Source organism: Mycobacterium uberis (genome assembly GCF_003408705.1).
GTDB classification, from domain to species: Bacteria; Actinomycetota; Actinomycetes; order Mycobacteriales; family Mycobacteriaceae; genus Mycobacterium; species Mycobacterium uberis.
Genome location: NZ_QAYL01000006.1, coordinates 57672 through 115012 on the forward strand (window position 1 = coordinate 57672; position 57341 = coordinate 115012).

Annotated in this window: 53 protein-coding genes, 4 tRNA genes and 14 pseudogenes (1 of these 71 only partly in view); 26 read left to right on the forward strand and 45 right to left on the reverse strand. The window is 58.4% G+C overall.

Annotation, left to right across the window (positions count from 1 at the left end):
* Positions 1-578 (forward strand): annotated as a pseudogene (locus MUBE_RS19940) (DUF6596 domain-containing protein); it begins 456 nt to the left of the window's first position.
* Positions 579-627: 49 nt separating this feature from the next.
* On the opposite strand, the gene rplA reads toward MUBE_RS19940, so the two are convergent.
* The 11 genes from rplA to MUBE_RS04730 all read right to left on the reverse strand — a co-directional run bounded on the left by rplA (position 628) and on the right by MUBE_RS04730 (position 5247).
* A complete protein-coding gene (rplA, locus tag MUBE_RS04680) occupies positions 628-1335 on the reverse strand; it encodes a 50S ribosomal protein L1 (protein ID WP_116539674.1) in 708 nt (235 codons plus the stop codon).
* Positions 1336-1410: 75 nt separating this feature from the next.
* On the reverse strand, positions 1411-1839 hold the full coding sequence (gene rplK, locus MUBE_RS04685; protein WP_116539675.1) for a 50S ribosomal protein L11: 429 nt from the start codon (positions 1837-1839) through the stop codon (positions 1411-1413).
* A gap of 27 nt (positions 1840-1866) precedes the next feature.
* On the reverse strand, positions 1867-2598 hold the full coding sequence (nusG, locus tag MUBE_RS04690; protein WP_165849700.1) for a transcription termination/antitermination protein NusG: 732 nt from the start codon (positions 2596-2598) through the stop codon (positions 1867-1869).
* A gap of 32 nt (positions 2599-2630) precedes the next feature.
* Positions 2631-3065 (reverse strand): preprotein translocase subunit SecE, encoded by a 435-nt coding sequence (gene secE, locus MUBE_RS04695; RefSeq protein ID WP_116539676.1) that lies wholly within the window; start codon positions 3063-3065, stop codon positions 2631-2633.
* A gap of 94 nt (positions 3066-3159) precedes the next feature.
* Positions 3160-3232 (reverse strand) — tRNA-Trp (locus MUBE_RS04700).
* Between the two features lie 144 nt (positions 3233-3376).
* Positions 3377-3877: a (3R)-hydroxyacyl-ACP dehydratase subunit HadC gene (gene hadC, locus MUBE_RS04705; RefSeq protein ID WP_116539677.1), complete on the reverse strand. Its 501-nt coding sequence runs from the start codon at positions 3875-3877 to the stop codon at positions 3377-3379.
* A 13-nt stretch (positions 3878-3890) separates the two neighbouring features.
* Positions 3891-4319, reverse strand: coding sequence for a (3R)-hydroxyacyl-ACP dehydratase subunit HadB (hadB, locus tag MUBE_RS04710; protein ID WP_116539678.1), 429 nt, complete (start codon positions 4317-4319; stop codon positions 3891-3893).
* Positions 4306-4758, reverse strand: a complete 453-nt coding sequence (hadA, locus tag MUBE_RS04715; RefSeq protein WP_424399041.1) for a (3R)-hydroxyacyl-ACP dehydratase subunit HadA — start codon at positions 4756-4758, stop codon at positions 4306-4308. Before hadA ends, hadB begins: the two co-directional genes overlap by 14 nt.
* Before the next feature lie 73 nt (positions 4759-4831).
* The gene (gene rpmG / locus MUBE_RS04720) at positions 4832-4999 is read right to left on the reverse strand and encodes a 50S ribosomal protein L33 (RefSeq protein WP_047313569.1); all 168 of its coding nucleotides are present in this window, start codon (positions 4997-4999) and stop codon (positions 4832-4834) included.
* 47 nt (positions 5000-5046) lie between these two features.
* Positions 5047-5120 (reverse strand) — tRNA-Met (locus tag MUBE_RS04725).
* Between the two features lie 54 nt (positions 5121-5174).
* Positions 5175-5247: transfer RNA gene (locus MUBE_RS04730), tRNA-Thr, on the reverse strand.
* 525 nt (positions 5248-5772) lie between these two features.
* On the opposite strand from MUBE_RS04730, the gene MUBE_RS04740 reads away from it, so the two are divergent.
* Both MUBE_RS04740 and MUBE_RS04745 read left to right on the forward strand, forming a co-directional pair.
* Positions 5773-6489: an MBL fold metallo-hydrolase gene (locus MUBE_RS04740; RefSeq protein ID WP_116539681.1), complete on the forward strand. Its 717-nt coding sequence runs from the start codon at positions 5773-5775 to the stop codon at positions 6487-6489.
* 111 nt (positions 6490-6600) lie between these two features.
* Entirely contained in the window at positions 6601-7296 is a 696-nt protein-coding gene (locus MUBE_RS04745) for a crotonase/enoyl-CoA hydratase family protein (RefSeq protein ID WP_116539682.1), read from the forward strand.
* A gap of 1 nt (position 7297) precedes the next feature.
* On the opposite strand, the pseudogene MUBE_RS04750 reads toward MUBE_RS04745, so the two are convergent.
* The 3 genes and pseudogenes from MUBE_RS04750 to MUBE_RS19315 all read right to left on the reverse strand — a co-directional run.
* Positions 7298-7501: pseudogene (locus tag MUBE_RS04750) on the reverse strand (cyanase); the annotation flags it as partial.
* A 112-nt stretch (positions 7502-7613) separates the two neighbouring features.
* Positions 7614-7757 (reverse strand): hypothetical protein, encoded by a 144-nt coding sequence (locus MUBE_RS17225; protein ID WP_243632829.1) that lies wholly within the window; start codon positions 7755-7757, stop codon positions 7614-7616.
* Positions 7758-7987: 230 nt separating this feature from the next.
* Positions 7988-8260 (reverse strand): annotated as a pseudogene (locus tag MUBE_RS19315) (class I SAM-dependent methyltransferase).
* Between the two features lie 423 nt (positions 8261-8683).
* On the opposite strand from MUBE_RS19315, the pseudogene MUBE_RS17240 reads away from it, so the two are divergent.
* Positions 8684-8935 (forward strand): annotated as a pseudogene (locus tag MUBE_RS17240) (TIGR00374 family protein); the annotation flags it as partial.
* Positions 8936-11158: 2223 nt separating this feature from the next.
* On the opposite strand, the gene MUBE_RS04770 reads toward MUBE_RS17240, so the two are convergent.
* Positions 11159-11242 (reverse strand) — tRNA-Tyr (locus tag MUBE_RS04770).
* Between the two features lie 70 nt (positions 11243-11312).
* Between MUBE_RS04770 and MUBE_RS04775 the strand changes: the two genes are divergently transcribed.
* From MUBE_RS04775 to MUBE_RS04790, 4 genes and pseudogenes are all read left to right on the forward strand, one after another.
* Positions 11313-11804, forward strand: a complete 492-nt coding sequence (locus MUBE_RS04775; RefSeq protein WP_116539684.1) for a YajQ family cyclic di-GMP-binding protein — start codon at positions 11313-11315, stop codon at positions 11802-11804.
* A gap of 66 nt (positions 11805-11870) precedes the next feature.
* Positions 11871-13290 (forward strand): annotated as a pseudogene (locus MUBE_RS04780) (flavin-containing monooxygenase).
* A 5-nt stretch (positions 13291-13295) separates the two neighbouring features.
* Positions 13296-14307, forward strand: a pseudogene (locus MUBE_RS04785) (NAD(P)H-dependent glycerol-3-phosphate dehydrogenase).
* A 214-nt stretch (positions 14308-14521) separates the two neighbouring features.
* On the forward strand, positions 14522-16075 hold the full coding sequence (locus MUBE_RS04790; protein ID WP_165849701.1) for a SulP family inorganic anion transporter: 1554 nt from the start codon (positions 14522-14524) through the stop codon (positions 16073-16075).
* A gap of 352 nt (positions 16076-16427) precedes the next feature.
* Here MUBE_RS04790 and htpX read toward each other — a convergent pair whose 3' ends face one another.
* Both htpX and grcC1 read right to left on the reverse strand, forming a co-directional pair.
* On the reverse strand, positions 16428-17288 hold the full coding sequence (htpX, locus tag MUBE_RS04795; protein WP_116539686.1) for a zinc metalloprotease HtpX: 861 nt from the start codon (positions 17286-17288) through the stop codon (positions 16428-16430).
* Positions 17289-17404: 116 nt separating this feature from the next.
* Positions 17405-18412: a nonaprenyl/(2E,6E)-farnesyl/geranylgeranyl diphosphat synthase gene (gene grcC1, locus MUBE_RS04800; protein WP_116539687.1), complete on the reverse strand. Its 1008-nt coding sequence runs from the start codon at positions 18410-18412 to the stop codon at positions 17405-17407.
* A 15-nt stretch (positions 18413-18427) separates the two neighbouring features.
* Here grcC1 and menJ point away from each other — a divergent pair, with 15 nt between their 5' ends.
* Both menJ and MUBE_RS04810 read left to right on the forward strand, forming a co-directional pair.
* Positions 18428-19654 (forward strand): menaquinone reductase, encoded by a 1227-nt coding sequence (menJ, locus tag MUBE_RS04805; RefSeq protein ID WP_116539688.1) that lies wholly within the window; start codon positions 18428-18430, stop codon positions 19652-19654.
* A 245-nt stretch (positions 19655-19899) separates the two neighbouring features.
* A pseudogene (locus tag MUBE_RS04810) lies at positions 19900-20231 on the forward strand (DUF732 domain-containing protein).
* Here MUBE_RS04810 and MUBE_RS04815 read toward each other — a convergent pair.
* From MUBE_RS04815 to MUBE_RS04850, 10 genes and pseudogenes are all read right to left on the reverse strand, one after another.
* Positions 20228-20941: a demethylmenaquinone methyltransferase gene (locus MUBE_RS04815; protein ID WP_116539689.1), complete on the reverse strand. Its 714-nt coding sequence runs from the start codon at positions 20939-20941 to the stop codon at positions 20228-20230. The pseudogene MUBE_RS04810 and the gene MUBE_RS04815 sit on opposite strands and share 4 nt — an antisense overlap.
* A 61-nt stretch (positions 20942-21002) precedes the next feature.
* Positions 21003-22042, reverse strand: a pseudogene (locus MUBE_RS04820) (glycosyltransferase).
* 53 nt (positions 22043-22095) lie between these two features.
* On the reverse strand, positions 22096-22686 hold the full coding sequence (locus MUBE_RS04825; protein WP_424399035.1) for a DUF3592 domain-containing protein: 591 nt from the start codon (positions 22684-22686) through the stop codon (positions 22096-22098).
* A complete protein-coding gene (gene menD / locus MUBE_RS04830) occupies positions 22661-24331 on the reverse strand; it encodes a 2-succinyl-5-enolpyruvyl-6-hydroxy-3-cyclohexene-1-carboxylic-acid synthase (RefSeq protein WP_116539691.1) in 1671 nt (556 codons plus the stop codon). Before menD ends, MUBE_RS04825 begins: the two co-directional genes overlap by 26 nt.
* Positions 24332-24525: 194 nt before the next feature.
* A complete protein-coding gene (locus tag MUBE_RS04835; RefSeq protein WP_116539692.1) occupies positions 24526-24927 on the reverse strand; it encodes a hypothetical protein in 402 nt (133 codons plus the stop codon).
* Between the two features lie 18 nt (positions 24928-24945).
* A complete protein-coding gene (locus tag MUBE_RS15530) occupies positions 24946-25086 on the reverse strand; it encodes a hypothetical protein (RefSeq protein ID WP_165849702.1) in 141 nt (46 codons plus the stop codon).
* Positions 25087-25376: 290 nt separating this feature from the next.
* The gene (locus MUBE_RS15535; protein ID WP_165849703.1) at positions 25377-25541 is read right to left on the reverse strand and encodes a hypothetical protein; all 165 of its coding nucleotides are present in this window, start codon (positions 25539-25541) and stop codon (positions 25377-25379) included.
* A gap of 442 nt (positions 25542-25983) precedes the next feature.
* On the reverse strand, positions 25984-26772 hold the full coding sequence (locus tag MUBE_RS04840; RefSeq protein WP_116539802.1) for an alpha/beta fold hydrolase: 789 nt from the start codon (positions 26770-26772) through the stop codon (positions 25984-25986).
* Positions 26735-27739, reverse strand: a complete 1005-nt coding sequence (locus MUBE_RS04845) for an o-succinylbenzoate synthase (protein ID WP_116539693.1) — start codon at positions 27737-27739, stop codon at positions 26735-26737. Before MUBE_RS04845 ends, MUBE_RS04840 begins: the two co-directional genes overlap by 38 nt.
* A pseudogene (locus MUBE_RS04850) lies at positions 27736-29323 on the reverse strand (amidohydrolase). The gene MUBE_RS04845 and the pseudogene MUBE_RS04850 overlap by 4 nt, the downstream one beginning before the upstream one ends.
* Before the next feature lie 162 nt (positions 29324-29485).
* On the opposite strand from MUBE_RS04850, the pseudogene MUBE_RS04855 reads away from it, so the two are divergent.
* The 9 genes and pseudogenes from MUBE_RS04855 to MUBE_RS04895 form a co-directional block, all read left to right on the forward strand.
* A pseudogene (locus MUBE_RS04855) lies at positions 29486-30815 on the forward strand (acyl-CoA synthetase family protein); the annotation flags it as partial.
* A gap of 160 nt (positions 30816-30975) precedes the next feature.
* Positions 30976-31878, forward strand: coding sequence for a 1,4-dihydroxy-2-naphthoyl-CoA synthase (locus MUBE_RS04860; protein WP_116539694.1), 903 nt, complete (start codon positions 30976-30978; stop codon positions 31876-31878).
* A 22-nt stretch (positions 31879-31900) separates the two neighbouring features.
* Positions 31901-32050 carry a hypothetical protein gene (locus MUBE_RS17245; protein WP_243632831.1) on the forward strand — a complete coding sequence of 50 codons (150 nt, stop codon included), beginning with the start codon at positions 31901-31903 and terminating at the stop codon, positions 32048-32050.
* Between the two features lie 961 nt (positions 32051-33011).
* Positions 33012-33372, forward strand: a pseudogene (locus MUBE_RS17250) (VOC family protein).
* 97 nt (positions 33373-33469) lie between these two features.
* Complete coding sequence (locus tag MUBE_RS04875; protein WP_116539695.1) at positions 33470-34714, forward strand: inorganic phosphate transporter; 1245 nt, start codon at positions 33470-33472, stop codon at positions 34712-34714.
* Positions 34711-34992: a hypothetical protein gene (locus MUBE_RS04880; RefSeq protein ID WP_116539696.1), complete on the forward strand. Its 282-nt coding sequence runs from the start codon at positions 34711-34713 to the stop codon at positions 34990-34992. The genes MUBE_RS04875 and MUBE_RS04880 overlap by 4 nt, the downstream gene beginning before the upstream one ends.
* A 36-nt stretch (positions 34993-35028) precedes the next feature.
* Positions 35029-35331 (forward strand): DUF3349 domain-containing protein, encoded by a 303-nt coding sequence (locus MUBE_RS04885; RefSeq protein WP_116539697.1) that lies wholly within the window; start codon positions 35029-35031, stop codon positions 35329-35331.
* A 44-nt stretch (positions 35332-35375) separates the two neighbouring features.
* The gene (menE, locus tag MUBE_RS04890) at positions 35376-36482 is read left to right on the forward strand and encodes an o-succinylbenzoate--CoA ligase (RefSeq protein ID WP_207801654.1); all 1107 of its coding nucleotides are present in this window, start codon (positions 35376-35378) and stop codon (positions 36480-36482) included.
* 15 nt (positions 36483-36497) lie between these two features.
* Positions 36498-37862 (forward strand): hypothetical protein, encoded by a 1365-nt coding sequence (locus MUBE_RS04895; RefSeq protein ID WP_116539699.1) that lies wholly within the window; start codon positions 36498-36500, stop codon positions 37860-37862.
* Positions 37863-37885: 23 nt separating this feature from the next.
* On the opposite strand, the gene MUBE_RS04900 is transcribed toward MUBE_RS04895, so the two are convergent.
* The 7 genes from MUBE_RS04900 to MUBE_RS04920 form a co-directional block, all read right to left on the reverse strand.
* Complete coding sequence (locus MUBE_RS04900) at positions 37886-38557, reverse strand: TIGR04282 family arsenosugar biosynthesis glycosyltransferase (protein ID WP_116539700.1); 672 nt, start codon at positions 38555-38557, stop codon at positions 37886-37888.
* Positions 38554-39210 (reverse strand): glycosyltransferase family 2 protein, encoded by a 657-nt coding sequence (locus MUBE_RS04905; protein WP_207801655.1) that lies wholly within the window; start codon positions 39208-39210, stop codon positions 38554-38556. Before MUBE_RS04905 ends, MUBE_RS04900 begins: the two co-directional genes overlap by 4 nt.
* Positions 39211-39663: 453 nt before the next feature.
* Entirely contained in the window at positions 39664-40062 is a 399-nt protein-coding gene (locus MUBE_RS04910) for a hypothetical protein (protein ID WP_116539701.1), read from the reverse strand.
* 101 nt (positions 40063-40163) lie between these two features.
* Entirely contained in the window at positions 40164-40355 is a 192-nt protein-coding gene (locus tag MUBE_RS15540) for a hypothetical protein (protein ID WP_165849704.1), read from the reverse strand.
* A 39-nt stretch (positions 40356-40394) separates the two neighbouring features.
* Entirely contained in the window at positions 40395-40535 is a 141-nt protein-coding gene (locus MUBE_RS15545) for a hypothetical protein (RefSeq protein ID WP_165849705.1), read from the reverse strand.
* A 71-nt stretch (positions 40536-40606) separates the two neighbouring features.
* Positions 40607-41653: an NAD-dependent epimerase/dehydratase family protein gene (locus MUBE_RS04915; RefSeq protein ID WP_116539702.1), complete on the reverse strand. Its 1047-nt coding sequence runs from the start codon at positions 41651-41653 to the stop codon at positions 40607-40609.
* Positions 41650-42456: an S-methyl-5'-thioadenosine phosphorylase gene (locus MUBE_RS04920; protein ID WP_116539703.1), complete on the reverse strand. Its 807-nt coding sequence runs from the start codon at positions 42454-42456 to the stop codon at positions 41650-41652. The genes MUBE_RS04915 and MUBE_RS04920 overlap by 4 nt, the downstream gene beginning before the upstream one ends.
* Positions 42457-42501: 45 nt before the next feature.
* Here MUBE_RS04920 and MUBE_RS04925 point away from each other — a divergent pair, with 45 nt between their 5' ends.
* The gene (locus MUBE_RS04925) at positions 42502-43386 is read left to right on the forward strand and encodes a 1,4-dihydroxy-2-naphthoate polyprenyltransferase (RefSeq protein WP_116539804.1); all 885 of its coding nucleotides are present in this window, start codon (positions 42502-42504) and stop codon (positions 43384-43386) included.
* Positions 43387-43454: 68 nt separating this feature from the next.
* On the opposite strand, the gene MUBE_RS04930 is transcribed toward MUBE_RS04925, so the two are convergent.
* Complete coding sequence (locus tag MUBE_RS04930) at positions 43455-43790, reverse strand: DUF4229 domain-containing protein (RefSeq protein ID WP_116539704.1); 336 nt, start codon at positions 43788-43790, stop codon at positions 43455-43457.
* Between the two features lie 46 nt (positions 43791-43836).
* On the opposite strand from MUBE_RS04930, the gene MUBE_RS04935 reads away from it, so the two are divergent.
* On the forward strand, positions 43837-43998 hold the full coding sequence (locus tag MUBE_RS04935; protein ID WP_116539705.1) for a hypothetical protein: 162 nt from the start codon (positions 43837-43839) through the stop codon (positions 43996-43998).
* A gap of 47 nt (positions 43999-44045) precedes the next feature.
* On the opposite strand, the pseudogene MUBE_RS04940 reads toward MUBE_RS04935, so the two are convergent.
* From MUBE_RS04940 to hemL, 7 genes and pseudogenes are all read right to left on the reverse strand, one after another.
* Positions 44046-45093 (reverse strand): annotated as a pseudogene (locus MUBE_RS04940) (nucleotide-binding protein).
* Positions 45094-45389: 296 nt separating this feature from the next.
* Entirely contained in the window at positions 45390-46385 is a 996-nt protein-coding gene (gene ccsB / locus MUBE_RS04945; protein WP_116539706.1) for a c-type cytochrome biogenesis protein CcsB, read from the reverse strand.
* On the reverse strand, positions 46382-47980 hold the full coding sequence (locus MUBE_RS04950) for a cytochrome c biogenesis protein ResB (protein WP_165849719.1): 1599 nt from the start codon (positions 47978-47980) through the stop codon (positions 46382-46384). Before MUBE_RS04950 ends, ccsB begins: the two co-directional genes overlap by 4 nt.
* Positions 47981-48018: 38 nt before the next feature.
* On the reverse strand, positions 48019-48807 hold the full coding sequence (locus MUBE_RS04955) for a cytochrome c biogenesis CcdA family protein (protein ID WP_116539708.1): 789 nt from the start codon (positions 48805-48807) through the stop codon (positions 48019-48021).
* Complete coding sequence (locus MUBE_RS04960) at positions 48804-49421, reverse strand: TlpA disulfide reductase family protein (protein ID WP_165849720.1); 618 nt, start codon at positions 49419-49421, stop codon at positions 48804-48806. The genes MUBE_RS04955 and MUBE_RS04960 overlap by 4 nt, the downstream gene beginning before the upstream one ends.
* Before the next feature lie 53 nt (positions 49422-49474).
* Complete coding sequence (locus MUBE_RS04965) at positions 49475-50083, reverse strand: histidine phosphatase family protein (protein ID WP_116539710.1); 609 nt, start codon at positions 50081-50083, stop codon at positions 49475-49477.
* Positions 50083-51429, reverse strand: coding sequence for a glutamate-1-semialdehyde 2,1-aminomutase (hemL, locus tag MUBE_RS04970; RefSeq protein ID WP_116539711.1), 1347 nt, complete (start codon positions 51427-51429; stop codon positions 50083-50085). Before hemL ends, MUBE_RS04965 begins: the two co-directional genes overlap by 1 nt.
* An 87-nt stretch (positions 51430-51516) precedes the next feature.
* Between hemL and MUBE_RS04975 the strand changes: the two genes are divergently transcribed.
* The 4 genes and pseudogenes from MUBE_RS04975 to MUBE_RS20705 all read left to right on the forward strand — a co-directional run bounded on the left by MUBE_RS04975 (position 51517) and on the right by MUBE_RS20705 (position 54223).
* Entirely contained in the window at positions 51517-51909 is a 393-nt protein-coding gene (locus tag MUBE_RS04975; protein WP_116539805.1) for a nitroreductase family deazaflavin-dependent oxidoreductase, read from the forward strand.
* Between the two features lie 423 nt (positions 51910-52332).
* A complete protein-coding gene (locus MUBE_RS04985; protein ID WP_116539712.1) occupies positions 52333-52479 on the forward strand; it encodes a type II toxin-antitoxin system RelE family toxin in 147 nt (48 codons plus the stop codon).
* Positions 52480-52694: 215 nt separating this feature from the next.
* Positions 52695-53893, forward strand: a pseudogene (locus tag MUBE_RS17255) (ImmA/IrrE family metallo-endopeptidase).
* Positions 53894-54013: 120 nt separating this feature from the next.
* On the forward strand, positions 54014-54223 hold the full coding sequence (locus MUBE_RS20705) for a hypothetical protein (RefSeq protein WP_481318829.1): 210 nt from the start codon (positions 54014-54016) through the stop codon (positions 54221-54223).
* A 669-nt stretch (positions 54224-54892) separates the two neighbouring features.
* Here the strand turns inward: MUBE_RS20705 and MUBE_RS17260 are convergent.
* Together MUBE_RS17260 and MUBE_RS15100 are read right to left on the reverse strand one after the other, a co-directional pair.
* Positions 54893-55666 (reverse strand): annotated as a pseudogene (locus tag MUBE_RS17260) (amino acid permease).
* A gap of 375 nt (positions 55667-56041) precedes the next feature.
* The gene (locus tag MUBE_RS15100; protein ID WP_133297053.1) at positions 56042-56347 is read right to left on the reverse strand and encodes a hypothetical protein; all 306 of its coding nucleotides are present in this window, start codon (positions 56345-56347) and stop codon (positions 56042-56044) included.
* A 449-nt stretch (positions 56348-56796) separates the two neighbouring features.
* On the opposite strand from MUBE_RS15100, the gene MUBE_RS17265 reads away from it, so the two are divergent.
* Positions 56797-56949 (forward strand): hypothetical protein, encoded by a 153-nt coding sequence (locus tag MUBE_RS17265; RefSeq protein WP_243632833.1) that lies wholly within the window; start codon positions 56797-56799, stop codon positions 56947-56949.
* A 13-nt stretch (positions 56950-56962) separates the two neighbouring features.
* On the opposite strand, the gene MUBE_RS17270 is transcribed toward MUBE_RS17265, so the two are convergent.
* Complete coding sequence (locus tag MUBE_RS17270) at positions 56963-57208, reverse strand: hypothetical protein (protein WP_243632834.1); 246 nt, start codon at positions 57206-57208, stop codon at positions 56963-56965.
* Positions 57209-57341: the final 133 nt, after the last annotated feature.

Here is a 57341-nt window from a genome sequence, read left to right on the forward strand (position 1 = left end):
ATGCTCAGCTGCATCTATCCGGTGTTCACCGAGAGCTATTGGTCGACGGAGGGACCGGCGGTGATTCGTGACAAATTGTGCGACACAACGATTCGGCTGGCTGGAAAGCAGTGCACACTGCTGCTCAATAAGCTAGAGGCACATGCCCTAACAGTCCTGGATGTTACTGCATGATGCACGACAACTAACGCGGGTGAATTAAGGCCGGCGCTCTGGTCTCGCTCGAGGATCAGGACCTTAGTCCTTGGTGTCGCAATCGCATCACCCCCAACCTGGACCACTTACAACAGTCCACGGGATCAACGGGCCTGTCCCTTCCACAAGCGACGATCGCAGCGTTGCACACTACAAACGCCGTTCTGGGAACAAATCGACTAGCTGGTCATCTGCATAGCCTATGACCAGCTGCTGCAGATGACAAATACACTGCTAGAGGAGGTGATATCTGATTCCCGGCTTACCCGCTCAAATCTGGTCACATCTGTGCGTGCCGTTCTGTTGCGCCATGCGGGCCGGCCCACCAAAGCCGTCCACCCGCCTACCGAATAGCATTGGAAGCAGATAGATCAGGGCCGTGAAGGGCCTTCCCGCGGTGCCGCATAGCTGTATAGCACCTGTTGGTGCGTGCTACACCTCAGTGAGATTCCGGATAATCGATGGGTCGACCGGAATGCCGGGGCCCATGGTCGTTGACACGGTGACCTTCTTCAGGTAGCGACCCTTCGATGACGACGGCTTGAGCCGCAGCACCTCATCAAGCGCGGCGCCATAGTTCTCCGCCAGCCGCTTCTCGTCGAACGATGCCTTGCCGATCACAAAGTGCAAGTTGGCCTGTTTGTCCACCCGGAAGTTGATCTTACCGCCCTTGATGTCAGCCACGGCCTTGGCAACGTCGGGAGTAACGGTGCCGGTTTTGGGGTTTGGCATCAGGCCACGTGGACCCAAGACCCGAGCGATTCGACCGACCTTGGCCATCTGATCGGGCGTCGCAATCGCGGCGTCGAACTCCAGCCAGCCAGCCTGAATCTTCTCAATCAGATCATCGCTACCAACCACATCAGCTCCCGCGGCAACGGCAGCATCCGCTTTTTCGCCGACCGCGAAGACCACGACCCGGGCAATCTTACCGGTGCCGTGTGGCAGGTTGACCGTGCCGCGAACCATTTGATCCGCCTTGCGCGGGTCGACACCCAACCGGATCGCCACCTCGACGGTCGCATCTTGCTTGGCTGACGACGTCTCTTTGGCAAGCTTGGCCGCCTGCAGAGGAGTGTAGAGGTTGCTACGGTCCACCTTATCGGCGGCGGCACGATATGCCTTGCTGTTCTTGCTCATTGAAATATCCAATCCGATGTTGGGTGCGTGGTGATTAAGCGGGCCGAAGCTAACCCTCCCACATACGGGGTCCGTCTATTCGACCGTGATACCCATCGACCTGGCGGTACCAGCTATGATCTTGGCAGCGGCCTCGATATCGTTGGCGTTGAGGTCGGCTTTCTTGGTCTCAGCGATTTCCTGCACTTGACTCCAACTGACCTTGGCGACCTTAGTCTTGTGCGGCTCCGCCGACCCCTTGCCCACGCCAGCAGCCTTAAGGAGCAGCTTTGCGGCAGGCGGTGTTTTAAGCACGAACGTGAAGCTGCGGTCCTCGTAGACCGTGACCTCCACCGGGATGACCTGGCCACGCTGATGCTCGGTGGCAGCATTATACGCCTTGCAGAACTCCATGATGTTAGCACCATGCTGGCCAAGCGCGGGCCCTACAGGTGGCGCAGGGTTGGCCTGCCCCGCCTGGATCTGAAGCTTGATCAGCCCGGCGACTCTCTTCTTCGGGGCCATGGGGTTTCGTTATTCCTTCCTCAGAGGTTAAATCTTGGAGACTTGGCTGAAGGTCAGCTCCACCGGTGTTTCGCGGCCAAAGATCGAAACCAACGCCTTAAGCTTCTGCTGTTCGGCGTTGACCTCGCTAATCGTGGCCGGCAACGTCGCAAATGGCCCGTCCATGACCGTTACCGATTCGCCCACCTCGTAGTCAACCTCGATAATCGGACGTTCCAGCCCACCCGTCTCGGAGGCAGCGGTGGTACTGGCCGCGCCCTTGACGGCCTTCTTCGCCGACCCCGGCGGTAGCAGGAATTTCACCACGTCGTCGAGCGCAAGCGCCGACGGACGCGACGTTGCACCAACGAATCCGGTGACCCCGGGGGTGTTGCGCACCGCAGCCCACGAGTCGTCGGTCAAATCCATGCGTACCAGGATGTAGCCAGGCAGCACCTTGCGGCTAACTTGCCTGCGTTGACCATTCTTGATTTCGGTTACCTCTTCAGTGGGCACCTCCACCTGGAAAATGTAGTCACCGACGTCTAGGTTCTGCACCCGGGTTTCAAGGTTAGCTTTCACCTTGTTCTCGTACCCCGCATAGGAATGAATGACATACCAGTCGCCCGGCTTGCTACGCAGCTCTGCCTTGAGCGCGGCAGCCGGGTCGATCTCTACAGCCTGCTCCACGTGAACGCCAACCGCGGCGACCTCGTCGACACTGGCCTCTTGCACGTCGACCGCCTCACCTGCAGACGTGTCACCGTCGAAGGTAGTCACGGTTTTCAGTCCTCTCTAATCACTTTCGAGCCTCAGCCAAACACCAACAGCACCAGCTTGGCCAGGCCAAAATCAGCAAAGCCGACCAGTGCCACCATAAAGACAAGAAACACCAACACAACTGAGGTATAATTAAGCATTTGTTTGCGGTTAGGCCAGATAACTTTCCGCATCTCCGCAACGGCCTGCTTGAGGTAGTTGTAGATAAATACGATCGGGTTAGCCGAGCGGTCCGCTGGCTTCTTCGGCTTTTTCGCCTTGCTTTCCTTAACAACCTCAGCCTCAACTGACAACTCCTCGACCTTGACGTCCACCCCCGTATCCGAGACACTCACACGCTGCCGAGATCGCTTACTGGCAGGGCGTTGCGGTCGAGTCGCAGGTTTTGTCACCACGGCCGTACGACCACCGCTCCTGCGACCGTCTTCAGTTTCGCCACCGCTGGTAACGCCGCCCTCGTCGCTCACCGCGTGCTCCTTTGTTCGCTAGCTGTTTCTGCGAGCCATCCAACTCTGACTGGACGCACTCCCAGTGTCCACCATGACACGTCTGCGCATTCAGCAGGGGCGACAGGACTTGAACCTGCAACCTGCGGTTTTGGAGACCGCTGCTCTGCCAGTTGAGCTACGCCCCTTCGCGGTTGGCAGACCCAGCCAACCCACCTGCACCGGGGCTTACATGACCTGCTCATTCGACTCAAGTAAAGCGCGCTGATGTTGGAAAACCCCGAGGCCCGAGTGTACTCGACTTCACTCAAACGCAAAAAATCCGATAACAATTACGCGCTTCTGATGACCTGTCCAGATTCCTTGTCCCATTTGAGCTGACTGGAATTGTCACCCTGCTGACCCATCAAGGTGGTGTAGGCCTCCATCACCAACTCACCGTCATCGTTGGTGCAGATGTTCTTGGTCACCACGATGTCAGCACCAAAACGTTCGTCGACCGAATGGATGTCCATCCGGGCCCACAACTTGTCCCCAGCAAGCACCGGCTTGTGAAAGACAAAACGTTGGTCGACCTGCACAATCTGCATGGTTTCCATGCCAACATCGACATTACGGAAAAAATCCAGCTGGACGTATTTGGCGAAAATTGTAACAAAAGTCAGCGGTGCAACGATCGCGTCATAGCCGAGGTCAGCAGCCGCTTCCTCGCTGAAGTAGGCAAGGTGATCACACTTGATGGCTCTGGCGAATTCGCGGCATTGCTCACGGCCCACAATGAAATAGTCCGGGTAGCGCCAGATCATGCCCCGAATGTCAGTCTTTAACGTCATAAACTGCACCCACCTACGCCAGTTTCGCCGACGCGATAGCCCGGCCGAAGATCTTCTTGCCGCCGGTGGTGGCCGTGAGTGCGATAGTCACCAGCTTGGTGTCCGGATCGACCGACTTCACCCTACCGCTGAACACGAGCTCAGCGCCTTTCCCGTCATTGGGTACCGGCACTACCGCGGTGAACCGCACATTGTACTCGGTGACTGCACCAGGATCACCGACCCACGAAGTTACATACCCACCACCAATACCCATCGTCAGCATTCCATGGGCAATCGCGGTATCCAGCCCCACGACTTTGGCGATCTCGTCATCCCAGTGGATAGGGTTCAAGTCACCCGAAACCCCTGCGTAGTTCACCAGGTCTTGGCGGGTCAGCGGGTAGGTCTTCTCCGGAAGCTGGTCGCCCACTTTAACTGAACTAAACTCACGCAACGCCATCAGAAAATCCCTCTTCCCCATCGTCGCCGGCACGACCCGCCAAGGTCGTGTAGGTTTCCTGCACGATGCCACCAGCCTCGTCTGTGACGATGTTCTTGGTCACCATGATCTGGGTTCCGTGCGCCTCACGCACCGAATCCACATACACGTCGCAGTACAGCTTGTCGCCCGCCACGATCGGCTTCTCGAATTTCAAAACTTGATCAACCTGAACAATCTGCTGGTCGGTGATAGCGATGTTCGCGTGCTTAAAAAACGCTGACTGCGCCTTGTAGCCGAACACACAGATAAACGTCAACGGGGCCAGTAGTCCCTTGTAGCCAAGCTCGGCTGCCGCGTCCTCCTCGAAAAATGAGATGTCCTCATTTTTCACGGCTACCGCGTACTCGCGGATCTTCTCGCGCTCAACTTCGTAATGGTCCGGGTACCGATAGTGCATCCCAACGATGTTTGTGGTCAACCCCACGACTCTAGAATCTACCTAGTCACTCTTGTCCACCGCTTACGGGTGGCTACCGTGTCTCGCGATGGGACTGGTGTTTGCCGCAATTGCGACAGAACTTCTTCAGTTCCATCCGGTCGGGATCGTTGCGCCGGTTCTTCTTGGTGATGTAGTTACGGTGCTTGCACACCTCACATGCCAAGGTGATCTTCGGCCGCACGTCGGTACTGGAAGCCATGATGATTCTCTTTCAAATCTGGTGTCAAACATCTCGTTTTTGTGTTGTAGCGATGGCCGGACTCGAACCGGCGACCTAACGATTATGAGTCGTTCGCTCTAACCGACTGAGCTACATCGCCTCTGAGCTATCCCGTCCTCGGATTCGGGTCCGCCTGCCTACTTGGCATTCGCCGAGCCCCCTAACGGAATCGAACCGTTGACCTTTTCCTTACCATGGAAACGCTCTACCGACTGAGCTAAGGGGGCCGTTCCACCCGAAGCGACCAGTCGTGCCGCGGGCCTAAAAGGAGGGTACAACTTGACGCACAACGTCACCAAACTACGGAGCGCATCTCAAGACAGCTGGGCAAGGCGATAGAGCATTAAAAGTAAGGAGATGAGAAAACAGCGACTGCCCAAGGCCACCCGGTGTTGCCTTGGCGAGGACAGCACACGGCGGGGTCACTGAACTCAATCAGCATTCCTGGCCCTGCTCCGCGAAACTCCAGCACCGGCCTCGCTGAGGAGAGCTTTCAGCATCAGATTGACGGCCTCTCGCTTGTCATACAACCCGTACCGCCAGATGACCTCTTAGGCTAGGTCGTCGTCAACCTCGGTCTCGACCGTACTTCAGCATGAACCAACGATACCCAGTGAACTCAGCCCGCGACCCGTCGATGCCAGCGACATTTGTGTCCGCCATTGATCGGAACCTACCAACAATAATTATTAATGTGAAGGCACCCTATACTGTCTTGGACAGCTATTGAGCCGGGACCTAGTCTGAGTGACGTGTCAGATTCGGACCGGCTGTACTTTCGGCAACTGCTCTCCGGACGCGATTTCGCCGTCGGCGATGTGGTCGCGACGCAAATGCGCAATTTCTCCTACCTGATCGGCGATCGTCAGACCGGAGACTGCGTCGTGGTCGACCCAGCGTACGCCGCCGGTGATCTGGTGGACGCAATCGAAGCAGACGGTATGCGACTGTCTGGAGTGCTGGTGACGCATCATCACCCCGACCATGTGGGCGGGGTGATGATGGGCTTCCAGCTGAAGGGATTGACCGGGCTGTTAGAGCGAGCAACTGTGCCCGTGCACGTAAATACCCATGAATCGCTTTGGGTTTCGCGAGTCACTGGGATTAGCCTCAACGATCTTACCGCCCATGAGCACCGCGAAAAGCTCAGTGTTGGCGATATCGAAATTGAGCTGCTGCACACACCGGGCCATACGCCGGGCAGCCAGTGCTTTCTGCTTGATGGCCGGCTGGTAGCCGGCGACACGTTGTTCCTGGAAGGCTGTGGCCGCACTGACTTTCCAGGTGGCAATTCCGACGAGATGTACCGCAGCCTGCAGCAGCTCGCGCAGCTTCCCGGCGATCCGACAGTGTTCCCTGGCCACTGGTATTCAATCGATCCCAGTGCCACGCTATCGCTGATCAAGCGCTCCAATTACGTGTATCATGCCACAAGTCTCGATCAGTGGCGAATGTTAATGGGCAGTTGAGAAATCACTGTGCAACATGCCGATCTAATCGTCAGCGACCAAACACATCATAAGCGAAGCATAACATCAATCTGATTTAATCCACCGGTTGTCTGGATCGAAGGAGTACCCATGAGCGGCCCTGTTAGCTACAGCCACAAAGAGTCCATCGCAGTCATCAAGATGGACGACGGCAAAGTCAACGCACTAGGCCCGATCATGCAGCAGGCTCTCAATGAGGCGATCGACCAAGCCAACACGGACAACGTCGGTGCACTGGTGATCACCGGGAATAACCGAGTTTTCAGTGGCGGCTTCGACTTAAAGATCTTAACATCCGGGCAGGCCCAGCCCGCGATCGATATGCTCAGGGGCGGCTTCGAGTTAGCATATCGACTCTTGTCCTATCCCAAGCCAGTAGTGATGGCCTGCACCGGCCACGCTATCGCCATGGGGGCGTTCCTGTTGTCCGCGGGTGACCACCGGGTGGCAACCCACGCATACAACATTCAAGCCAACGAAGTTGCGATCGGCATGACCATCCCGTACGCGGCACTGGCGATCATGCAGCTACGACTAACGCCGTCGGCGTACCAGCAAGCCACTGGGTTGGCCAAGACGTTCTTCGGTGAAACTGCTTTAGCAGCGGGCTTCGTCGACGAGATCGTGTTACCCGAAGTGGTGTGCAGCCGTGCCGAAGAAGCCGCACAGGAATTGGCCGGCCTCAACCAGCCGGCTCACCTTGCAACCAAGCTACGTACCCGCGCCGACGCGCTCACAGCTATCCGCGTCGGAATCGACAAAATAGAAACCGAGTTCGGACTGTAATTCAGCAGCCGTCTTCTAACCTAACAATCGAAACCCATTGGTAAGTAAGGAATTTACCGTCAAATGCTAGCACGGAGCGATCGCCCGACGGATGAAACTTCTTTTTCAGGTCGAAGCTTAAGTTGAGGGCACTCATGATGCCGTCGCCAAACTACTCGTTTATCAGTTCTTTGATAGCCCCGCCGTATACCTGAATCGCTTTGTACAAAAGGCGATCCGCAACAACATAGCTAACAGCAACTACCTGCTGACACACTGCGCGGTGACGACCGATTCCCTGGAGCTTGGCCCTGTACCGCTTCAATGGCGTTATGACCTCAGCCGGCCATCAACTCATCAGAAGACGTCACCGTAACATCCCAACCATAGCGATGAAACCAGTCGCCGACGTCTTCGCGTCCCTCGAAGTACCAGAAATCTTGGACGTCGGGGATGTCGCTTTCCTGCTCTATTTTGGCCATCAGGTCGCGCTATCCGCTGCATCGTCTCGAGCTGCCCTGCGAGGGCATCGGGGTCAAGGAAGCCCGAGTCGGAAATCTCTTACGGCGGTCCAGTCACCAACGGTGCCAAGCGCACGGACACGTTCGCAAAACAGCTGCTACGTAGCAGCCGTCAAAAACGGCAACAGCCCCTCAACGGACCAGGTGCTGAGCACACAAACGTCAAATCCAACCCACTGCAACGCATCCGGTCAGCGATGATGCAGGTGGATTGGAACATGAACCAGGTTGCACGTTGGCTTCGCCCCGTTGTCCCGTAACGTCGATGACTGGAATTCCATCACTGAAGGCTGGTCAAGCTTGTAGACGGTAGTGGCCTCAGGCCAAGGTAGCCATCAATCACGCGAATCCAAACCCGCTGCTAAAATCACTGCCGAGCGTACACTCGAGTGGGCAGTGTCAAGGAAGAACTGGTCAAAAACACCGTCCACGCGGCCATGTAGTCGATCATATCTCCACGTCATCTCTGCATCCGCGGCTTCAACCTCGGCGATCTCGGCTGGCAGATTGAGCACCACAAACTAGTTCCACATGCCGTCTCCGTCGACGTCGGGGAACACCGTGCGAACGGATCGCTGATCACCGAGGCCTCACTCGCGGTTTCCGCGACGCCCAGCGCCGTCGCACCCATCTCTCTCAGTGATCTCCCAGGTGTGGTTGTCGATTCTCGCCCGCTCGTGTCCTCCACATTCGCTAGCACACCTACGTGCTAGCCGTACGTGTGCTGCACGGGAACGACCCGACCGACGGAGTGCGTCCTTGCCGGTAATTAGGGTCACACAGGCTAAGTTGTCGACGAAACAATAAATATTAGACGAAACAATAAATACTAAAGTAGCCGATAAAGCGTTGACCCGACCCGGAGGATCTCGAAGAATCTTTGCACTATGCAAGTTGACGTGAGCGACATCACTGTTTCAGGCAACCTGCTGCAACCGCTAACCTACCGGGCCAACGACATCATTCGGCTGGTCCTAGCGGCTGTCTTCCTCGCAGCAGTGATCACGAGTTCACTGATTACTCGCCCGCGATAGATCGTGTTCGAAAGATCCATCCCCCAGATCGTCGAATTCTTGTCGCCTACTCAATCCGACGCGGTATATCTAGTGTACGGCTTTTACTATTCAATCGTTGCCCTTCGCGATTTGGTTAACCGAGAACGAGATGTCTGAGACAAGCCAGGATTCTTTGGCTTCAATATGACTCAGCAGAGGCAGTAATTGAGCACATTGCAGTTGCGACCCAGTGTGACGTAGATCAGCCGTCACAGCAACCACATCAGCGTCGAAAGGATACTGCTAACGGAGCGCCCCGCTGGCGACCGCTTAAGTAATCACAGCCGCGGCACACCCTCCCACGGTCGACACAAAATGCATCGTGCTGCTGATTTAACAGCTAAACACCTTGTGCACCAACCTATTCTGCAAACATTTGATTGCTGTTCCAGGCCAACAATAGCACCACCGATGCCGCCTGTGCAGTGAAGATAGTGTTTAATATTAAGATTAATTGACTACCAGCACATAACACATGATTCCCAAAGGCTGGACTCGACAGCCTGACACCGATGTGCGTTCGGTGGCGACAACATCTATCACGACCCCTCACATAGCAACTGCACCGAATGATCCTGGTCCTCAATGCAGATGTCTAACAGGACGTCGTCCAGCCGGTCATAAACCTGGGAAACCAGATCGCCATCAAGTCAGCGTTCACGGCCAGCGCAACGTGCGTGTCGAGTCGTCCCGCAACTGGCTGAGAGCCTCGGATTCCAGCATCGCGGTCCGTGCTGCAAGTTGCAGTAATAGGATACCAGCTATCGTTGCCACACAGTATTTTTCCTTACCACCAGCACCTGCTCTACCCGTTGCCCGAGTACCTTAACGAGCTGGACGACCGCCAGCAGGATGATGTGCAACCGTGCTGTCCGAAGCATCAAAGCGACCTAGTTCGACCATGGCCCCGGAGACGGCTAGTTGATCATCATCCAACAGCTGCGTCATATCAGAAATTCCACTAAATAACTATAGAGTAATTTAGTTCGACTGAAAACGCTGGTAACCCTAGCGTGGATACGAGGGCCTCCCCCTGGCTATTGACCAGAATGGCACTGATCGCCGGCGACCGGCGCTCAGTCAGAACGCCTTCGTGCTGCGCCCAGGGATCAGGCAGTAGTGTGCGGTGGCCGTGGTGCCAGTATGCACGGCTGCCGACCTTGTACTGGCCGCAGCCTATCCCGACGTCGTCGCAATGACAAAGCTCCGGCACGACGTTCTTCATCTGGTATGGCCTGCTAGCCACCAGACGCGCATATTGCCCACCGGCCTCACGTCTGCCGACTCCGCACCAGCATGACTGGCCAGCGTGATGCTGGCTAGTCCAAACTAGATTTGGTTTAACTCGTACACGTACCTCGACACCGTGGTGCTGCTCAGCATACTGGCCAGCCATCTTGGTGATCGCTGGTTATCCTGCGTAGACGCGGTGGCGTCCAGTATCGGTATGGTTCACCACACCTGGATGCGGTACGCGCAGGTTGCATGAGTTATTTGCACGGCCCAACGCCTGGCACGTTCTCGACAGGTTTATCGCGGCCATCATGATCGGCATCGCCGCCGCAACTGTGCTGTCCTAAGTTGTGGTGGTATCAAGCCGATCTACACGCATAGATGCGCATCAACACAAACACATTTCCGAAAGGGAAAGGCACAGTAGCGACATGCTCGGCGATATACTCACGCTGTATTGGATCGGGTAAGCTGTCTCTACCGCAAGAGTTTTCATACAGCTTTTTCAAACCGCCAAACCGTGTGTTATAAAATTTCAAGCACAGACATAATTAACTCATTTTAATGAAATCGAGGTCACAGGCTACATCTTCAGCGATCATTTTATACGATGACCTGTAGCGTCGTGGTGCCGCAGACACGCAAGAACCAACACGATTTAGCTGGTAACAATTACGATTAACCCATAAAATTGGACATGCAGACAGGTGTAATCTCACATTAGTTCTCTTAGGCACATGGCGAATTTTTTCTGTGCTATAAAGAAAATTTAGCACTAAAAACCTTCGGCTTGAATAATTCTTTACAGCCGAGATTGACAGAGAACACATTTATGACTTGGCCACCCCAGACTTCTATTTCTAGCGTCAAACATAGCAGAATTCGCGATCTGTGCAATTAACATTGCAAAGGGAGGCCGACGCGACTCATAGCACAAACCGCGCACCAGCGGCCAAGGTGGTGAGTGGAGATGTCCAGCAACCGGATTTTGGTGGGTAGTTGACCGGCATCGCACGTTCGTTGTATGTAGCACCACCCCCAAGCCCGAAGCCCTTATCGGAACTAGGGTTTTGATGGTGGCAGGTACAGGATTCGAACCTGTGTAGCTTTCGCGACGGATTTACAGTCCGCTCCCATTGGCCGCTCGGGCAACCTGCCGCCTAGGAGAGTACAACGAGCGGGTAGACAGAACACAAACGGCTATACACTTGAAGGAGGGACGGGCCGCATGGCGGACTCATCGTTCGACATCGTCAGCAAGGTCGACCGGCAGGAAGTTGAGAACGCGCTCAACCAGGCCGCCAAGGAGTTAGCAACGCGCTTTGACTTCCGCGGCACCGACACCAAGATCATGTGGAAAGGTAGTGAGGCCGTTGAACTGACGTCGTCTACCGAGGAGCGGGTCAAGGCTGCCGTGGACGTTTTCAAAGAAAAACTAATCCGCCGCAACATTTCGATGAAGGCCTTCGACGCTGGCGAGCCACAGGCCTCCGGCAAGACGTACAAAGTCACCGGCACTCTAAAGCAAGGCATCAACAGCGAGAACGCCAAGAAGATCACCAAGCTCATCCGTGACGAGGGACCCAAGGCCATCAAGACCCAGATTCAGGGCGACGAGATCCGCGTAACCAGCAAAAGTCACGACGATTTGCAAGCCGTTATCGCGATGTTAAAGAACACCGACTTGGACGTTGCGCTGCAGTTCGTCAACTACCGATAGATACCCTAGATCCGTAACGAGGTCCTACCGTGACTCCGCAAGGAAGCCGAAGTCAGCTACGTCGACGTGGTTATCGTCGGCGCCAGCATCTCTGGCCTCAATGCAGCCTATCGATTCACTGAGCGCAACCCGCGCCTGACTTAACACTATCGTGGAGCGGCGCGAGCGAATCGGCGGTACGTGGGATTTGTTCCGGTATCCTGGTGTCCGCTCCGACAGCAGCATTTTCATGCTGTCCTTTCCTTTCGAGCCGTGGACCCGCAGGGAAACCTTCGCTGAAGGTGTCCACATCTGCGAGTACCACGTGCAAGTACGGTATCGACCGCCACATCCGATTCAACAGCTTAGTGTACGCAGTTGATTAGGAGTCGGCCACTGACACCTGAACGGTCACTGTCGAAAACGACGGCGCGCAGCAACGCTTGTGCAGCCGGCTCGTGTTTTTGGTAGCGGCTACTATAATTACGGCGAGGGCTACACCCCTGATTTTCCTGGCATCGAGCAGTTCGGCAGCACCGTCGTGTATCCGCAGTACTGGTCAGATGAGTTGGACTACACCAGCAATAAAGATGTTGGTGATCGGTCGTGGTGCCATCGCAATCACGCTAGTACCATCGCTAACCGACCGAGCCGAAAAGGTAACCATGCTGCAACGCTCACCAACCTACCTAATGTCGGCGTCCAAATACAGCAAATTCGCCTTTATCTCTCGTAAAATGTTTCCCCGCAAGACTTCCCATTCGATCACCCGGATGTACAACGCGTTACAAGAGGCGGTGTTGTGGTTCATCTCCCGCAAGACATCGGCGGTGGCTAAGTAGATAGCACGACACAAGGCGATCAACCACCTGCCCGACGGCTACGACATCGACACACACTTCAAGCCGCGGTACCAACGGATGTGCTTGATCATCGACGTTGACCTCTACCTCGCAATCACTGAGGGACACGTGGCGATAGTCAAGGATAACATCAGTCATTTTGACGCCACCGATATCGCACTCGAGTCTGGTGGGCATCTCGACGTCGACATCATCATAACCGCTACCGTGCTGAAATCGCAGGCGTTTGGCAGAGCCGCAATCAGCCTGGACGGCATCGGGATCAATCTCTGTAATCGCTTCGTTTACAAAGCTTACATGCTCGAAAACGTACCCAACCTGTTCTGGTGTGTGGGCTATACGAACGCGTCCTGGACCCTACGCGCCGATATGACAGCACAATCCGCAGGAAAACTCATGGCGCACATTGGATTCTCACGACTACACTCACGCTTACCCACATCGAGTTTCCGATCCCATGGCCAAAAACCATCCTGGGATATTAAGGCCAGCTACGTAACTGCGCTCGTTGCATGCGCTGCCCAAGTCAGGCACTAAACGGCCGTGGAATATGCGACAGAACTACTTCGCCGACGCCATCGACCACCGGCTCGACCGCTTCGAGTGAAGCGATGGTGTTCGGTCGTTTTTCGACAATATGCTAAACTTCATGCCAATAACTCAGCAACGCGAACCCAAAGTTGTTGTCCTCGGTGACGGCTCGTGGGGCATCACAGTGGCGTCAGTCTGCGCGTGCCGCGGATCGGCGCTATACAGGGTACGCTCCCGAGGCGACGTCCAAGGACATCAACAAGCATCATCGCAACAGTCGCTACCTCGGAAACGACGTCGTCCTGAGCAACACCTTGCGCGCCACCACTGGTTTCGCGGAGGCCGCCCACTGCACCGACGTCGTCGTCATGGGTGTACCCTCACGTGGTTTCTGAAGCGTACTCACCAAGCTGGCCAAGGAACTGCGGCCGTGGGTGTCGGTAGTGTCGCTGGCCAAAGGGCTCGAACGGGGGACCAACATGCGGATGTCACAGATTGTTGAGGAGACACCACCCGACCATCCGGCGGGAATCCTGGCCCGACCGAACATTGCCCACGAAGTAGCGGAAGGGTAGACCGCCACAGCAGTTCCGGCGATGCCCCACCAAACGTCTAGCGACTCGGCTGGCGACATTGTTCCACACCCGACGGTTCCGCGTCTACACCACCGACGATGTCATTGGCGTCGAGGTAGCGGGTGCGCTGAAAAACGTCTTCGCTATCGCAGTCGGGATGAGTTACTCACTGAGTACTCGGGGAAACACCCGCGCGCTGCACGAGAGGACAAAGCTAGGTGTGGCCCTGAGCGGACGCAGCGAAACGGTTTCCGTCCTGGCCAGTCTAGGTGACCTCATTGTTACCTGCACCAGTCGGCACAGCCGCAACCGCCACGTTGATGAACAACTGGGCGCGAGCAAGACAATCGACGAGATCATCGCATCGACGAGCCAGGTTGCCGAGGGAGTCAAGGCCGCCAGTGTGGTCATGAAGTTTGCAGTAGAGTTCGGGCTCAGCATGCCAATCGCCCGCGAAGTCGACTCGGTGATCAACTGCACCTCGACCGTCGAGCAAGCTTAGAGCGGCCTGATTCCGAAGTATCCGGCCACGAAGTACACGGCTCCGGGCTCTAAATCTGGCCAACAATAACACTCTAAAATTAACCTGCAAAAATTTGGATTCGGTATGCACGTGGCTCGTCAACTTGACCCACACCCGACCACCCCAATACCGTCGAAGCTGCCAGTGCTCAAGCCATTCCGACGCCGAACAGGGAGAGGTGGAGTGGTTGTGTTTTATCTTATGTGCAAGCATGTTGCGTAGTTGCTATGCAACGTGTAGTAGATAATGAATAATTATCGGGGGAGGGATGATATCGGAACGCCCCCCGCTAACACCTATCGAGGGAGCAATCGATTGCGATCCGTTATCCGGTATGACTTACCAGCGTCACTCGTGGTGTTCTTGGTTGCACTCCCGTTGTCGCTGGGCATCGCGATCGCCTCAGAAGCACCGGTCCTTGCCGGTCTAATCGCCGCTGTTGTCGGAGGGATCGTCGCTGGCGCTGTAGGTGGATCGCCGCTGCAAGTCAGCGGTCCCGCAGCCGGTCTTACAGTCGTTATAGCCGAGTTGATCTCCGATTTCGGTTGGAGAGTAACCTGCTTCATCACCTTAGCTGCGGGTGTTCTGCAAGTGCTGCTGGGGCTCAGTCGCGTTGCGCGAGCCACACTGGCAATCTCACCCGTCGTTGTGCACGCTATGTTGGCCGGCATCGGTATTACGATCGCACTGCAACAGGCGCACGTGCTGCTTGGCGGACAGTCGAAAAGCACCGCTTGGCACAACGCCATTGGCTTGCCCGGTCAGGTCCTGGGCGCGCACCGACCCGGAGTCGTTCTTGGTGTGCTAGTGATCGCCATCCTGGTCGCCTGGCGGTGGGTTCCAACTCGAGTAGCCCGGATCCCCGGCCCGCTGGTTGCCATCGTGGGTGTGACACTTATTTCGGTGGTATTCCCGTTCCACGTGTCTCGAATCAAGGTCGACGGCTCACCGCTGGATGCCGTGCAGCTGCCGGCGCTTCCCGACGGTAACTGGGGTGGCGTGGCGTTAGGTGTGATCACAGTCGCTCTCATCGCCAGCGTTGAGAGCCTCCTGTCGGCGGTTTCGCTCGATAGAATGCACAGCGGACCACGCACCGACTTCAACCGCGAGCTGATCGGACAAGGCGCTGCAAACATGGTGTCCGGAGCGATCGGCGGGCTTCCCATAACCGGGGTGATCGTGCGCAGTTCAACCAATGTCACCGCGAGCGCGAAGTCCCGCGCTTCGTCGATCATGCACGGAGTATGGATCCTGCTCTTCACGATTCCGTTTGCCGGATTGGTCGACCAGATTCCGTCTGCCGCGCTTGCTGGGCTACTCATCGTTATCGGCATTCAGCTGCTGAAGCCTGCCCATATAGAAACCGCACTACGGAACGGTGACCTCGCCGTATACTTGGTTACCGCCGTCTGCGTAGTGTTTCTCAATCTCCTCCAGGGCGTAATGATCGGACTCGCCGTTGCCATCGCGTTGACCGGATGGCGGGTGATGCGAGCCAGAGTCGAAGCCCAGCCCGTGGGTGACGAGTGGCACGTCCTCGTCACAGGAGCGTGCACCTTTCTAGCCTTGCCCCGACTCACCCGCGTGCTAGCTTCTGTCCCTCCTCGCACGCAGGTGACAGTCGATATTTCAGTCAACTACCTCGATCATGCCGCGCATCAGGCGATTCATGACTGGCAGCGACAGCATCGCGCCACCGGTGGAGCGGTTCACATCAATGGTGTAATCAAGACAGGCCACCGTGCTCGCCGCACCATGGCTGACCTAATCGGATCTGAACAGCCAGAGGCTGCTGCGTAACTCCCGCCACCCGCCGAAAACGGGTACATACACGCTTTACGAGTAGATTCAAGAGCAAGAAGTTAGAGCATTCAACGCCGGTGAGGTCCTGGATCGACTTAACATGCCGGGACAATTGCGTTTGGCCAGTGGTGTGAGTGGCTGTTTCGCCGCACATTTGTGCGTGACATGTTCGAGTACGAGCTAGTCGATCGGCCTCCAGCGCTAGCTGGCGATTGCAGTTCAACGCCAAAGTGCGATTGTATTCATCATCGTCAGGCAAACATGCAGTACAGCAAGCACGCTAGATGCTAGAGCAGTTCGTGATATAATTTGACTGAGGAGCCCATTCAGCTCAGCAGCGTTCTTATCGCTATCGTCCAGCCATCGCTTTTAAGCGGCGAATGCGGTCCTCAATCGGCGGATGCGTGGAGAACAACGACCCGAGTCTCTCGCCGGTACGGAAAGGGTTGGCTATCATCAGGTGCGCCTGGCTAGCCAGCTGCGGCTCCGGAGGCAACGGCGCTGCCTGCACGCCACTGGATATCTTACCTAGCGCCGACGCCAAGGCCAGCGGGTCGCCGGTGAGCACGGCGCCCGATTCGTCGGCCTGGTACTCCCGCGATCGCGATACCGCTAGCCGCACCACCGTCGCGGCGATTGGGCCCAGCAACGAAACCAACACCAACGCAAAAGGATTCTCTCCGTCCCGATTGCCGCCAAATATGCCGGCCCACATGGCCATGTTGGCTAACGCGGTAATGACGCCCGCCAATGCGCCGGCCACACAGGAAATCAGAATGTCGCGGTTGTACACATGCGAAAGTTCATGCCCCAGTACAGCGCGCAGCTCACGCTCGTTAAGCATATCCAGGATGCCGATGGTGCAGCACACCGCAGCGTTGCGCGGATTACGGCCAGTAGCGAACGCGTTGGGCGCGTTCGTGTCACTGATGTAAAGCCGCGGCATCGGCTGGTGCGCTCCGGTGGCTAGCTCGCGCACGATCCGATACATCGCCGGTGCTTGCACCTCCGAAACCGGTTGCGCATGCATCGCCCGCAACGCAAGCTTGTCACTGTTGTAGTATGTGTAGACGTTAATTCCCACAGCAAACAAGGCCGCAAAGAAAAGCGTCATCCTCCCAAACATCGCACCGGCAGCCACGATCAATGTAGACATACCGACTAACAAGACGAAGGTCTTCAGCCTGTTGGCGTGGGGATGCCAGGTCATCGATGTCCTCCTTGAAAAGTCTCTCCGGCACACGCGGCTCTTGCTTACTTACTGATTACTGACTATTCAACGCCCAGAACAACCCTACGGGTTCCGCGACCCGGGAGTTACTCGCTCTAACCGTGCCGGTTAGTTGTGTAGTCGACCAGTGCCGCCAGCGCATCTCGACCGGGGCCATCGGGCAGCAGAGCCAGCTCGGCAGTGGCCTGGCCAGCGTACTGCGCCAAAACTTGCTTGGCTTTCGCCATACCCGGCGACGCACGCAACAGCACTAGCGCCTCGATTAACTCTGCGTCGTTATCAACGGGTCCAGCCAACAGCGTGCGCAACCGCTTGCTGTCGGGCCCGGTCTCGCGCAATGCATATAGCATCGGCAAGGTGTGCACGCCCTCACGCACATCGGTGCCAGGACGCTTGCCAGACTCGGTGCAGTCGCTGTCAATATCAATAATATCATCAGCGATTTGGAATGCAGTACCCAAAATTCCGCCGAGTCGACTCAGTCGCTCGACGTGCTCGGCGTCTGCGCTGGCGAACAAACCACCGAACCGACCAGCCGAGCCGATCAGGCAGCCTGTCTTTTCGTACACCACCTTTAGGTACTGTTCGATCGAATCCACATTTTCCGGAACACCGCGGGTTTCACGCATCTGCCCGGTTACCAACTGAGCAAACGTATCAGCGACAATCCGCATGGCATCCGGCCCAAGTTGTGATACCAACCGCGACGCCGTGGCAAATAGATAGTCTCCGGCGAGGATGGCGACACTGTTGCTCCAGCGCAGGTTGGCACTGGGTGCACCGCGCCGAACCTCGGCCTCGTCCATCACGTCATCGTGGTAAAGCGACGCTAGGTGGACCAACTCGATGACCGCACCGGCGATTGTTACCTCTGGAGCGTTAGGCTGGGGTCCGATCTGGGCAGACAACACTGTAAACAGCGGTCGAAACCGCTTACCACCGGCCGCAAACAAATGCAGTACCGACTCGGTCATCACTTCGTCGGCGCCGCGCAGCTCGGCATCCATAAGCCGCTCGATCCGCGCCACACCGTCTTGCACGGTCGCGGCAAACACGGCATCTCCGAAATCGATGCCCGCTACCACCGTCGGCGGAGTCATCATCCGACCAACATACTAGTGAGTGTGGAGGCCAGCGTAGACGTGGTAGTGGTGGGCGCTGGGCCAGCGGGGTCAGCAGCAGCCGCCTGGGCAGCCCGCGCCGGTAACGACGTACTCGTCATCGACTCGGCCAGCTTCCCTCGCGACAAGACCTGCGGTGACGGGTTGACACCACGCGCAGTCGCCGAACTGGAACGGCTAGGGCTGGGCGACTGGCTAAATACCCGTATCCGACATCGCGGCCTGCGCATGAACGGCTTTGGCGGCCAAGTGGAAGTAAACTGGCCCGGACCGTCGTTCCCATCGACCGGCAGCGCGGTGGCACGCCTGGAACTAGATGACCAGATCCGTAAGGTCGCCGAGAATTCCGGCGCCCGCATGCTGCTCGGGACAAAGGCCGTCTCAGTTAACCATGACTCATCAAGCCGGGCTGCATCAGTGACATTGGCTAACGGCACCGAGGTGAGCTGCCGTCAGCTGATTGTTGCCGACGGGGCCCGCTCTCCGCTGGGCAGCAAGCTAGGCCGCCACTGGCATCAACAGACAGTATACGGCATCGCTATCCGAGGGTATCTTACCACTCCGCGCAACGACGACCCATGGCTGACGTCGGATCTGGAACTACGTTCTCCGGACGGAGCCATATTGCCTGGCTACGGCTGGATTTTCCCGCTGGGAAACGGCGAAGTGAATATCGGCGTCGGCGTGTTGTCGACGTCAAAGCGGCCAGCCAATCTAGCTCTGCGACCGCTGATACCATACTACGCGGATCTGCGCCGTGACGAGTGGGGCTTTTCCGGCCAACCGCGGGCGGTGTCGTCGGCGTTACTACCGATGGGGGGGGCGGTTTCTGGGGTAGCCGGGCCAAACTGGATGCTCATCGGCGACGCTGCAGCATGCGTCAATCCGCTCAACGGCGAAGGCATTGACTACGGCCTAGAAACCGGTCGACTGGCCGCCGAGCTGCTGGACCTGCGCGATTTGTCGCGCGTGTGGCCGTCACTGCTGCAGCAGCATTACGGCCGCGGATTTTCGGTCGCACGCCGGTTAGCGTTTTTGCTGACCCTCCAACGATTCCTACCCGCAACTGGCCCGAGGGTGATGCGTTCTACCGCACTGATGACCATCGCCGTGCGGGTGATGGCCAATCTGGTCACCGACCATGATGCCGACTGGGTGGCGCGGGTATGGCGAAGCGGCGGGCGAGCTTCATGGCTCATCGACCATCGACCACCGTTCAGCTAGTCCCAATTTATGCTCTTAACGCCATATCAATTTCGTTGACATCTATCAGAACGGTTGACAGATCATTATAGCCACCGCTATAGAGCTGTCACAATGGGCGGCTGGGCAGCGAGACCTGGCCACAACCCGCTTCGAAGTGGCCGGAGTCGAACTGCGTGAAAAACTCAACAGGCTGGTGTAGATCGGCAGCTGGCTGCCATCGACACGACTAGGCTGAAGGCGCGGTCAGGTGTATAGTCAGGCTAATAAAAGATACCGGGATCACCGCTGCCATTGCAGTAGAGTCCGTCGCCATAGCACCGACACAAGCTGGCGACTACGACACCCCGTTTAACGCCCAGCTCCACACCTATGGTATACTTACCACCCGCAGGATTACAACGCGTGGCTTGGCAAGATCGCCTGCCAGCGACTAGCCAAAGACATAGACGGGGATGCGTACAAGTCGGCCACCTGCATCCAGCGGAACCTGCCACTGCACACTGCTGAGAAGCAATCGTTGCAATTCTTGGATGCCGCGATTGACCACTACTGCCTCGACCAAGTAGGTGTCCTGCAGCGGACCGGCACTCACTAAATCTTCGTCAGTCGGCTTGCAAGCACAGGCTTATCTGCGGCGTGCAACGCCACAATGCCACCGGTGAGGTTACGCCAGCGCGGCGCCGACCAGCCAGCCCGCGATATCTGGCCGGCCAAAGTCGCCTGATCAGGCCAAGCTCTGATGGACTCCGCCAGATAGACGTAGGCATCGGGATTACTAGACACCACTCGCGCCATTTGCGGCAACGCCCGTATTAGGTATTCTTTGTAGACAGCGGCAATCAACACATTGGTGGGTGTAGAGAATTCGCACACCACTAATCGACCGCCTGGCCGGGTGACGCGGACCATCTCACGCAACGCCGCCTGATGATCGCCGACATTGCGCAATCCAAAACTGATTGTGATCGCATCGAATACACCGTCACCAAAGGGTAACTGAGTGGCATCTGCGACTACCTTCGGCACCTTCCGCGCACCGCCGGCCGCAAGCATTCCGACCGAAAAATCCGCGGCTACACACCAAGCGCCGGATTTCCTCAACTCCGCTGTGGACACCGCCGTGCCTGCGGCTAGGTCCAGCACTTTCTTCCCACGCCCAATCCGCAGTGCCGATCGGACGGCCCGCCGCCAATACCGATCCTGACCCAGCGACAGCACGGTGTTGGTCAGGTCGTATCGGCGGGCTACGCCGTCAAACATCGCAGCGACATCCCGGGGGTCCTTGTCCAGGGCAACGCAACTCACGACGACAACGCTACCTTGAGCCAAGCGACTTAGGTCAGGCAGCCTGAATCCCAAGTCTACTTTACATCGCATGATAATGACCAAGCAACTCATCACAAATTACCGGCCAACTGCAATACAGCACACTACGCCAAACAACTGGTGAGTAGCGGTGACGTTCGGCGGCCAGACTAGAAACAGCAGTCCGGTGCGACACGAGGTGAACAGGTAAGGTGGCTTTCCGGCATCGAGCGCGATCACCGGCAGCCTTGACGCCAATGCTGCCTGCGCAGCTGGGCAAAACGTCTCGTGCTCACACGCATACATCCATGCTTACATATGCAACGGCGAGCTCATCGCTATACAAGGCATCAGTGAAAACCGCTGTGGGCATTGTCGATTGCAGTTTGCGTTAATCGAGACCGTCGCCAATGATAACAAGCTGTAGGGCATCGCTAGCAGTCAGTGCGATGAGCCATTCAACATGCTTTTTCGGCGTTCGCCGGCCCACAGAGTTGACCATGAGCCTACCGTGCGGCAACCAATGCCGCCGCATCTCCTCATTGCGCTCCGACGGCACGAACCGTAGCATGTAGACTGCGTTTTTCACTTATGTACCTGCGGAAAACGATGGTTAACAAGGGATTCCACAATCTAAGTGGATAGCGCCAGGGTGTGATCGGCGAGGCTGTGCAGATAGCGGAACCACACCCACACAGCCCATGTCGCGATCGGAATACCGTAACTCGATGCGAAAACTGAGATGTCGGTCTAGTAGATCGCAACTGTCGACACACTAAGACAGCGAACGGCCTGCATTTCCCTCATGCCCAAGCAGCGCAGGCGACACCGGATACACCACGTCCGGATCAAATTCGCACAACACGCTGACCAATCGAGGCATCGGCAGACCGAATGGTAACGTGGTTTCCTTCAGAAACATTCATGACGGCAGCAGTAGCGCCCGGATGCCGTCGTGAATTTGCTCTGTGCAGAGTCGCCCTGGCAGCGTATCGGATGCGACTACCAATGCTTCATGCCCGGTTAGACGCAAGTGCTCGAGAATCCAAATCACTGAGTTACTAATACCGTCGAAATGCAGAAGGAACACAACTCAGCGATGACTGCAACGCGTAAGCGACTACATTGTCAGTGCCGCCTGTCGACTAGGCGTCCTATGGGCATCCATCATACGAAATCCGCTGACTAAGCACGCTCGGCACGTCACTCGATTCGGCGTGACGGCCCAACCGCTTGTCCAGCACCGCTAAAGCAATCAACACGACAGTCGTAACTACCCAGCACACTACCGCGATGGACCCCGCCGGAATGATCGCCAGTCCGGCATTGCGGTGCCGCACGCGGACAAGGTTCGGATCATTCTTGTTGTACTCAACGTAAATCCTCATGCCCGTAGACAATTCAGAGGGATACAATACACCAAGTTCCGGGCGGTAAGTGACGCGCTCAGGGGTAACAAACTCGATCGTGGAACGCCGCGGCCCGGCGCTAAGCACCTCAGCTTGCGCTACCCCCATATTTTGTTGGATCGCCAAGTCACTGCGCCAAGCACCAGCCACCAGCAGCACCGATTGTAATGTTATCAAAGCGGTCACAATCAGCACCGCAATCCGTACCCATCGCAGGACAACTCTGACACGAGTGTTTGGCCGCTCGTCACTGCGGCTTTGAAGCAGGTTGCACAGGGAGTATCTCGAAGAGATCACGGTTGTCGATACCTCATAATGCCGCCTCGATTGCGGCATGTAGCTGTCGCAGCGAAGACCGGTCAGCTTTGACTTCCAACACGCGCATGCCAGCGTCGGGTTCATCGAGGGCTACCCGCAGCTCGTCAACTTCGATCTGTCGACTTTCCACGTGATAGGCACGACACAATGCTCCCACGTCGACGTCGTGCGGAGCACCGAAAATTCGCGACGACACAGCAGAGAATCTCGGGTCGCCTTGCTCCAACAGTTCGAAGATACCCCCACCGTTGTCGTTGGACACCACGATCGTCAGCTGCCGCGGCGTGGGTTCGGTAGGGCCGATCAGCAACCCCGAGCTGTCATGGACGAACGCTAAGTCGCCGATCAACGCAACGGTACGAGCCGGGCCGGCTGTTCTGCAGGTGCGCTCAGGGGACCGCTCATACGCCAACGCCGCCCCGATCGCGGTGGACACGGTGCCGTCGATGCCAGCAACGCCGCGGTTAGACCGCACCTGAATACCGTTGGTAGACAAACCAACCAACGCCATGTCGCGCACCGGGTTGGACGCCCCGAGCACCAGTTGGTCACCAGGATGTAGCGCATCTGCCACGGCCGCGGCGACATGTAGACCCGTGATCAGCATGTGCGCCGCGAGCTGGCCGCGCACAGTCGAGATCGAGTGCCGGTTCATCTCCGCACAGCGCTGCAGCCAGGCAGGGCGCGGTGTCCCGGTGGTGACCGCCCGAGTGCCAGTGGCCTGCGAATTACCCGAGACATCCGGCCAGCGCGGCCCGGTGGTCAGTGCGTACACCGGCACTTGTGGATCGGCCAGTAGCGTCGACACCGGGCGATGCAATGTCGGGCGACCGAGCATGATCACCTGCTTCGGGTGTAACGAAGGCAGTGCTAGAGGGTGCAACGGGTAGGGTCGATACAGCCCAAATGGCGCGGTCGGCTCAGCAACGGTCGGCAATTCCGCCAAGTTCGGATGGACGTCCGCACCGTGTCCGGCAATGACGACGGTGTCCGCTGACAAATCGATTTCCAGCGGCTGGTCGAACGTCACCGGCGGTGTATAGGTCCACGGCTTTCCACCGGACCGGCCCTGCGGTATGACAGTGCCGTGGGGTTCAGAATCAGGTACCAAAGGCTCCCGGAACGGGATGTCGAACTGCACAGGACCAGCGTTGGCGGTACGAGCACCGGTGGCAGCCGCCAATACTCGGCAGGTGGCCGATCGCCAAGTCGCGTTGAGCGAATCCAACCGCTCCGGCGCGTCCTCTGCGAGCCCCAGGCTGATGGCAGCACGAACTTGACTGCCGAAGTAACCTAGCTGCTCCATAGTCTGGTTGGCCCCGGTGCCGAGCAATTCATAAGGCCTGTTGGCCGATAACATGATAAGCGGCACCCGAGCATAGTTGGCCTCGACCACCGCTGGGCCGAGGTTGGCCACAGCAGTGCCCGAGGTGATCGCGACACACACCGGCGCACCCGCAGCGACCGCCAACCCGATAGCCAGATACCCGGCAGTGCGCTCGTCGATGCGGACGTGCAGTCGAATCCGGCCGGTGTGGTCAGCGTCTTGCAGGGCAAATGCCAGCGGAGCACTTCGCGACCCAGGGCACAGCACCACATCACGGACGCCGCCGCGGATCAGCTCGTCAACGATGACGCGAGCTTGCATAGTCGAAGGATTCACCTATACAGGGTGTCATAGCCCAGCTACGAGGTAGCAGGTGCGGCTCGGCGAAGCTGCTTCACCTACCACGGAGAGCTCGACGACGGTGATGCGATCACGGCAGACAACAGCTTCAAATCCGATTTTAAATCTCACCTAATACCAGGACAACACCCCCGCCCACCTTGGGCAAGTCCTTAGACATGGCCTTCATACTACTTGACCAAACTACGTATAACACTCGAAGAAAAGCCTACAAAGGCGACTCTCAACTCCTCGCAGGCGACGATCTGGGTCTCGGCCGGCTCCCAGTGCGACTTGATCTGCTGGTCCAGTCGATGCTGCGCTTCGCAATGGCGCTCGTCCTCGTCGGCCGTCGGCCAGGCGGGCGCACTCGTTACGTTATGAGCGACCTGCAACATTATTTCCTCGACCTCGGCCAGAATTTGCCCGCGGCGGGCAACTGCAGAAACCAGAAGGCAGGCTAGCACAGCGCTAGCGGTGGCCCGGTCCTGACGTGCCGCTTCAACTTCGTCGCGCAACTCATGAGTCAGTGAATCGGTCTCCTCGCGTGCCATCGCCTCAGTGTGACGAGCCTCATCTGAGGCAACGCGCATTATGCGAGCAATGCGTTCCTACATACCCTCGACCGAATCGGAAAGGCGCCCGAGATCGCCAGGCAGCTTCGTGATCTCGTCGTTGAGTCGTTCACGGTAGGCCTGGGCGTGGGACACGGCACGTTCAATGGCGTGGAAACGATCCTGCAGAGATTCCATTTCACTGTGGATACGCAGGAGATACGTAGTTACCTGAGCATAGTCGAGACCACAACCTTTGTGTTTCAAACGTCGGGATTGACTTGGCCATCCGAACTTTTCCTAACAACCAAAGAACTTATATTCCGCGCATAACATTCTCGTGGTCAGAAAATCTAGATGACCATGGCCCTAAAGTATAAATATGGCGCTCTAGCTCGGTAAACTTGTCGTAGAAAACTTCAACTACGCAATGGCTCTCACTCCCGCCTGCTTGAAGTTCACCCAATTTAGCCTGCGCCGCTGCCAATCTACGCGTCAATGTCACGCTGCACGCGAGCCAACACTCCTACGGCCAAGCTCTCAGTCTCAGCGATGATCTCGGTGGTGTGCCACTCCACTTCGACGCAAGTAGTTTCAGCAAACTGATTCGCTTCGACCAGAATAGCTTCCACCTCCACGGTGGCGGTGTTCAAAACCGCACACAATCGATCACCCAGGTGCTCAACGTCGGCATGGATTTAGGCCGCCTCCTGGTGGAAAACGCAAGGACATCAACTCCAGCTCGGCCTGCGACCTGCCTAGCTGCTCACCTAGTTCAGCGATCCGCGAACCACCTCGATGGGCCAGTTCCCTTAGATCGCTGCGCTGCTGTCTTGGCCCTCCACGAGCAGAGACAACTGTTCCACTTTAACGCTCACACGCTCCACCCTTCCACCTATGCAAGTACCCGTCGCTCTTAATCACAATGGCACTGTACTTCAGTAATAATTCTTTAAGACTTCAGTAATAATTATTTAAGGAAACTCTAAATGTACAAGGGGTTTGTTTCAGGCTGGTCAATGATGGTCTGTGCTGTTTATCAGCGGATGGGGTGCCGTCAAGCAATCGACGCGCTCCGGCCATGTCTAAAGGCCACTAGTCTTTGACGCCGGCGAAAAATTGCAACGCCGCGGCGTTGACGGCCTCCGGACGCTCAAAGAACCCGAGATGACCGGCGTCTGATATTTGCAGGTAGCGGCCGTTGGGCAAGACGTCGGCGACCTCTCGTCCCAGAAACGGCGGTGTCACTATGTCTTCGGCGAAACCAATCACCAAAACCGGCGCAGCGATGCTTCGGTAGACCGGTAGTCGGTTGTCGCGCGGGGCGACATCCGTTTGGCAACGCAGTCCCGGGGTGGACCTTATCGGCCACATACTAAACATGGCGATCCAGTCGGCTACGGCCACGTCATCATTGAGCGTCTTGCGTGAAAAGTTTTCCAACAAACGAACTTTCGCATCGTAACCGGATGGCAGCTGGATACCAGAGTCATGGAACTCAGCTTCGACATCGTGAAAGAACTGGCGGGTGCGGTCCAACCGGCCACGGGTGGCCATCAGTACGGCAGCGCTGACCAGTTCGGGCCGAGCCACCATGAGCTCCTGAGCGATGAACGAGCCCATCGACACCCCAACAATATGTGCCGGGACCGCGCCCAGGGATTCGATCAGTGCCGCGGTGTCAGCAACCATAGTTTGCGTCGTGAAACCCTCGGCATTTTCGGTGGCACCGATTCCACGATTGTCGAAAGTGATGACGCGATAGCCAGCCGACAGGAATGCCGGGACTTGATGCGGTTGCCAGGTACGGCCTGCACCGCCACGGCCAGCGATAAAAACAACAGGTTTACCGGTCCCGCGGTCCTCGTAAGCCAGATTGATCACCTGCACACGGTACAAGCAGCGGATAGCAGGCCTTGACCCGGTCGATCCACCATCGCCGTCGCGCGGGCTGCGCGCGGAGCGCCTGCAGCCGTGCCGGGTCAGGTGTTACCGATCCGACCGACAGGAAGCCGTCGACAGGCAGCATGGGCTCGGTAACGTCTTCAACGAACAGTCCGCTGGTACCCAGCCCGCAAGCATGGCCGAGTTCGGGTAGGGAAGCGGCAGCGGTCAGTCCGGCGGCAATCCCGACCGCTGAATCGAGCGCGCTGGAAACTACCACCGGGACATTGATCTGCGCTGCGATAGCCAGGAACGCTGAAACCCCACCTAGCGGCGCCACCTTCAATACCACGACGTCAGCAGCGTGCGCATGGATCACCACCAACGGGTCTTCGGCCTTGCGGATGCTTTCGTCAGCGGCAATCGGCACGTCAACCCGGCGGCGCAGCTCGGCTAGTTCGTCTACGGTGGCACACGGCTGTTCAAGGTACTCCAGCGGGCCATCTGCGGTCAGCGCGACGGCTGCCTGAGTTGCGGCCTCGACGCTCCAGCCGCCGTTGGCATCCACCCGCACAGTTTCCACTAGTTCCCGCACCGCATTGACCCGGTCGACATCGTCGGCCAGACTCTGCCCGGGCTCGGCCACCTTAACCTTGGCGGTGTGCACACCGGGAAATCGAGCAAGCACCTCAGCTACCTGGGCGGCGGCCACAGCGGGAACGGTGGCGTTGATCGGGATTCGGTCGCGGCGACCCTTCAGCGGCTCGCGATAGGCGGCATCAACACCCGACGCCAGCCACGCGGAAGCCTCGGAGGGCTGGTATTCGAGGAAGGCTCCGAACTCTCCCCATCCTGCTGGGCCCTCAATCAACGCCACCTCGCGGGTGGTGATGCCACGGAAGCGCACCCGCATCGGCAAAGCCACCACATATAGGCGGTCCAACAGCTCAGTTAGTGTGGGAATCACTGCGGGTAGACCTGACGATTGGTCAGAAACGTCGCACGCACCTTGAGATCGGCGATCCGCTCGGGTAGTACAGTCCGCAGATCAGCTGAAAGCACCACCATAGCAGCGTATTTGCCGACCTCCAGCGAGCCGATTACATCGTCGACGAACAGCCACCAGACGGCGTCCATGGTCTGTGCGCGGACCGCCTGGTCTACAGCCAACCGCTCCTTCAGGGCCAGCATCCGACCGCTCGACTCGACCCGCATCGCGGCCACGCTAATGTTGCGCAGCGGCTCTTCAGGTATGACGGGTGGATCGTTGTGCAGCGAGATCCGCATACCGGTTGCTACCGCAGATCCCACTTGCATCCAACGAGATCCGCGCTCTGGCACGAACAAACCGTGGACAACGGTGTAACCTCAATCAGGGATCTGGTCGACGGACATGCTGCAGGTGACACCCCACTCGGCGGCACTCTGCAAGTAGCTGGGCAGGATAGCATCGACGTGTTCGAGATGCATAACGATAATCGGAACGCGGATGTCCGTGCAGCACCTCCTCATATACATATCAAGGTACAGTGTCGGCGCCAGCGTCGCCATGTACGTGACAAGCCAGCGGCGAACTCAACGGAAAGTAGGCGCCGACGATTTCGGTCATCTGTTCGGAGGCGTGGTTGGCATGTCCGCAAGAACCCTCCGACACACCAATGGCGCGGGTCGCGGCGGTGTCCAAATACGGATAAAGACAGTGCGATGTTACCAACCCATGGTGAACCGCCCACCCAGATCTTGATCCCGACCTGGCGCAGCATGTCGTCGCCCTCACCGGAGATGGCTTCGGCGTATAGCTTCGGATCGGAGATCTCATGGTAGATTCAGCTGTGCAGCCGGATCGTCAGCTCGTCGCACCGCCATTCAAGCAGCAACCGAACCACCGGATCAAAAGCCATTTCTGCACGCATGGTCAGACCAGCACGGTTTAGCAGAGCGCATTCGGTGTGCAGCATCGCCGAGTAGTCGCTGGGCCCGATGGCACCGCTTATCAGCAGAAACACCGCTCCGGTTTCCTCTGCAGTGTAATTAAATCGACCGTAAGTATCACGGCCGTACTCGAGATCAGATGTTTCTGTATTTAACCCAGCGTGCCGAGCGGTGTGCGAGTTTAATAGACTTTATGCTCAGAATTGTAGAGATTACTAGTGGTCTGTGTGGTGCGATGTTGTCAAGACAACTTAACGTTGACTAGAACAGCACGGGTTGTAGTAGCGGGTCCCAACTATTGCAATAGATTCTCATAGCTCTATGTAAGGCCTTTTCGCAGTGAGCCGTATCGACAACGTCATCGACATTGCACATAGTGAGCGGCCGTATATCGACAATTTAGTCAGACAGCACAACCGCCTTCATCAGTGGGTAGCCACGTGCTTCAGCAAACCTCGGCATAATACAGCCAACATCGACATTGGTTGTTACCGTGCCAGTATCGATGAATTCCACGATCTCGGACCGGTTTATCGACGGCGATGACCCGGCCGTCCGCAACGGCAAGCTCCTCAGTGACAGACCACACGTCGGCGACGGTCAACACGCTTCCCGACAATGACTATCTCAGCCTCGGGGTGTGCATCGACCCTGACAAACGATCCTAGTGGCAATCGCTAGTACAGCAGCACCGAACAAAGCGGACCTAGGGCACGCCAGACCCGAATCGCAACACGTTCTAGCCTTTCCACATGCGTGACGGACTGCTGCGCCACCCGACCCGACCCATAATGGTCATCTACATGGTGGGCGCGCTGAAGCGTCACAAGAACAAGCCCGTATTGCCGTATTGTTTTTCGGCGACACCACGCTGACCGGCAATCAAGTTGTAACCAAGCCGGATAAGCCAGTAAACGCAGGCGTTCGAGGCGCTGAGCACTGACACCGGCATCACAGTCGATCGACTGTCACTCAACCGTCCCGAAGTTCTGATGATCATCGGGGCGAGCCAGATCCGAGGTTATCGGCGCACAGCGCTACACAAGCTCGGCTCGCTGGACGATCACGCTTATGTGCTTTCCGACGCCGGCATCAGTTCGCTGAGCATCGACCTCAACCCGATGTTTGTCAAACGTGCATTGGGTCTGCTGCAACGGGGGACTCGCTCCAGCAGACCCCTACTATCGGGTCAGTGCCTGAGGAGCTCAAAGACGTGGCTGTACACCTCTCCGCTAAGGCAGCCAAGTTCGAGCTGCAACCGCTGGTGACCGCATACCTGCCCACCGGACCAGGTCATCGACCCTACCTACACCGGCAAGCCCAAGGAGATGATAGGCACCACACGGTCGATCGCCACTATGACGACAATTCAACTCGCCGAATGGGAACGGTCCGAAAACTCGCAGTTCTTGATGTACACACCGTCGTCACACGCTAGCACAGCGTTTTTCACACCCACCATAGATCTAGGGTAGGGAGATATACGCACTGATGAAATATCCTGATTCACACACCCGAGGCCCATCGTCGCTAGAGACCGTCTACTACTTCGCTTCGGTGATCAATCTGGTGCGGTTAACCGAAGCAACTCGGCATTTCGTCTCAATATCCGCCCAATACAACGGCCAATCCGAGGCGCCTAGGGTGATCACCTATATCGCCAGGAGTGGCCGCAGCGAGAAACTGCTGATGTCGTGTAGGCACCCGACACTGTTCGCACGCGTCGCACTGCTGAGCAAGGACGGTAAACCGGTTCCGCAAGGCGATCTGGGCGAAATCTGATTCAGCGGAACACTATTGGCTGGCGGTTAGTGGAATCTTCCGGATGATACAGCCAAGACGTTTAAAAACGGCTCGCTGCACACCGGCAATATGGATCGTGAAGACGAGGAAGGATTCCTCTACATCGTGAACCAGGTCAAGGACATGATCGTCACCGGCAGCTTCAATGCGTTCCTGCGAGAGGTCAAAAATGTCGTCGCCGAGCATGCAGCAGTCGCCCAAGCAGGTGGTGATCGTCGACTCTTTGCCGTTAACAGAGCTTGAGCAAACCGAACAAAAAGGCGGTGAGCGCAGAGTGCTGGGAAAACACCAGTCAGTCCGTCGGCTAGATTACGCGTTGAACGTGAAACTGCCGCACGCTCACGACCGAGCGTACGGCTAACTTCACGTTCTACTGATGGTAGGCCAGCTGACTACTGTGGCAGACATGACAAAAGGTACGGGAATCGATGGCGATCTAACTATCAACCAAGACGGAGTCCAAGAACCTTGAATGACAACCCTTTTGATAGTAAATCATGGCAACTTATCGACGGCTTCAGCGATCTGACCGATATCACCTATCACCGCCACGTCAACTACGACACAGTTCGGGTGGCGTTCAACCGTCCCGAGGTACGCAACGCGTTCCGGCCGCACACCGTCGACGAGCTCTACCGCGTACTCGACCATGCCCGGATGTCGCCCAACGTGGGAGTGATATTGCTGACCGGTAACGGACCCAGCCTGCATGACGGTGGCTGGGCATTTTGCTCCGGTGGTGACCAGCGCATTCGCGGACGCTCCGGCTACCAATACGCAAGCGGTGACACCGCTGACACGGTTGATGTCGCACGCGCAGGCAGGTTGCACATCCTCGAAGTACAACGATTAATCCGGTTCATGCCCAAGGTGGTTATCTGCTTGGTCAACGGGTGGGCGGCCGGCGGCGGGCACAGCCTGCACGTAGTCTGCGACCTCACGTTGGCCAGCCGCGAGCATGCCCGTTTCAAGCAGACCGATGCCGACGTCGGCAGCTTCGATGCCGGCTATGGCAGCGCGTATTTGGCCCGTCAGGTCGGCCAGAAGTTCGCCCGCGAGATCTTCTTCCTCGGCCGCACGTACACTGCCGAGCAGATGTACCAGATGGGCGCGGTCAACGCCGTCGTCAAGCACGCAGACCTGGAAAAAGTGGGTCTGGAATGGGCAGCGGAGATCAACGCCAAATCGCCTCAAGCGCAACGGATGCTGAAGTTTGCGTTTAATCTGCTCGATGACGGTCTGGTGGGTCAGCAGTTGTTTGCGGGTGAAGCTACCCGGCTGGCATACATGACCGACGAGGCCATCGAGGGCCGCGATGCGTTCCTGCAGAAGCGCGCCCCGGACTGGAATTCGTTCCCGCGGTACTTCTGAGCGCAGCTAAAATTCCCCACGTGTGAGCAAAAGTCCGCTGCACTGGTTCACCGATCAGATCATATTGGCCGGCATGCTGCCACCGGTTTCGGTACAACTACTGTTGAACCGGAATGCGATCAAACCCGTCAACTTCAGCGATAAGTGGATCCTGCTGACTGGAGCTCCATAAGGCATCAACGAGGCTGCCGCCGAACAGCTCGCGCGGCACGGCACTACCGACCCCGTATGACATCTCATAACTACAGACGCAGTGGACACGCTGATCACCGACATCTAAACGCACCTCGGCGGGAGCGAAATCTTAATCAACAACGCCGGCCCGTCCATCCGACGGCCGAATCGCTAGACCACTGGCAAAACGTCGAGCAGACTATGGCACTCAACTACTTCGCCCCGCTGCTGATGCGTGGGTTTGCGTCGGGACACGCGAGCGCGGTTAGGCGCACATCATCAACGTCACTTTCTTAGAGATGAAGCATTCGAAAGCTAAGTCGTTGTTCTAAATGTGCAATCCCTCGAAACGCCGCACTGTAAGTGACGAGCTAGTAAGGGTGCCAGAGCATGCATTCCACGGCGCCGTACTACCCGCTGGTGGCCACTTCGATGATCGCACCGATAAAAGCCTACCGGCAGGATACCTGCGTTGACATCACACAAAGCAGCTAAGTGGATGGTGAAGGCCGCCCGCACCCTGCCCTGTGGCGTGATCCGCACCGCAGGGCAGGGTGCGGGCAGAGCGCTAGACAGCGTCGGCCCCACTGGGAAATACACTCATGCAACAGCACCCCCAGCTCAGCGAGCCTAACTCATCCCAGAAGTAGGCGACGTCAAATGATCGACTTCTCTAAGAGCTCGAACATACTCATCGGCTCGAAAAACCGGATCGCTGGGCTCGTCTGCTATGCCACCAACCACGACTGGCAGCACAGAACGGGTGAAAAGGTCAAAAGCCCACTGCTCTTGCCATGACGGGTCGAGAAATCGCATGCGACGACTTCACCGGGCCTGGTGTAAAGTCCCTGCGAAACAGATACACAACGAAATGACTGTCGTCAAGACGTGGTTGACACAAGGCCACGGAGATCCTGGTCAGCCAAGTGCTGCTCCGAACAGGGGATTAGCAACGGTCGCTGAGTTTCTACCGGGACCAGATCGGGCTAGCGATCGCCCGCAAATACGCTGTAGGAATAGTATTTTTCCGGCCAATCGCTGCTCGAGCTAGCCGGGTATGTTAGTCAGGAGACGCCAGACCACTCTCGGGCACCCTTTCCGGTGCGCTGTAGCCGCAGATCCGCAACATCGCCGTCACTCTGACCGACCTGAACAGTCGCAGGGTCTCCATCACCCGTGAACCACGTCGAGAACCGTGGACCCTGTACGAGATGCACGTGACCGAACCAGACAGGATCACTTTAAGTCTTTGTCGAGGTTCCTGCCGATCATCCGCTACGCGGGACACGAGAGTGTGAACGCCGCAGAACACCAGATTAATTGCACGGTAACATCTGACGGCGGTTCGCCGCCTACCTGCGATTCGTGCAACAGTTAATTCGACAATGGATTACCCCGAACACGAGAATCAGGCGCTGTGAACATCAATTTGTTCCTCTTGATCATTGTCGTTATCACGGCACTCGCCTTCGACTTCACCAACGGCTTTCATGACACCGGCAACGCCATGGCGACCTCGATCGCCAGTGGTGCACTCACACCAAAGGTGGCGGTGTTCCTCTCCGCCGTCCTGAACCTGATCGGCGCGTTCTTGTCTACCGCCGTAGCAGCAACAATCGCCAAAGGTCTGATTGACGCGGATCTGGTGACGCTGGAACTGGTGTTCGCCGGCATGGTTGGCGGCATTGTCTGGAATTTGCTGACCTGGCTTCTCGGTATCCCATCAAGTTCCTCGCACGCGCTGATCGGCGGTATAGTTGGTGCCACGATCGCCGCTGTCGGCGGTCACGGAGTGGTCTGGAGCGGCGTCATCTCCAAGGTGATCATCCCGGCCATTATTGCCGCGTTGCTGGCCATTGTTATTGGGGCAGCAGCCACCTGGTTGATCTACGCGATTACCCGCGGTGTTCCAGCCATACGCACCGATACCGGGTTTCGACGCGGCCAGATTGGCTCAGCCTCGCTGGTTTCGCTGGCACACGGAACCAACGACGCACAGAAGACGATGGGCGTGATCGTCCTGGCTTTGATGTCCTACGGAGCAGTGATTAAGACCGCCTCCACGCCGCCGCCATGGGTCATCGTGTGTTGCGCGATAGCCATGGCCGCAGGCACCTACCTAGGCGGCTGGCGAATCATCCGCACCCTGGGCAAGGGACTAGTGGAGATCAAGTCGCCACAAGGCATGGCCGCCGAGTCATCCTCGGCCGCAGTCATTCTGTTGTCCGCCCACTTTGGCTACGCGCTATCCACAACCCAAATCTGCACCGGTTCGGTGCTGGGCAGCGGGTTGGGCAAACCCGACGGCGAGGTCCGGTGGGGCGTGGCTGGCCGGATGGCCGCCGCCTGGCTGGTCACGCTTCCGTTGGCTGGTGCGGTGGGAGCAGTCACCTACTGGATCGTGCATCTCATCGGTGGTTATCCCGGTGCAATCATCGGCTTCTCGCTACTGGTCGCGGCCTCTGTCGCCATCTATATCCGATCGCGCAAGATCAAAGTCGATCACAAGAACGTCAACGATAATTGGGAAGGCAGTTTGACCGCTGGGCTCGACGGTCTGGATAACCACAAGCCGCCCTCCGCTATGGTCCCTCAGTTGAATGCCACCCTGCCTCGATACCGCTCCGATCACCACACGGTTGGCGCGAGGAACGCTTCATGAGCGTCTGGTTCAACTACGAAGCCACTTTCAAGATCTTACTCTTCAGCATGCTAACCGGTGCGACACTGCCGGGGCTGTTCGCGCTCGGAATCCGGCTGCAAGCCATTGGTGCCGGAGACACCAGCACCAATGGCGCTGCCCCACGCCACAAGCTGATCCTCGTTACACTCGCTTGTGTGATCTACGCGCTGGTTCTTATGGTAGTCATCCTCGGGGTGCTGTACATCGCAAGAGACTTCATTGCACATCACATCTATTACCTGTTCCCGGGCATTTAGGCCCTAATTGCACCAACTGCGCAGAACCGCAGCAAAGTGAACCGATTCCTTATTTCCGTCGTATCGTGGCTACGCGCGGGGTATCCAGAAGGCATACCAGCAACCGATACCTTCGCGGTGCTCGCGCTGCTAGCCCGCCGATTGACTAACGACGAAGTGCAACTCGTCGCCAGCGAGCTGATCCGGCGCGGCGAGTTCGACAAGATTGATATCGGTGTGCTGATCAGCCACCTCACCGACGAGCTGCCGTCGCCGCAGGACATCGAACGGGTGCGGACACGGTTGGCCGCCAAGGGCTGGCCGCTCGATGATGTACGCGACAACAGGGAGTCCACATAGCCGTCCTACGCTCACTTAGCGTCACGTCCGGCTCTGCAGCTCCAGTGCTGTTGCCCACGCTGGAACGGGTCCTGGATAGCCATGATCCCGCGCTGGTCGTAGTACCGGCCCAGCATGAACCCACCGCCGCGCTGTGTGCTTTACGAGTGGGCGAAGAAATCGACGACGATGTGGCCTTGGTGGTCACAACGTCGGGAACGACAGGTGTGCCCAAAGGCGCCTTGCTGACCGCCGCCGCCTTGACTGCCAGTGCGTCGGCCACTCACAACCGTCTGGGCGGTCCGGGTAGCTGGCTGCTGGCTCTGCCCCCATATCATATCGCCGGGCTGCAAGTGCTGGTGCGCAGCACGCTGGCAGGTTCGGTGCCTATCGAGTTGGACGTCTCTGCCGGGTTCAACATCGCCGCACTGCCGGACGCAGTGGGCCGACTGAGTCCAGGTCGGCGATACACGTCATTGGTCACTGCCCAACTAGCCAAGGCGCTTACCGATTCGGCGGCTACGGCCGCACTCGCCGAATTGGATGCCGTTCTCATTGGTGGTGGACCAGCTTCCCGGCCGCTCCTGGACGCCGCGACAGCTGCTGGCATCGTGGTGGTCCACACCTACGGGATGAGCGAGACTGCGGGAGGTTGCGTTTATGATGGCGTCCCTCTGGATTGCGTGCGTCTACGCGTGCTGGCGGATGGCCACATTGCGATCGGTGGCGCCACGCTGGCTAAGGGCTACCGCAATCCGATCGTACCCGACCCGTTCGCCGAACCGGGCTGGTTCCACACCGACGACCTCGGCATCGTTGATGGCTCGGGCGTACTGACAGTGTTGGGGCGCGCCGACGACGCGATCAGTACAGGCGGGCTGACCGTGCTGCCAGAACCCGTCGAGGCCGCGCTACGCACCCACGCTGCGGTCAGCGACTGTGCGGTGTTCGGACTTGCCGACGACCGGCTAGGTCAGCGACTAGTCGTTGCGGTAGTACTGACCGATGGTTGCGCACCGCCGACACTGGACATGCTGCGCGCACATGTCACACGCAGGCTGGATGCGACAGCAGCGCCACGCGAGCTGCATATCGTCGATGCGCTGCCACGACATGGCATCGGAAAGGTCGACCGCACCGCATTAGTGCGCCGGTTCGCCGGGTCCGGTTAATAAGCTTACCAGATCGTGAAGATCGGTCGCCGGGAGGCATTGTCTGTCACGGCCGCGGTTGTCCTAGTCGCGGCCGCATTCATACTGCCACGATTGAATTGGGGCATCACTCCATGGCGCGGCACCAGGCTAGAGCGGTTTGCCATGCACGCCGGCGCTGCACCGATCTTCGGCTATTGGGACGTCCATGCCCGCTGGGGAACCGTGCCGGCGATTCTCATCGCGGTAGCCGCCACAATATGGGGGCCAACCGTGACACAACGTTTTTCGTGGCGAGTGCTGACGCTGGGCACCTGGGCCACCGCCTGCTGCTGGGCTTTTTCGCTGGCCATGATCGATGGCTGGCAGCGAGGTTTCGCCGGCCGGTTGACCACCAAGGATGAGTATCTGTGGGAAGTTCCCAACATCACCAACATCCCAGTAACGCTGCGCACGTTCTCCAGTCGCATCCTCGACTTCCAACCCAGTTCCTGGACCACGCACGTGTCAGGACATCCACCGGGTGCGCTGCTGACGTTCGTGTGGCTGGACCGGATCGGCCTGCACGGCGGCGCCTGGGCCGGGCTGCTGTGCTTGCTAGTCGGGTCCAGCGCGGCGACGGCAGTGATAATCGCTGTCCGCGCACTGGCCGACGAGTGCACAGCGCGACGGGCAGCCCCGTTCGTCGCGGTAGCGCCCACGGCGATCTGGGTCGCGGTCTCTGCGGACGGATATTTTGCGGGGGTCGCGGCATGGGGTATCACGTTGTTGACACTGGCGGTACACCGTACGGTGCAGTTCCCCGCACTAACCGCAGCCGGCGCAGGCCTGCTGCTAGGCTGGGGAATTTTCCTCAGTTACGGCCTCACTTTGATGGGGCTTCCAGCATTGGCAGTACTAGTTGGCCCCCGCCACGCGCGGGATAACCTCAGGGCGGTCCTGCGGGCACTCGGCCCGGCTGTGCTGTCCGCAGCGGCGGTAGCAACCATCTTTTCCGTCGCCGGATTCTACTGGTTCGATGGCTACAACCTTGTGCAACAGCGCTATTGGCAGGGAATTGCTCAGGACCGACCGTTCCAGTATTGGGCGTGGGCCAATCTGGCGTGCGCGGTGTGCGCAATCGGGCTAGGCAGCGTCGCGGGAATAAGCTGGGTGTTCAACCTGGCCGCCATTCGCCAGCGATCCAGCGTGCATTTACTACTGTTGGCAATGCTGGCAGCCATCGTGTGCGCCGACTTGAGCATGCTGAGCAAGGCTGAGACTGAACGGATTTGGCTGCCTTTCACTGTCTGGCTCACCGCAGCGCCCGCGCTGCTGCCAACACATTCACAACGGCTGTGGCCGGCCCTCAATGCCTTCGGGGCCCTGCTGCTGAACACCATCATCTTCACGAACTGGTAGCCAAATGTGACTCGATGTCTTGCTCAGAGTCCGGCTGCACGGGTGACCTGCGCGAAGCGACTCGTGGGTGCACAGACATCACGGACCACGGCGATGTCGTCTACGACGTCGAAATCAGCCAGACACTCCACCGAAGTCACGTCGATACCGTTGCTGCACAACGACTTTAACGTGATCTCTCCGGTGTCGGGCTGCGACATCGGTACGGCACGTAGATATTCGGCCGTCGCCGGCGTCTGCATCCCGAGCACCCACCAACCGCCGTCATGAGTCAACCCCAGTACGGCTGGCGTCTTGAGCAGCCAGCGCGCGCAAGAGGTCAGCAGCTCGGCGGTCACCTGTGGAGTGTCCATCCCGATTTGCAGCACCGGATGCCCACTGATCTGGTCAGCCGAATCGATGTGTGCGTTGGCGAGCCGGTCAGCGAAGCCATCGCCGCGCTGCTCGATCACCGTGAACGACTCGATTCGCTGACGGATCTCGGCAGCACGCGCAGCGGTGTCGATGTCGCCGGTGAGTGCCAACACCCGCATGACCACCGGTGCGGCCGCCGCTGCATCCAACGTGTCTAGCAGCGCGGCGGCGGCGATGTCGGCGGCGACCCAGTCACCGACAGCGGCGGCGAGCCGCGTCTTGGCCCGGCCGGGTTCCGGCGCTTTGGCGACCACCAGCAGAGTCACCGGCAGGCTGCTCATGAAATAACCTTCCAGAAGTCCACGATCGCGGTAATACTGCCCCACAGTGAACCGCTGACCTTGGATTTACCGCCCGTCCTGGGGCCGTAGCTAACGTCGAGCTCGACTACCCGCCACCCGGCAGCCGCAGCGCGCACAAGCAGTTCCAGCGGATACCCCAACCGTCTATCGGTGACACCCAGATTCAGCAGAGCGTCCCGCCGTGCAACACGCATCGGTGCGATGTCGTGCACCGGCAGGCGGTGACGGGTGCGCAGCCACCAGCTCATCACCGCAGTGCCCACCCGGGCTACCCACGGCCAATGCAACTCGGGCACCGGCCGCCGCCGACCGATCACCAGATCCGCGCCCTCATCGAGTGTGGCAACGAACCGGGGCAAGTCGCCGACATCCATCGAGCCGTCGGCGTCAATAACCGCCACGATCGCAGTCGACGCGGCGACCACACCCGCATGCACCGCCGAGCCGTATCCAGGCCGGGATTCAACAACCACCTGAGCGCCATAACGAACAGCGACCTTAGCGGTGTCATCGGTGCTGTTGTTGTCGACAACCAGCGCGCGGTAACCGGTGGGAATCGCCGCCAGTACCGCCGGCAGGGACTCTTCTTCGTTGAGACATGGCAACACTACGGTAACCCCATCATCAGACACAGAGTCCTACTCTAGTCTGACTCACCGGATCTGGCTGATGCGTTCGCCGGAAGAACGCACATCGACGCTATTACAATGGCAGTGTTGGCTCGCCTAAATGCTGATGCGGTGGCCCTCCTGCTGTAGCCGTAACTCGGCAGCCGGGTTAAGCCCGACGATGCTGCGCGCCGCCCGATACCGGCACTCTGCCAGTGAATCCTGACCCAGGATCAGAACCCAAAATAGTGACCTCCAGAGCCATACAATTCCGGCGGACTATCCGACTGCGGGGCCAGAATCCTGGAAACGAAACAATGACCAACACCGATACAGGGACTGGAATCGGAACGTTCAGGTGAGCCGGAGCACCGGGCGCCGGGACAGGGAGAGGGACATTCCCCTACGCCGGGAGACGTTATGACTGAGAAAACCGAACCTCCGACAACCTGAATGGTGCGGCCTTGAAATCCGGCGTTACCCTGGCCAGGCGAAGCAGCGGCATCGGCGCCTGCTGTTGCGTTCGACAGCAACAGCATGGACTTTCCCGGGGCTGCGTTCTGATGGCCTAACCACAAGTGCTTGACTCACGGCTGGCCGGATGGCGGTGGTCACAGCGACAGTCAACGAAGCGAACCCAATGACCGCGAATACGGCAACGGCTTTGCTGATCAGCAATGACCGTCTACCCGGCTGCAACGCACTAATCTCGACTTCAGCATCGACGTAGTATCCGACACCACTGTCCAATTCATCCACATCGACCGAAAGCAGCTCGACATCGCCGGCCATCGAGTACGCTAATTGCGGTTCCTCACCAGCTGCGTTCGCGACTTCCGCCGTAGTGAACCCAGCAGCCAGATTCGGCTGGACCAACGTAGCACCGCACGCCGCGTGGGATTGTCGGCAACCTATAGCCTGATGGTCGACGTGTCACCGATCTGGTTGGCAACCGCAGCCAGGTCAATGCAGGCCTATTACCAGGTAAACCTCGGCCGGTGCGACCAGACTGGTCGCTGGGGCGGGCCACCATTGTGTCCAACAGAGAGCTGACATCTGCGCCCGCCAGGAGAGTACGGGGGCGCCTCCTGGTCTTCGACCACTGGACTCAGCGCTGACAGCATCACCGTCTTATTGCCGATCAGCAGCACCGCGCCGGGCCGGGGCACGTGGCAAGCGTTGTGTCCTGACGGCTACTTTGCCACCGTCTATGGCGCCAACAACTCGTACCCCGACCGGATTACACCTAGTACCGCTGACAACTCAGTGCAACCACCCACCGCCGTCATGCCGTAGTCGACTTCCTCAACCCGAATTTTTCGAGGCTCACCGGACCACGCCTCCGCCACGCGCCCAATACGTGTCCAGACGTCGGAAATTTACCGGTCGTCCAGACAAGACAACACGCACTAAAGCGCGACTAGCGTAGAGGCGCAAACGCGAACTCGCGCAGACCCTCGCGCGGATCAACAGCCGCGCGGAAGCCCAACACCTTGGCGGCCCGAGCGGGATTCGCAACAATGTGGCGCACGTCCCCACTGCGGTACTGTCCGGTGACAACCGGTGACACGGCGCTATTCAGGCAACTACGCCCGTCGCACAGTGCGGTGGCCACCTCGAGGATCGAGATGGGCTGCCCAGAGCAGACGTTGACCGCGGTGAAGCCTTCGTGGTCAGCTGTTGATTTGGCAGCCGCGAGGTTCGCGGCCACGACGTCGTCGACGTGGACAAAATCACGCATCTGACCGCCATCCTCAAAAACCTTTGGTGGATCGCCTTTTTCGAGTGCAGAACGGAAGATCGCCGCGACTCCGGAGTATGGGGTATCGCGCGGCATGCCAGGGCCGTAAACGTTGTGGTACCGCAATGCCACAACCGAGCCTCCTGTTGACTCCGACCACGCCAGCGCATAATGCTCCTGTGCAGCCTTGCTGGCAGCGTACAGGCTGCGCGGCCGCAGTGCGGCATCCTCATCGACCAGCCGCCACTCTAATTCCTCACCACCACGCGGGCAGCGATGTTCGAAGATGCCAGCATCTAAGTCAGCGCGCCGTCGCGGCAACGGATCAACCGGCCCGTGCTGACGACAATGATAACGTCCCTGCCCATATACCACCATCGATGACGCCAGCACCAGACGACGCACCCCAGCAGCGAACATCTGCGCCAGCAGTACCGTGGTGGCGAAATCGTTGTGACCACCGTAAGCAGGAGCATCAACAGCGTCCACGCCGGCGCCCACCATCGCAGCCTGGTGGCACACCAGGTCAACACCGGCCAAAAGCGGGGCCAGCGCATCCGCGTCGCCAACGTCAACCTGTCGACATCCCGGCGGCAACAACGGGTTGGGTCCGTGCGCGGTGGGCAACAACGCGTCGATACCGACGACATCGTGACCCGCCGCCAGCAACGCCGCGCCCACCTGAGACCCGATGAAACCGGCTGCGCCAGTCAACAGTACCCTCATGACAGTTCCATCGGCAACGTTACACTAGTGTGCGGCAGACAATGCTCGCAATTGCGGTCCACGCCAACCCGAACAATCGCCTCCGCTACCAACTTCTTGAACACTTCGATGTTCTTGTCAAATTGGGCAAGCACTTCGACAGCCTTCACACCATCGCCAGCCGCAACACCAGCGTCCAGATCAGTTACTAAAGCGATTGTTGCATAGCATATTTCAAGTTCACGAGCGAGCACTGCCTCGGGATAGCCGGTCATGTTGACCAGGCTGAATCCAGAGGCGGCAAACCATTGGCTTTCCGCGCGGGTGGAAAATCGCGGACCCTGAATTACCACCATGGTGCCGCCGTCGACCACACCGGCGAGGCCGGTGACTGCGGCACGCAGCACTGGGCAATAAGGATCAGCAAAGTTGACGTGGACAGCACCGGAGTCGAAATAAGTGTCGACACGACCGCTGGTACGATCGACGAGCTGGTCAGGTACCACCACGGCACCCGGGCCAAGTTCGGGGTTCAGACTACCGACTGCGCACGGCGCGAAAACTTGCCGTACTCCAAGCGAGCGCAGCGCCCACATGTTGGCCCGATACGGCACGGCGTGCGCCGAATATTCGTGATGTGCCCCGTGTCGGGGTAAAAAGGCGACATCGTGTTCCCCAATGGTACCGACCGTGATCGGAGCGCTAGGCTGGCCATACGGGGTATCCGCATTGACGTCGCAGACGACGCTTTCAAGCGAGGGCCCAAAGAAAGTATAAAAGCCGCTACCGCCGATCACTCCAAACATTCGCCCATTGTTATGCATGCCCCGCGTTTGGTCGCATGTGCCGACCACCGGCAAGATTCCCTGATGGCTAGTTTCGCTCAGTGGATCTCAGGTGCTCGGCCACAGACGCTGCCGAACGCGGTGGCACCGGTTGTTGCTGGCACCGGCGCTGCGGCATGGTTGCACTCAGCCGTGTGGTGGAAAGCGCTGCTGGCACTAGCTGTCGCTGTCGCGCTGACAATCGGAGTCAACTTCGCCAATGATTACTCCGACGGCATCCGTGGCACCGACGACCACCGGGCCGGGCCGCTGCGATTGATAGGCTCGCAGCTCGCTTCCCCACGATCGGTGCTGACCACTGCGGTTGTCAGCCTGACGGTCGGCGCGATGGCCGGGTCGGTACTCGCACTGCTCAGTACATCGTGGCTTGTCCTGGTCGGGGCTACCTGCATAGCAGGGGCCTGGCTGTACACCGGTAGCTCGAAGCCCTACGGCTATAAGGGTTTTGGCGAGGTCGCAGTGTTCGTGTTTTTTGGCCTGGTCGCGGTACTCGGCACCCAGTACACCCAGGCATTACAGGTGGACTGGGTAGGGTTGGTGCTAGCGGTGTCAACCGGAACGCTGTCATCGTCGATACTGCTAGTCAACAACTTACGAGATATTCCCACCGACATGCAGTCATGCAAGTTCACCCTGGCGGTGCGTCTGGGTGATGCCCATACGCGACGATTGTACCAGGCGCTGCTGGGTGTCGCCGGAGTACTGACGCTGGTGCTCATGGTAGCGACACCATGGTGTGCTGCCGGACTGGTGGCCACGCCGCTGGCTCTGCGCGCCCTGCGGCCGGTGCGCTCCGGCCGCAGGGGGCTCGACTTGATCCCGGTGTTGCGAGACACCGGACTTGCGATGGTATTATGGGCGATCGCGGTGGCCGGGGCTTTAGCACTGGCAGAGTTGGTGGTGCACTGACAGTGTACTGAGGGCTTCGATTGTGCGCATTCTCCTTGTTGACCAGCACTTATAGCATAACAGCGGTATCACTCCTTATCGAGCAGCGACTCACCGCACAGCCGGGCCCGTAATTGTTCACGTTCGGAACGCCGGCGCTCACCAACGACAGCAAGCGCCGCGGTGGCGCGCCGGCGCAACGGACTGAACAGCCAGATACCCAGAGGCATCGCGATGATCAGAGCGAATAATGCGGCAACGACAATGGGCAGCTGGGTTACCCCCAACAATCGCGCCACCCCGTAAATAACGCCGCCAAGTAGGACCACCAGTAGCAACCGGGCCGATACGTAAAGCAAGACGTCGACAACTAAGCGATCTCGGTTGTGATCTGCAGCGCTAGTGTTGCTTAGCTCTTCTGACATGGCTTGAGCCTACGGTGCGGGTATATTCACTCCAAGGAGGTGTCGAGTGTTGTACCTGCTCTTCGTCCTGGCTTTAGGGACGCTGACCTATATTGGCTGGCGCGCTATGCGGTTACAGGCTAACCGTCCGAAGACTCGCGTTATCGGGCCCGACGACGATCCAGAGTTTTTGTGGAAACTCGGGCATCGGGACGACAACCCGCGCTAGTAGCAATCGCAAACGTGACAGAGCCGGGCGCCGCGGATCACCATTCATCAAACCCAGACCTGCGCTAGATCGGGGAACCCATCGGCGAGAACTGCAGCCAGCTCGATGAAGGCTTCACGGGTCGGTCGCTGCAACCAATCCAAATTGATCTCGGCACTCGCCTCACAGATGAGGGTGCAAAAGGCACCAGCCGTACTGCGCAGCAGCGCCGTGAGAAATGCTCAACCACCTTATTGATGTCGACCTTGCCAGCTCGTGGTCGCACGTCGTTGATAACTGGGATCGAGTTGCGCACCAAACCCTGATGGCCTTGCGCATCCAGCCAATCCAGCGTCGCCAAGGCGCTGCGCGCGCCATCGATGGAGACCCCAAACTGACCACCACCAAAGCATCAGCTTTGGCCAGCACAGACGACATCGCCGAGTGCAGCAGCCCGATACTGCACAGTCAGCACCAGGCCGTAGAACCGCTCCATGATTCCCAAGATGCAACTGTAGTCGTCGACGTTGAATGCATCAGATACCGCCGGATTGCTTTCCGACACTAACACTTCACATCCCGCTCGCGCCTTGCGAAGTGTAGAGGCGAACGTCGCTGTAGCGTTCGATGGCTCGGGCGTCGTGCAGTAACTGGCGCACGGTAGCCGGCGTTTCCAACAAAACCTTCTGGCCCAAAGTACCGCGATCGGGGTTGGCATCTACGGCCACTACCCGATCGCCTCGGATAACAGCAAACATCAAACCCAACGTCGCAGTGATTGTGGTTTTGCCAACCCCACCTTTCAGGGACAGTACCGCAATCCGGTAGCAATCCCGTACTGGCCGATTTATTTAGGCCACCAAGTCGTTGTTGTAAGGGGCAGCCCGGGATTTTCCTCAAGTTAATCGGTTGGTCGGACAGCATGTAGAGCACACGCCGCAAGCCCTCCGACGGTGAAGGTTTGACCAGTCGCATGAGCATCCGGGTGAATAATTCCGGATGCAGCGTATGTGGCACGGCCTCTGGGCAGCACCAAGCATGCTCGGGTCCGACGAGTCTGTCAGTATGACCACCGAATTCCGCCGTTTCGACCCGCGGGACGCCGATAACTAGAATTGAATCCCGGTGTGGCGCCCGGGAGAGCGATGCGAGTGCTGATGAAAGTGTAGCGACCCACGGGTCAGGTCCCCGGGACCACCGCCCTCTGCGAAACCCGGCAAAGGTGCGGGTCGGTGCTGCGCTGCTGGATTCGTTGTGCGGGTCGCCGGAGTATTGCCGAGACGGCAACTGCGTCGTCGGATTGTCGACGTCGTTGTGACCCTCATGGGTTCGGGGCATCTGCACCGGTGGATGCCCAGACATGTGAACTTCCCCTTATGCTGCAGTATATGAGGCCGTCCGCCAACGGACAGTCAGCCCACTCCTGCATACGAATGCAGGCCTACAGTCACCAGGTTAACGAAAAACAGGTTGAAGACCATGGCTACAAACCCGACCACGTTGATCCACGCTGCCCTGCTGTCCCGCCATCCCGCAGTCGACCTGGCATGTAAATAAGCCGCGTATACCACCCACGCGACAAGAGAAACCGTCTCCTTGGGATCCCAGCCCCAGTACCTACCCCAGACTTCCTCGGCCCAGATCGCACCGAAAATCACCCCGAAACCAAACACCGGAAACGCAAAGATCGTCGTTCGATAGGCGATCTGATCCAGGGTCTGCGCGTCAGGGAATCGCCGCACCAGTCGGGCCAGCACGTTTCCACTGCGTTCAGCGTCTTCTGGGTCGGAGACCGCCAACCGCGAGGTGCGCAGCAGGAACAAGATGTTGACGATGCCGGCGACCAGGAAAACCCCCGAGCCGAGGCTGACCACTGACACGTGGATGGGCAGCCAGTAGGACTGCAGCGCCGGTATAACCGGTGCGGGATTGACGTAGAGCCAGCGCCCGGAAATCGTGAGCAGGATCAGCACCGGCACCAACAAGAAAACCCACAGCGGGCGATATTGCCGGCGACGCAACACGATCGCGCCGGCGACTAGCCCAGAGAAGCAAGTCAGATTGATGAACTCATACATATTGCCCCAGGGCAACCGCAGGGTGGCTAGGCCGCGCAGCACGATGCACGTCAGCAACAGACCGATGCCGAGGTAAGCCACGGCCAACCCGGCCCGCCCGACACGCTCGTCGACCGATCGTTGCGGAGCATCCATCACGATGCCGGGAGTCGCACTGTCGGCTGTGACCAACCCAGCCACCACTCGCCCGTGGTTGACTACCCGGCTGCCGCCGACGTGTGCCAGCTCGTAAGCCAGCAGCAGCAGGGCGACCACTAGCACCACTACGGCCGAGGTGAACGCCCAGTCGGAGTAGCGCGCCAGGCCGATATTGACATACAGGGTGTTCATTTGACGTCCACCTGGGAACTCCTTCTGGCCTCTACGTGTGTACGTTCAGCCGTAACGGGCTCGCCGAGCCCGGCCAATAGCCGCTCCACCAACCGCTCGAATTCGTCGCCCCATCCGGAATTGTCGGTGCGCGCCAAGCCGCCTAGCTCGACGTTCACCGTACCGACCGCCGGAGTGAGCCTCACCCATACCCGACGTCGACGCATCACCAGCGACACCACCAGTCCGGCCATCATCGCAATGGCGAAAACAAGCACCCAAAATTGGCCGGGATCATGCGACACCTGCAGGTTGACGAACGGTACGGCCCCGTCGAAGCGGACCACGGTGCCGGACCCCAGGCCTGGGTCAAGCCGGACTTGTTCGCCGGCACGCAGATTGACCCGTTTCACTTCGGTTAGCCGACCCTGATCGATCAGCCGAGGATCCAGGGTGAACAACGACTGAGGCCGCCCGCTGTCCAGGCCGGTGTCGCCACAGTAGATGTCGATGGCTACCGCGGGAGCGTTCAGCGCCGGGAAACGCGACGACAACAGGGTGCCATCGAACTGCTCGGTCGGTGCCAACAAACCTTGGATCGCGATCTCATGTCGACGACGCTCGCTCGCGTTGGGATAGCTACCCGCGGGCGGGTCAATGCGTGCCACACCCGACGACAACAGTGTCTGCGAGTTGTCGGGTCGCCACTGCACGGTCGACGTGCGTGTCTGTCCGTCGGGGAATATCACGGTGAAGGTGGGCGCGTAACCGTGACCCTGCAAGTACACCCAATCACCGGCGACGCGCAGTGGGTGGTTGACCTCCAGTCGGTAAGGCCGCCAGCTATTCACCGCCAGATCGTGGCCGTCCTGATAGTCAATATCTGCGGCGAACGAGGTAGCCTGCCCCGAGGGCAAGTAATGTGCTGTAAAGGCGTTGACCCGAATGCATAGCGGGTGCAACGAAGTGCCGTCTACGGTGTTGCCAGCGTGGAACGAGTCGAACGCGGCCGGCGATGCCGAGCAGAAGCCGGGGCCGCCGTCGGCGATGACAACAACACTGCCCTCGTACCCAAACAGTTTGCCGACAGCCACCGCGACCAGCAGGCCCAGCAGCGAAAAGTGAAAGACCAGATTGCCGAATTCGCGCAGATAGCCTTTCTCAGCGGACACTTCTACGGTTTCGGAGACTATGCCGTCTTGAGTGCGGGTGGCGATGCGCCAGCCACGCAGCCTGCCGATGAGAATGTCCGCCAGGGTCTCGGCATCACCGTTAGCAGCGAAGCACGCATACTTGGGCAGCCGGGTCAGGTTGCGTGGTGCGACCACCGGCGCGGCGCGCAAGCTACGGGCATGCTCGATCATCCGTGAAGTCAGGCAACCGACGAGAGACACGAACAGCAGCACGCAGATGGCTGTGAACCAGAAGCTGGAGAAAACATCGAAGGCCTGCAGCTGGTTCAGCCACGGGCCGACCACCGGGTGGGCGGCCAGGTAGTCGTCGACCTTGCCGACGTTGAGGCTGCGCTGCGGCAGAAGTGCACCAGGTATCGCACCAAGCGCAAGCAAAAATAGCAGCACTAACGCAGTGCCCATCGAGGTCAACGCGCGCCAGATGTTACGCACCTGGGCTACAAGCCGCATGAGAACCTGTGTCAAATCGACACCTTCATGTCACTTACGACCACATCCCGCAGCCAGGAAACAAAGCCGTCCCACAGCCCGGCGATCAGTGCCACGCCGATCCCGATCAGCAGCATGCCACCGAAGACTTGGATAGCCCTGCTGTGCTGCCGCAGCCATCCCAGGCCGGCCACCGCCCGCACCGAACCGAACGCTAGCAGCACGAACGGAATTCCTAGGCCCACACAATAGGCGATCACCAGCACGATTCCGCGGGTAACATTGGCACCGTCAGTAGCCGCGGCGACGGTGATTACCCCACTCAACGTCGGCCCTAGGCACGGCGTCCAGCCGAGCGCGAATACGGCACCCAGCACCGGCGCCCCCGCTACCGTCGTCAAATGCCGCAGACTGAACCGGGCATGGAACTGCAGGGCTGGGATCAAGCCCATAAACACCAGCCCCATCACAATGGTCAGCACACCCCCGACCCGCTGCAGCAGCGCCTGATTAGTAGTCAGCATGGTGGCCATCCCCAGGACGGTGACGGTGTCGAGCACGAACACCGTAGTGAACCCGGCAACGAACAGCACCACAGATCCCGCCACCCGCCACCGGGCCGCACGCGAAGCGTTGATGGCACTTGGTGCTGACTGCACTTCGTCTTCAGAGACACCAACGATCGCTGCTAGATACGACAAATAACCCGGCACCAACGGCACCACACACGGCGAGGCAAACGACACCAGCCCCGCTAACACACACACCCCTAGCGCCGCCAACAGCGGTCCCGCAGCGGCAATCTCGGTGAAGCCGGTCATGGCGTTCCTCGCGGTGGCTGCCCCACCACAGTTTCGTATGCCACCCTAGTTACCACGGGTTGCAAATCTCCGGCAAGCAACTCCCGCAAAAATACCGCCGCAACCCGGTGCTGACGGTCCAGCACCAACGTGGACGGGATCACGGTGGTCGGGTATTTGCCGCCGAAAGCAATCAGGGTCCGCATGGCCGGGTCGTAGATCGAAGGGAACGTGACGTGGCGGTCGTTGACGAAATCCTGAGCCGCCTGGCGGTTGTTATCGCGAACATCGATGCCCAGAAAGGACACCGCCAAACCTCGGGTGGTGTCATAGACCTGCTGCAGCTGGGCCACCTCAGCCCGGCACGGCCCGCACCACTGCCCCCATATGTTTATGACGACGACCCGGCCCGCAAAGGGTACCACGTCCAACGACCGTGTGCACGCTTTATCCACCAGGTCCGGCCCGGAAAGCGGCCCTGGGCGACCGCGGCTCGCGGGCGGATCGTAGAAGATATCGGTCTTGCCGCCGGGCGAAACAAATTCAAAGGTACCGCCTTGGACTACTGCATCGCGACCCAGACAGCCCGTGAGTAACACCGCTAACACTGCCCCAGCCATTGCCAGCCGCCACATGATCACGGCGCCACTCCTCCGCATCGCTTCGCTCTGCATCGTCGTCGGCGCGGTCAAGTGCCCGCCGGCTGGAAATACTCCACGTCGATCAGCCGGTCGCCGTCGTAGACGAAGGTAGTCACAGAAGCCAGCGCGCAATCTCGGCGCCGCGGATCGTGCCAGAGCCGCTTGCCGGTCAGGTGTCGCCGCAGTGTCCACACCGGCAGTTGATGGCTGACGCATACCACCTCATGTCCGACTCCACGGGCACGTGCCTTGCCTATCGCGGTTGTCATCCGGGCCGCGATCTTGACGTAGGACTCCCCCCACGACGGGGTGAACGGATTGCGCAGCTGCCACCATACTCGCGGGTCTCGCCAGGCTCCACTGCCCGGACCGACGCTCCGTCCCTCAAAGAAGTTGACCGATTCAATCAGATCGGGGTCGGTGTCCACGGTCAGGTTGTGCTTGTCAGCAATAGGCGCCGCGGTCTCCTGCGCTCGTTGCAGAGGGGAGGCGATTACCGCTACTACATCGCAATCGGCCAACGCATCGGCGACCGCGATCGCTTGCGCTCTACCCGTCTTAGACAGCCTAAAACCAGGAATTCTACCGTAGAGGATCCCGGTGGGGTTGTCCACCTCGCCGTGCCGCACCACATGCACCCGGGTTTGCTCAGCCATTAAGACTCCCGCTTTCGGTTGGCGACACCAGCTGCGGCTTGTGCCGCGGAGGAAAGTGCTTCGGCGATACGGCCGAATGCGGCATCGTCGAGAGCAGCCGAGACAAACCACGCTTCGAACGCACTGCACGGCGGGTAGACGCCTGCGTCTATCAAGGCATGAAAGAAAGCCGGATAACGCCAAATCTGGCTGCTGCGAGCGGACGCAAAGTCGGTTACTGGCGCTTCGGAGAAGAACACGCTTAACATATTGCCGGCCCGTGGAATCTGGTGTGGCACGCCGGCAAGCGTGAGCGCCTCGGACAGCAGCGCGGCCAACCGGTCAGCGTTGCGATCCAGTGCGGCATAGACGGCATCGTCGGCGGCCCGCAAAGTTGTCAAACCGGCGGCCATCGCCACCGGGTTACCCGACAACGTCCCGGCCTGATACACCGGCCCCAGCGGTGCCAGCTGCTGCATCACCTCGGCGCGCCCGCCGAACGCGGCTGCCGGCATTCCGCCGCTCATTACCTTGCCAAAGGTGAACAGATCAGCGGCGACCGGATCGATTCCGTACCAACCACTTCGGCTGACCCGGAAACCGGTCATCACCTCGTCGATGATCAGTAGCGCACCATGTTCAGCGGTGATCGCGCGCAGCGCCGCGTTGTAACCAGGTGCCGGTGGGATCACTCCCATATTGCCGGGACTGGCTTCAGTAATCACCGCGGCGATCTGGTCCCCTAACCGAGCGAACGTCTGCCGAACAGCCTCGATATCGTTGTAGGGCAATACGAGTGTGTCAGCCGCGGCGGCGAAAGTAACCCCTGGCGAGGAAGGCAAGCCCAGTGTCGCCACTCCAGAGCCCGCGTCAGCTAGCAGTGCGTCCATATGGCCGTGATAGCAACCGGAGAACTTAATGATCTTGGCCCGACCGGTAAATCCGCGAGCCAACCGGACAGCACTCATAGTGGCTTCGGTTCCGGAGTTCACAAACCGTATCCGCTGGACGGGTGCCACTCGCCCGACAATCTCAGCGGCCAGCTGCGTCTCCACTGGCGTCGGCGCCCCGAACGACAACCCGGAGGCGACGGCCTTGGTGACGGCATTGACGACCGCGGGATACGCATGTCCGAGGATCATCGGGCCCCATGAGCAGACCAGGTCGACGTAACGGTTACCGTCGGCGTCGGTGAGCCAGCAGCCACATCCTTCGGTGATGAAGCGCGGGGTACCACCGACCGCGGTGAAGGCGCGTACCGGGGAATTCACCCCACCGGGAATGACAGTGCAAGCGTCCTCAAACAGCTTCGCAGAGATGCGGGCATTTGGTCCGGCCGATGCGGTTGCCTGGTCAATGCTACCCATGGCAACTAGTTTTCCAGCCTCCGCGACTCGTTGAACTACAGGGTGTAAGGCTTGAAGTCGGTCCGCGCCGGCGAGTTGGATAACGGTATGCAACTACCCGAATGGCTCGCCCGGTTCAACCGACATGTCACCAACCCCATTCAGCGGCTGTGGGCTGGTTGGCTGCCTCTGCACGGCATTCTTGAGCACGTCGGGCGGCGATCCGGCACGCTGTACCGAACCCCTCTAATGGTGTTTCACGCCGACGTCAATGGGCAACCCGGCTTTGCGATCCTGCTGACCTACGGCCGTGACCGAGACTGGTTGAAGAACCTAACCGCCGCCGGAAGCGGGCGGATGCACCACAGCGGTAAGAGCTACGGCGTCACCGATCCTCAGGTCGTCACTAAGGCCGAGGCTGCCCAGCACGTGCGCATCGGCCGGAGACTTTTCACGAGTCTGCCGTTCGAGCAAGCGGTGCTGCTCGAACGAACGGTGTGAGAACGAGCGATGTGGATCACCTCCTCTGGACCTCGGAAGAAGGACTGATCCTGTTTATGACTATAGTCCCAGGTAGCTCACTAGCAGAGGCGAAGGCGCATCTGTCGGAATTATTTGTAGTCCGCGTCAGAGATCGGCACGAATGGATCACCGTCACAGTGAACTGACGTCCCACAGCGGTTCTTCTTGCCGTCGACGACTTAGAGTCACTCGAAGAATCCATTGCGGTGCTCTCCGACCCAGCAGTGTTCTGCCCCCTTGGGGAGACCGACGCTGAGCTAGCCCGTGGCGAAGGCGAAAACCAGGACAGCCTTGCCGCAGCAATGCAAGCACACCGAGCTAGGACGTGACCTATCGACAATACGAACTGATAATCGCGTCGATCGCTAAAAACAATTAGCTGAATGACTTTCCGAATAAGTGATGTTCGCTACATACAAGTTCATTATTGGTCCACTGCTCGACAATCCTCACCGAGTTGGCAAGCAGCTCCGAACACCATTACACGATTACTACAGGGCACGTCGCGGTTCCTACCGCGTAATCTACCTGATCGATGACGAGACGTAACAAATCACCGGAGTCAATGTAATTCAATCATGCGGATAGACATTGCACCCGATAAATGGCGGCGTGGGCATAATACATCGGCTTCGGTGCCATACCAATGTAGTCTTCATACTTCGATGAGCCGACCGCTCCCGCCAAGCCGATCAATCTCTGCGGTTCGACGGTTGGTTGTGAGTGCCCTAGGGCATCATCGACCTAGGCCGTCGTCAATTCCTATGCCGGTACAGCCCTCTGTGCTCCGATGGGCTCGCAAGTCGTGTGGTCTGATCGAGGTCACCACCGCGTGCAAAATCGGCGTTCCTGACGACTGGGTATGGATATGGGAAGCAGGCGAAACCATGTCGACCACCACGCTAGTTGCACAAGACTACCGAGGTCTACAAGCGGTCGTTTGAGATGTTTTTTCTGTCTTTACTGTCTGAGTCGCCCGACGAATTCGACACTTTACGGGACTCCCGGTTGACTAGACGATGCTGCGTGTTCCCGATAACTGCATCAGCAGTCATCGGGAACACGCAGCGAGACTTCGTACTGGAGCTGGCCGAGACAGAGGAGCATGAGAAGCCTGTTGCATGGAAACTGCCAGTGTCAAGTTACGTTATAGTAGCGCTATTGTTAAGCTCGCCCCTCTGCGAGGCGCTAGTGGGGGCCGAGCCGATGCCGAACCCCGTGGCGTCAACCGACCCATAAGAGCACCTGAATGCGTGAGTGGCTGCCATCAAACATTGCACGTCCTCGTGCTTGCGACACGCGGCAGCAAAGTCGCAGTAGGTGAGATGCGCGGAATGTGTCTGTACATTGATATGCTGCCAGTGCCAGTGATCATCCTCAACGGCAGCCACCACCCACTCCCGCGCCTGTTCTCGTTGGTGCATAAGTTCACTTACCTTGTCCTGCGTACACGGTAGAGGTGTGTAATGCCCTCCTCTACGATCGATCTCGCGGCCAAGAACGGTCGTTAGAAGCGCGATGCAATGCCATTGCTACCGCTGTGTTTATGCCTACCGCTGCGATGCGTGCCCGGCCCGAGATACATTGTTCACCGCAAGATTCCGTCCTCGTCGGACTACGGCTCGCTGCGCCTGTTCGCGGCGTACTTCGGTGTCAGCGCCGAGGCATTCCTACGTCGGCTAAGCCACCCTCGACCTCGTTCCAATCGAGGTCTACCGCCAACTCCACACCGAGTTCACCGCTGCATACGACGATGAAACCAAACGCGGCTCGGTCGACTGGCGGGCGAGAACTGTTACAGGAATACCGTACACGACCTCGGTAAGGGGTATGTACGGGCGGTGGTGGACGTCCACTGGCGCCATATCATCGACAGCAACACCGCCACAATTCTACTTGGATGCGAAGGCGAGCCTAGATTCCACATTTGGCTGAGTCAGCCGAGCTACAGAGCGTCATCTGACTACCGTGATCTATTCGTTCGATACGAGTGTCATCCGCGATGGGCGTCGTTACCTATTCCGGCCCAAAGTGTTCCGTACGCTATGACCCTTGATACGAAGACTACATCGCGACCGGTCCGATACAAGTAGTTGATGAGGTCCAGCGCGAACTCACCAGGAGCGACGACGACGCCAAACAGTGGGACGACGCGCAAGCCGGCCTGTTCTGTATGCTCGGCCTCCCGATCCAGCAAAGCGTCACGCAAATTTTGATCCTGCACCCACATCTCGAAAACAGGTCGGCAAACAAAGCAGTGCCTATCCATTCGTCATCGCATTCGCAATGGTGAACAGCGAAACTGTAGTCGACAAGGAGAACGAAACCAGGAACATGACCGAGCCAATACCTCCGATGCATGCGACGAACTCGGTGTTCCGTACCTAAATATCATGTAGAATACATCGAGGCACAGGGGTGAACATTCTGAGAATAAATGCGTGGTTGTCGAATAGCGTCGTTGTTGTGCAGGCGTTTTGCACAGTGGGCCGATAATGCTGTTACTTGGGTGATCCCGGCTGGGATCGAACCAGTCATGGATGGCGATACTGGGCGTCGCTGCAGTCCAGATGCTCGAAATATTTCTCTAATAACTGAGTTTCCCAGACGTTTTCCTTAACTACCGGCTTGGCTTTGCCGTGCGGTGACATTTAGCGTACGACCGATCCGCGTCGCCATTTGACGAGGAAGTACAACGCAATCACGACGGCCCACGACAACAGGCCGAGTCAGAGTTGGACGTGCGCGCTGCGACCAAAGGCTACTTACACTCGCACAACCACGATGTCAGCGAAGGTGGAGATAGAAAGCACTGGGAGAAAACATATTGCACCCGCAACTTATCCGGCGGCATCCAGCAGCGAGTAACAAGAAGAACAATGTAGGGCAGTTTAATTAGACAAGTAGGCGAACAAGACGATGACGCCCAATAAGTCGAGCAAGAAAGCGAACACGGCGCAGGTTACGAGCCAACGCTATCACGACCTACTATCGACAAGCACATGGTCACGACATACGGGACCCCGCACCGGCTGAGCTTAATCAGCTGAGCCGGCGCCTCTCGAGGCCAGCTGCCGGGCACGGACAGCATGCGCGAGAAAGTGTATAGGACCGGATTTAAGCATGACAGGACGGCGGTAAGCACCACCGCATTCATGATTTGATCCGCACTGGGAATACCTATCCGCTTGAACGCAGCGACATAGAACTAGGCACCGATCTGCACAGCTTCCCAAGGCAGCAGCACAACCAGCAGAAAAACTGAACCGATGAAAAACACCATGATATGAAGTAACCACGATGTTGGCCGCGCAGTGTACCGCGCTCTCCGAGTTGGGGTTTCAGCGGCGACGATAGTAGCGATTTCCACACCAACCATGGAAAAGATCGCTACCACGATGGCGGCAAAGACAGCCCTCACCCCATTAGGGAAGGATCCGCCATGCGAACCAAGGTTGGATAACTCCAGTTGACGACGTAACCACAGGCCGAGAACGAACAACATGGCTGACACCCAAAAGACCTTAATGGCAGTGATTTTGATTCTGGCGAAATAAAATTTTAACTCCCCACAGGATATGATGGAGAACAGTTCGTTCACAGTCATAATGGCCATCAGGATCAGCGCAGGCAACCACAACAGCATATGAAACCAATAGGTGATGACTTTACCGCCGGCGATGGCCTCAAATCCGACCACGACTACCCAGAAGTACCAATACAGCCAGCCAACCAAGAAGCCGGCCCAGCCACCGAGGGTTTGTCCTGCATAGTCAGCGAACTATCCCGTGCAAAGGGTTCGCGGCAACCATCTTGCCGAGCATCCGAATCACCAGAATTGGTTGGCATACCACACACCATGTAGGTCAAGAATACAACGGGATCGGCCGCATGGTTTACTACGCCAGACCCAACAAACAAACCAGTGTCAATCACGCCGCCAGTAGTGTTCATGTTGAACTGACGCTACGACAGGCCTTGTCGCAACTCCGATGGATTACCCATGGCACTGCCATTGGCAGACAACTGCTCAGTTTGGCATTAGTTATGCTGATCGCAGATCAGCTGCTGACCGGGTTCGACCAGACACATCAGATGCGCCGAGTTGGGATTATGCATCAACAAATCTGACGTTACCGCGGGGTGTCCGGTTTAGCAGTGAATAGTTGGCCATTAATGCTAGCGGCATGGGGTCAGTCCCGAAGGAGTCGTCAAAAGAGCCTTTCTCATGTGGGAATATGACCACTAGATGGCGGACCGTTGTGACAGTTACCGGTCCCGCGCTCAGGATTTTAGACACATGCGAGCAGATCGCGACAAGAGCAACCACCACGGCCGCGGTCAACAAGCACACACCCGTCGGGTGGGGTATGTTGCGGTACCGCAAATTCAGGTGACCGTTAGGCTGCAACGACATGTCGCAGACCCCTGTCAGGCCTTGGGGCCTAAGAAACGCCCACTAGGGTAAAGGTACAATAAACTGACTGGCCGCCTGTCAGGATTCGAACTACTTTATCGCTACCGCTGCCAACCCTGAGATGCTGGGTAGAATAACATTGCCCTTGGGTGCAGCTGAGCCCGACCCGCAAAGCTCAGCCGTCACGGCATTACGCTATGCGTTCCTGACCTGAACCGCCGCGCGATACGGCTTGTGGGCGCTGGCACTAGCGATGCAGCCGCTGATGTGTGGGCTTTGGGTGCCATCCTGGATCCGCTCGAACCGCAAGCCATGCCACAAACCTTGGATCCTGCCCCGTTTGAGTCCGCGACGTCGGGCAACGCCCTACCCGGCCAGACTCACCGACTCGTTCATCTCCACGCATCTCCACGGCTCGTGACGGCGCCAAGACCAATTAGATTGTCGCTTTGCCACTGGGAAAGCCCGAGGTGCTGAATCCAGTTATTGCGTTGCACGGCAAGAGCGGAAACACAGACATGATGCTCGACGCTAGGGTAGAGGGCGCGCTCGCTCAACTAATTAAGGCGGGTCGCGACCGCCGTTCGCCGTGGTCAGCATAGATGGTGGCGATACCTACTGGCACCGACGTGCATGCGGCGTGGACTCCGGCGCAATGGTGCTCGAAGAACTCCTACCGATGCTGTCCTCAATGGGTATGGACACTATCCGGGTGGGTTTCCTGGCCTGGTCAATGGGCGGATACAGAACGCTGCTGCTAGGCGCCCGGCTAGGGCCGTCGCGGACCGCCGGGATCTGCGCGACCACCCCAGTATTGTTCACTTCATTCACCGACAGCACCCCGGCGCGTTTGATAGCCACAACGATTGGGTGCCAAACAGCGTGGTCGATCTGCCGGCGCTGTCGTCAATTCCCCTGCAGGTGGACTTGCGACACCAACGACAGCTTCTATTTAGCCCCCGTCAATTCGTCAACCAGCTGAGCTGGCAGCTTC

Coding starts and splice junctions, on each gene's coding strand:
- htpX (WP_116539686.1), bottom strand. CDS start 17,288: ATGACCTGGCATCCCCACGCCAACAGGCTGAAGACCTTCGTCTTGTTA.
- rplA (WP_116539674.1), bottom strand. CDS start 1,335: ATGAGCAAGAACAGCAAGGCATATCGTGCCGCCGCCGATAAGGTGGAC.
- hadA (WP_424399041.1), bottom strand. CDS start 4,758: ATGCACTATCGGTACCCGGACCATTACGAAGTTGAGCGCGAGAAGATC.
- hadC (WP_116539677.1), bottom strand. CDS start 3,877: ATGACGTTAAAGACTGACATTCGGGGCATGATCTGGCGCTACCCGGAC.
- MUBE_RS04955 (WP_116539708.1), bottom strand. CDS start 48,807: ATGACCGGCTTCACCGAGATTGCCGCTGCGGGACCGCTGTTGGCGGCG.
- MUBE_RS04915 (WP_116539702.1), bottom strand. CDS start 41,653: ATGAGGGTACTGTTGACTGGCGCAGCCGGTTTCATCGGGTCTCAGGTG.
- MUBE_RS04775 (WP_116539684.1), top strand. CDS start 11,313: ATGGCGGACTCATCGTTCGACATCGTCAGCAAGGTCGACCGGCAGGAA.
- MUBE_RS04825 (WP_424399035.1), bottom strand. CDS start 22,686: ATGCCGCAATCGAGGCGGCATTATGAGGTATCGACAACCGTGATCTCT.
- hemL (WP_116539711.1), bottom strand. CDS start 51,429: ATGGGTAGCATTGACCAGGCAACCGCATCGGCCGGACCAAATGCCCGC.
- rpmG (WP_047313569.1), bottom strand. CDS start 4,999: ATGGCTTCCAGTACCGACGTGCGGCCGAAGATCACCTTGGCATGTGAG.
- MUBE_RS15100 (WP_133297053.1), bottom strand. CDS start 56,347: ATGTCGTTGCAGCCTAACGGTCACCTGAATTTGCGGTACCGCAACATA.
- MUBE_RS04985 (WP_116539712.1), top strand. CDS start 52,333: ATGTTCGCTACATACAAGTTCATTATTGGTCCACTGCTCGACAATCCT.
- rplK (WP_116539675.1), bottom strand. CDS start 1,839: ATGGCCCCGAAGAAGAGAGTCGCCGGGCTGATCAAGCTTCAGATCCAG.
- MUBE_RS04920 (WP_116539703.1), bottom strand. CDS start 42,456: ATGCATAACAATGGGCGAATGTTTGGAGTGATCGGCGGTAGCGGCTTT.
- MUBE_RS04835 (WP_116539692.1), bottom strand. CDS start 24,927: ATGCGCGTTGCCTCAGATGAGGCTCGTCACACTGAGGCGATGGCACGC.
- MUBE_RS04965 (WP_116539710.1), bottom strand. CDS start 50,083: ATGGCTGAGCAAACCCGGGTGCATGTGGTGCGGCACGGCGAGGTGGAC.
- MUBE_RS04930 (WP_116539704.1), bottom strand. CDS start 43,790: ATGTCAGAAGAGCTAAGCAACACTAGCGCTGCAGATCACAACCGAGAT.
- MUBE_RS04745 (WP_116539682.1), top strand. CDS start 6,601: ATGAGCGGCCCTGTTAGCTACAGCCACAAAGAGTCCATCGCAGTCATC.
- MUBE_RS04975 (WP_116539805.1), top strand. CDS start 51,517: ATGCAACTACCCGAATGGCTCGCCCGGTTCAACCGACATGTCACCAAC.
- MUBE_RS04900 (WP_116539700.1), bottom strand. CDS start 38,557: ATGAGCAGCCTGCCGGTGACTCTGCTGGTGGTCGCCAAAGCGCCGGAA.
- grcC1 (WP_116539687.1), bottom strand. CDS start 18,412: ATGATGACTCCGCCGACGGTGGTAGCGGGCATCGATTTCGGAGATGCC.
- MUBE_RS04880 (WP_116539696.1), top strand. CDS start 34,711: ATGAGCGTCTGGTTCAACTACGAAGCCACTTTCAAGATCTTACTCTTC.
- MUBE_RS04790 (WP_165849701.1), top strand. CDS start 14,522: ATGAATAATTATCGGGGGAGGGATGATATCGGAACGCCCCCCGCTAAC.
- hadB (WP_116539678.1), bottom strand. CDS start 4,319: ATGGCGTTGCGTGAGTTTAGTTCAGTTAAAGTGGGCGACCAGCTTCCG.
- MUBE_RS04925 (WP_116539804.1), top strand. CDS start 42,502: ATGGCTAGTTTCGCTCAGTGGATCTCAGGTGCTCGGCCACAGACGCTG.
- ccsB (WP_116539706.1), bottom strand. CDS start 46,385: ATGAACACCCTGTATGTCAATATCGGCCTGGCGCGCTACTCCGACTGG.
- MUBE_RS17225 (WP_243632829.1), bottom strand. CDS start 7,757: ATGGCCAAAATAGAGCAGGAAAGCGACATCCCCGACGTCCAAGATTTC.
- MUBE_RS15530 (WP_165849702.1), bottom strand. CDS start 25,086: ATGGAATCTCTGCAGGATCGTTTCCACGCCATTGAACGTGCCGTGTCC.
- MUBE_RS04960 (WP_165849720.1), bottom strand. CDS start 49,421: ATGTGGCGGCTGGCAATGGCTGGGGCAGTGTTAGCGGTGTTACTCACG.